The sequence below is a fragment of the Nitratidesulfovibrio sp. D1 genome (genome assembly GCF_051133415.1).
Classification (GTDB): Bacteria; Desulfobacterota; Desulfovibrionia; order Desulfovibrionales; family Desulfovibrionaceae; genus Cupidesulfovibrio.
In genome coordinates this window covers 683745-740289 of record NZ_JBPGNZ010000001.1, presented here as the reverse complement: position 1 = coordinate 740289, position 56545 = coordinate 683745, and the positions used below count along the sequence as shown (strand labels likewise).

The 56545-nt window shown below is 67.9% G+C and carries 50 protein-coding genes (2 of these 50 only partly in view); 19 read left to right on the top strand and 31 right to left on the bottom strand.

Annotation, left to right across the window (positions count from 1 at the left end; genetic code table 11):
* A protein-coding gene (locus tag ACR4XJ_RS03085; protein WP_434753822.1) for an exodeoxyribonuclease III crosses the window boundary here: on the top strand, window positions 1–397 show its 3' portion. 383 nt of this gene lie to the left of the window's left edge; only the last 397 of its 780 coding nucleotides appear in the window; the start codon falls outside the window, past its left edge; it ends in the stop codon at window positions 395–397.
* A 107-nt stretch (window positions 398–504) separates the two neighbouring features.
* Here ACR4XJ_RS03085 and ACR4XJ_RS03080 read toward each other — a convergent pair whose 3' ends face one another.
* Window positions 505–696 carry a hypothetical protein gene (locus tag ACR4XJ_RS03080; RefSeq protein WP_434753821.1) on the bottom strand — a complete coding sequence of 64 codons (192 nt, stop codon included), beginning with the start codon at window positions 694–696 and terminating at the stop codon, window positions 505–507.
* A 408-nt stretch (window positions 697–1104) separates the two neighbouring features.
* On the opposite strand from ACR4XJ_RS03080, the gene ACR4XJ_RS03075 reads away from it, so the two are divergent.
* The 8 genes from ACR4XJ_RS03075 (at window position 1105) to ACR4XJ_RS03040 (ending at window position 10688) form a co-directional block, all read left to right on the top strand.
* Window positions 1105–1758: a succinate dehydrogenase/fumarate reductase cytochrome b subunit gene (locus tag ACR4XJ_RS03075; RefSeq protein ID WP_434753820.1), complete on the top strand. Its 654-nt coding sequence runs from the start codon at window positions 1105–1107 to the stop codon at window positions 1756–1758.
* A 13-nt stretch (window positions 1759–1771) separates the two neighbouring features.
* Window positions 1772–3589: a fumarate reductase flavoprotein subunit gene (locus ACR4XJ_RS03070; RefSeq protein ID WP_434753819.1), complete on the top strand. Its 1818-nt coding sequence runs from the start codon at window positions 1772–1774 to the stop codon at window positions 3587–3589.
* A 201-nt stretch (window positions 3590–3790) separates the two neighbouring features.
* Complete coding sequence (locus tag ACR4XJ_RS03065; protein WP_434753818.1) at window positions 3791–4534, top strand: fumarate reductase iron-sulfur subunit; 744 nt, start codon at window positions 3791–3793, stop codon at window positions 4532–4534.
* Window positions 4535–4814: 280 nt separating this feature from the next.
* Window positions 4815–5654 carry a fumarate hydratase gene (locus ACR4XJ_RS03060; RefSeq protein WP_434753817.1) on the top strand — a complete coding sequence of 280 codons (840 nt, stop codon included), beginning with the start codon at window positions 4815–4817 and terminating at the stop codon, window positions 5652–5654.
* A 111-nt stretch (window positions 5655–5765) separates the two neighbouring features.
* Entirely contained in the window at window positions 5766–6293 is a 528-nt protein-coding gene (locus tag ACR4XJ_RS03055; RefSeq protein WP_434753816.1) for a Fe-S-containing hydro-lyase, read from the top strand.
* A gap of 27 nt (window positions 6294–6320) precedes the next feature.
* On the top strand, window positions 6321–8819 hold the full coding sequence (locus ACR4XJ_RS03050; RefSeq protein ID WP_434753815.1) for a DEAD/DEAH box helicase family protein: 2499 nt from the start codon (window positions 6321–6323) through the stop codon (window positions 8817–8819).
* Window positions 8820–8825: 6 nt separating this feature from the next.
* Complete coding sequence (locus tag ACR4XJ_RS03045; protein WP_434753814.1) at window positions 8826–10001, top strand: hypothetical protein; 1176 nt, start codon at window positions 8826–8828, stop codon at window positions 9999–10001.
* Between the two features lie 210 nt (window positions 10002–10211).
* Window positions 10212–10688 (top strand): hypothetical protein, encoded by a 477-nt coding sequence (locus ACR4XJ_RS03040; protein ID WP_434753813.1) that lies wholly within the window; start codon window positions 10212–10214, stop codon window positions 10686–10688.
* 166 nt (window positions 10689–10854) lie between these two features.
* Here ACR4XJ_RS03040 and cydB read toward each other — a convergent pair whose 3' ends face one another.
* Entirely contained in the window at window positions 10855–11880 is a 1026-nt protein-coding gene (gene cydB, locus ACR4XJ_RS03035; RefSeq protein WP_333505987.1) for a cytochrome d ubiquinol oxidase subunit II, read from the bottom strand.
* A gap of 54 nt (window positions 11881–11934) precedes the next feature.
* Window positions 11935–13236, bottom strand: a complete 1302-nt coding sequence (locus ACR4XJ_RS03030) for a cytochrome ubiquinol oxidase subunit I (RefSeq protein WP_434753812.1) — start codon at window positions 13234–13236, stop codon at window positions 11935–11937.
* A gap of 467 nt (window positions 13237–13703) precedes the next feature.
* Between ACR4XJ_RS03030 and ACR4XJ_RS03025 the strand changes: the two genes are divergently transcribed.
* The 7 genes from ACR4XJ_RS03025 to ACR4XJ_RS02995 all read left to right on the top strand — a co-directional run bounded on the left by ACR4XJ_RS03025 (window position 13704) and on the right by ACR4XJ_RS02995 (window position 19547).
* Window positions 13704–14264, top strand: coding sequence for a cupin domain-containing protein (locus ACR4XJ_RS03025; protein ID WP_434753811.1), 561 nt, complete (start codon window positions 13704–13706; stop codon window positions 14262–14264).
* Window positions 14265–14665: 401 nt separating this feature from the next.
* Complete coding sequence (locus ACR4XJ_RS03020) at window positions 14666–15532, top strand: transporter substrate-binding domain-containing protein (RefSeq protein WP_434753810.1); 867 nt, start codon at window positions 14666–14668, stop codon at window positions 15530–15532.
* Between the two features lie 17 nt (window positions 15533–15549).
* Window positions 15550–16224: an amino acid ABC transporter permease gene (locus ACR4XJ_RS03015; RefSeq protein ID WP_434753809.1), complete on the top strand. Its 675-nt coding sequence runs from the start codon at window positions 15550–15552 to the stop codon at window positions 16222–16224.
* Entirely contained in the window at window positions 16221–16919 is a 699-nt protein-coding gene (locus ACR4XJ_RS03010; protein ID WP_434753808.1) for an amino acid ABC transporter permease, read from the top strand. The genes ACR4XJ_RS03015 and ACR4XJ_RS03010 overlap by 4 nt, the downstream gene beginning before the upstream one ends.
* Window positions 16916–17713 carry an amino acid ABC transporter ATP-binding protein gene (locus ACR4XJ_RS03005; protein WP_434753807.1) on the top strand — a complete coding sequence of 266 codons (798 nt, stop codon included), beginning with the start codon at window positions 16916–16918 and terminating at the stop codon, window positions 17711–17713. Before ACR4XJ_RS03010 ends, ACR4XJ_RS03005 begins: the two co-directional genes overlap by 4 nt.
* 33 nt (window positions 17714–17746) lie before the next feature.
* Window positions 17747–18355 (top strand): DUF1989 domain-containing protein, encoded by a 609-nt coding sequence (locus ACR4XJ_RS03000; RefSeq protein ID WP_434753806.1) that lies wholly within the window; start codon window positions 17747–17749, stop codon window positions 18353–18355.
* Between the two features lies 1 nt (window position 18356).
* A complete protein-coding gene (locus tag ACR4XJ_RS02995) occupies window positions 18357–19547 on the top strand; it encodes a M20 family metallopeptidase (RefSeq protein ID WP_434753805.1) in 1191 nt (396 codons plus the stop codon).
* A gap of 240 nt (window positions 19548–19787) precedes the next feature.
* On the opposite strand, the gene modA is transcribed toward ACR4XJ_RS02995, so the two are convergent.
* Together modA and tsaA are read right to left on the bottom strand one after the other, a co-directional pair.
* Entirely contained in the window at window positions 19788–20570 is a 783-nt protein-coding gene (gene modA / locus ACR4XJ_RS02990) for a molybdate ABC transporter substrate-binding protein (protein ID WP_434753804.1), read from the bottom strand.
* Entirely contained in the window at window positions 20567–21430 is an 864-nt protein-coding gene (gene tsaA, locus ACR4XJ_RS02985; RefSeq protein ID WP_434753803.1) for a tRNA (N6-threonylcarbamoyladenosine(37)-N6)-methyltransferase TrmO, read from the bottom strand. Before tsaA ends, modA begins: the two co-directional genes overlap by 4 nt.
* Before the next feature lie 335 nt (window positions 21431–21765).
* On the opposite strand from tsaA, the gene ACR4XJ_RS02980 reads away from it, so the two are divergent.
* Window positions 21766–23094, top strand: coding sequence for a TOBE domain-containing protein (locus ACR4XJ_RS02980; RefSeq protein ID WP_434753802.1), 1329 nt, complete (start codon window positions 21766–21768; stop codon window positions 23092–23094).
* Between the two features lie 237 nt (window positions 23095–23331).
* Here ACR4XJ_RS02980 and ACR4XJ_RS02975 read toward each other — a convergent pair whose 3' ends face one another.
* The 18 genes from ACR4XJ_RS02975 to ACR4XJ_RS02890 all read right to left on the bottom strand — a co-directional run bounded on the left by ACR4XJ_RS02975 (window position 23332) and on the right by ACR4XJ_RS02890 (window position 46790).
* Complete coding sequence (locus ACR4XJ_RS02975; protein ID WP_434753801.1) at window positions 23332–24105, bottom strand: ATP-binding cassette domain-containing protein; 774 nt, start codon at window positions 24103–24105, stop codon at window positions 23332–23334.
* Window positions 24105–24830, bottom strand: a complete 726-nt coding sequence (gene modB, locus ACR4XJ_RS02970) for a molybdate ABC transporter permease subunit (protein WP_333505981.1) — start codon at window positions 24828–24830, stop codon at window positions 24105–24107. Before modB ends, ACR4XJ_RS02975 begins: the two co-directional genes overlap by 1 nt.
* Before the next feature lie 398 nt (window positions 24831–25228).
* Window positions 25229–26437 carry an FprA family A-type flavoprotein gene (locus tag ACR4XJ_RS02965; RefSeq protein ID WP_434753800.1) on the bottom strand — a complete coding sequence of 403 codons (1209 nt, stop codon included), beginning with the start codon at window positions 26435–26437 and terminating at the stop codon, window positions 25229–25231.
* A gap of 562 nt (window positions 26438–26999) precedes the next feature.
* On the bottom strand, window positions 27000–27158 hold the full coding sequence (gene rd / locus ACR4XJ_RS02960) for a rubredoxin (protein ID WP_007526280.1): 159 nt from the start codon (window positions 27156–27158) through the stop codon (window positions 27000–27002).
* 106 nt (window positions 27159–27264) lie between these two features.
* A complete protein-coding gene (locus ACR4XJ_RS02955; RefSeq protein WP_434753799.1) occupies window positions 27265–27639 on the bottom strand; it encodes a desulfoferrodoxin in 375 nt (124 codons plus the stop codon).
* Between the two features lie 274 nt (window positions 27640–27913).
* The gene (locus tag ACR4XJ_RS02950) at window positions 27914–29935 is read right to left on the bottom strand and encodes a methyl-accepting chemotaxis protein (RefSeq protein WP_434753798.1); all 2022 of its coding nucleotides are present in this window, start codon (window positions 29933–29935) and stop codon (window positions 27914–27916) included.
* 359 nt (window positions 29936–30294) lie between these two features.
* Window positions 30295–33471 carry a response regulator gene (locus ACR4XJ_RS02945; RefSeq protein ID WP_434753797.1) on the bottom strand — a complete coding sequence of 1059 codons (3177 nt, stop codon included), beginning with the start codon at window positions 33469–33471 and terminating at the stop codon, window positions 30295–30297.
* 212 nt (window positions 33472–33683) lie between these two features.
* Window positions 33684–36725 (bottom strand): AIR synthase-related protein, encoded by a 3042-nt coding sequence (locus ACR4XJ_RS02940; RefSeq protein WP_434753796.1) that lies wholly within the window; start codon window positions 36723–36725, stop codon window positions 33684–33686.
* 137 nt (window positions 36726–36862) lie between these two features.
* Window positions 36863–37636, bottom strand: a complete 774-nt coding sequence (locus tag ACR4XJ_RS02935) for a phosphate ABC transporter ATP-binding protein (RefSeq protein ID WP_434753795.1) — start codon at window positions 37634–37636, stop codon at window positions 36863–36865.
* Window positions 37627–38526, bottom strand: coding sequence for a PstA family ABC transporter permease (locus tag ACR4XJ_RS02930; protein WP_434753794.1), 900 nt, complete (start codon window positions 38524–38526; stop codon window positions 37627–37629). The genes ACR4XJ_RS02935 and ACR4XJ_RS02930 overlap by 10 nt, the downstream gene beginning before the upstream one ends.
* Complete coding sequence (locus tag ACR4XJ_RS02925) at window positions 38523–39392, bottom strand: PstC family ABC transporter permease (RefSeq protein WP_434753793.1); 870 nt, start codon at window positions 39390–39392, stop codon at window positions 38523–38525. Before ACR4XJ_RS02925 ends, ACR4XJ_RS02930 begins: the two co-directional genes overlap by 4 nt.
* 27 nt (window positions 39393–39419) lie before the next feature.
* Window positions 39420–40268, bottom strand: a complete 849-nt coding sequence (locus tag ACR4XJ_RS02920) for a phosphate ABC transporter substrate-binding protein (protein WP_434753792.1) — start codon at window positions 40266–40268, stop codon at window positions 39420–39422.
* A gap of 314 nt (window positions 40269–40582) precedes the next feature.
* Window positions 40583–43093: an HDOD domain-containing protein gene (locus ACR4XJ_RS02915; protein WP_434753791.1), complete on the bottom strand. Its 2511-nt coding sequence runs from the start codon at window positions 43091–43093 to the stop codon at window positions 40583–40585.
* 47 nt (window positions 43094–43140) lie between these two features.
* A complete protein-coding gene (locus tag ACR4XJ_RS02910) occupies window positions 43141–44145 on the bottom strand; it encodes a polyprenyl synthetase family protein (RefSeq protein WP_434753790.1) in 1005 nt (334 codons plus the stop codon).
* Window positions 44146–44250: 105 nt separating this feature from the next.
* On the bottom strand, window positions 44251–44970 hold the full coding sequence (gene mqnB / locus ACR4XJ_RS02905) for a futalosine hydrolase (protein WP_434753789.1): 720 nt from the start codon (window positions 44968–44970) through the stop codon (window positions 44251–44253).
* A 55-nt stretch (window positions 44971–45025) separates the two neighbouring features.
* A complete protein-coding gene (locus ACR4XJ_RS02900) occupies window positions 45026–45175 on the bottom strand; it encodes a hypothetical protein (RefSeq protein ID WP_333506732.1) in 150 nt (49 codons plus the stop codon).
* 36 nt (window positions 45176–45211) lie between these two features.
* A complete protein-coding gene (locus ACR4XJ_RS02895; protein WP_434753788.1) occupies window positions 45212–45439 on the bottom strand; it encodes a hypothetical protein in 228 nt (75 codons plus the stop codon).
* 34 nt (window positions 45440–45473) lie between these two features.
* A complete protein-coding gene (locus ACR4XJ_RS02890) occupies window positions 45474–46790 on the bottom strand; it encodes a nucleotide sugar dehydrogenase (RefSeq protein ID WP_434753787.1) in 1317 nt (438 codons plus the stop codon).
* Window positions 46791–46873: 83 nt separating this feature from the next.
* On the opposite strand from ACR4XJ_RS02890, the gene ACR4XJ_RS02885 reads away from it, so the two are divergent.
* Complete coding sequence (locus tag ACR4XJ_RS02885) at window positions 46874–47080, top strand: DUF2065 domain-containing protein (RefSeq protein ID WP_434753786.1); 207 nt, start codon at window positions 46874–46876, stop codon at window positions 47078–47080.
* A 45-nt stretch (window positions 47081–47125) separates the two neighbouring features.
* Here ACR4XJ_RS02885 and ACR4XJ_RS02880 read toward each other — a convergent pair whose 3' ends face one another.
* The 8 genes from ACR4XJ_RS02880 to ahbB all read right to left on the bottom strand — a co-directional run bounded on the left by ACR4XJ_RS02880 (window position 47126) and on the right by ahbB (window position 55609).
* Window positions 47126–48163 (bottom strand): ubiquinone/menaquinone biosynthesis methyltransferase, encoded by a 1038-nt coding sequence (locus tag ACR4XJ_RS02880; RefSeq protein ID WP_434753785.1) that lies wholly within the window; start codon window positions 48161–48163, stop codon window positions 47126–47128.
* Between the two features lie 6 nt (window positions 48164–48169).
* Window positions 48170–48376 carry a hypothetical protein gene (locus ACR4XJ_RS02875; RefSeq protein ID WP_333506727.1) on the bottom strand — a complete coding sequence of 69 codons (207 nt, stop codon included), beginning with the start codon at window positions 48374–48376 and terminating at the stop codon, window positions 48170–48172.
* Between the two features lie 480 nt (window positions 48377–48856).
* Complete coding sequence (locus tag ACR4XJ_RS02870) at window positions 48857–50464, bottom strand: hypothetical protein (protein ID WP_434753784.1); 1608 nt, start codon at window positions 50462–50464, stop codon at window positions 48857–48859.
* Between the two features lie 270 nt (window positions 50465–50734).
* Window positions 50735–51127 (bottom strand): cytochrome c3 family protein, encoded by a 393-nt coding sequence (locus tag ACR4XJ_RS02865; RefSeq protein ID WP_434753783.1) that lies wholly within the window; start codon window positions 51125–51127, stop codon window positions 50735–50737.
* A 268-nt stretch (window positions 51128–51395) separates the two neighbouring features.
* Window positions 51396–52187, bottom strand: coding sequence for a precorrin-3B C(17)-methyltransferase (gene cobJ / locus ACR4XJ_RS02860; protein ID WP_434753782.1), 792 nt, complete (start codon window positions 52185–52187; stop codon window positions 51396–51398).
* On the bottom strand, window positions 52184–53407 hold the full coding sequence (locus ACR4XJ_RS02855; protein WP_434753781.1) for a cobalt-precorrin 5A hydrolase: 1224 nt from the start codon (window positions 53405–53407) through the stop codon (window positions 52184–52186). The genes cobJ and ACR4XJ_RS02855 overlap by 4 nt, the downstream gene beginning before the upstream one ends.
* Window positions 53408–53446: 39 nt before the next feature.
* On the bottom strand, window positions 53447–54724 hold the full coding sequence (hemL, locus tag ACR4XJ_RS02850) for a glutamate-1-semialdehyde 2,1-aminomutase (RefSeq protein ID WP_434753780.1): 1278 nt from the start codon (window positions 54722–54724) through the stop codon (window positions 53447–53449).
* Between the two features lie 372 nt (window positions 54725–55096).
* Window positions 55097–55609 (bottom strand): siroheme decarboxylase subunit beta, encoded by a 513-nt coding sequence (gene ahbB, locus ACR4XJ_RS02845; protein ID WP_434753779.1) that lies wholly within the window; start codon window positions 55607–55609, stop codon window positions 55097–55099.
* Between the two features lie 177 nt (window positions 55610–55786).
* Here ahbB and ACR4XJ_RS02840 point away from each other — a divergent pair, with 177 nt between their 5' ends.
* On the top strand, window positions 55787–56545 hold the 5' portion of the coding sequence (locus tag ACR4XJ_RS02840; RefSeq protein ID WP_434753849.1) for an NAD(P)H-dependent glycerol-3-phosphate dehydrogenase. 234 nt of this gene lie beyond the right edge of the window; only the first 759 of its 993 coding nucleotides appear in the window; the start codon lies at window positions 55787–55789; its stop codon lies beyond the right edge, outside the window.

Sequence of the window (56545 nt, the reverse complement as noted above, 5' to 3'; positions counted from 1 at the left end):
CTACGACGCCTTCCTGAACCACGCCGAAAGCCTGCGCCGCCACAAGCCCATCGTGGTCTGCGGCGACTTCAACACCGCGCACAAGCCCATCGACCTCGCCCGGCCCAGGGACAACGAGGACGTTTCCGGCTTTCTGCCCATCGAGCGGGAATGGATGGACCGCTTCGTGGCGGCGGGCTACGTGGACACCTTCCGGCTGGTGCAGGGCGACACGCCCCACGCCTACTCGTGGTGGTCGTACAAGACCCGCGCCCGCGAACGGAACGTGGGCTGGCGCATCGACTACTTCTTCGTGTCGGAAGAACTGCGCGGCGCGGTGCGCGACGCGTGGATAGACATGCACGTCATGGGGTCCGACCATTGCCCGGTGGGGCTGGCGCTGGACGTGGACATGTAGCGGACCGGTGCGGACCGGTGCGGACCGGTACGGATCGGTACGGACTGGGCGGAAAATCAAAGGGCATGCCCGCCATGACGAAGGCGGGCATGCCCTTTTCGCGCGCGCTATTTGCAGGCGGCCGGAACGGCAGCCCCGCCGAGCCCGGCGAGGATGTGGTTCAGCGCTTCGCACAGGTCGGGCGACAGGTGCGTGTCGCTGCCCAGCAGCTGCACCACCTCGGTCACCGAGGCGTCGGGCGGAACCGGAATGCCCGATTCGCGGGCCAGCCGGATGAGTTCTTCGCGTATCTCACGCATGAGGACCCCCCTCAAGGACGATATGGCCGCCGGGGCACGGCGGGTGCGCCATGGCCGCGGCGGTGCCGGGAAATTTCCCCCCTATCCGCAGCGGCCGCGAAATGCAAGCGCATGGGCCGCCGGACGGGGCGCGCGGGCCGCATGCATTCCGTGCCCGCGCGCCGTGCTGCCATGCCTTCCGCATGATTTGACATGCACGGGCGTGTCGGCCATAGTCCGGCGGACAGGAAAAGGTATGGAATCTGGATGGTTGGGTATTCAACCCGTAGTGTTGCACGGGATTCCCGGCCTGCCGGTGCGCGCCCGCTTCGCCGCTTGTCCGCCTGTCTCGCGCGTCCGGCGTCATCCGTGTTTCCATGCTCCGCCGCCGTCATCCTTCTGACCGTCTCGTGTTCCCAAGGAGGCTCAATGGAAACGGACTGCATCGCCCCGGCCCGGCCGCGCTCCCGTGCCGACGGCTGGCTCGACTGGGTGCAGATGGCCACGGGGGCGGCGCTGGCGCTGTTCGCCTGCATGCACATGCTCTTCCTGTCCAGCGTGCTGTTCGGCGCGGGGGCCCTGAACGGGCTTTCGGCCGTCATGGACACGCTGCACCTGGAAACCGTGGGCGGCGTGCTCATCGCCATCGTGTTCTGCGTCCACGCCACCGTGGCCGCCCGCAAGATTCCCTTCAAGGCCGCGCAGGCCGTCACCGCCTGGCGCCACGCCCGCCTGCTGCGCCACCCGGAAACCTGGGCCTGGATCGCGCAGGTGGTCACCGCGTTCATCGTGGCCGCCCTGGTCACCATCCACATCTGGACGGGCCTTACCGACCTGCCGGTGCAGGCGCAGAAAAGCGCGGTGCGCGTGCAGTTCGGCGGGTGGTTCTGGGCCTACCTGCTGCTGCTGCCCGCGCTGGCGCTGCACCTGGTCATCGGGGCGTGGCGCGCCGGGGCCAAGTGGGGCCTCGTGACCCGCGAAAACCGCGCCGTCCTCACCCGCAACGGCCTGTACCTGCTGGCCGGGTTCCTGTGCCTGTCGCTGCTCACCCTGCTGCGCTTCCGGCTGCTGCCGCTGGATTAGGAGACCCACGCCAATGCAGATCATCCATACCGATCTTCTGACCATCGGCGCGGGCCTTGCCGGCGAGCGCTGCGCCATCGAAGTGGCGGGCGCGGGCTTTTCCGTGGTCTGTCTTTCGCTGGTGCCCGCGCGGCGCTCGCATTCCGTGGCCGCGCAGGGCGGCATGCAGGCGGCGCTCGGCAACGCCGTCATGGGCGACGGCGACAGCCCCGACGTGCATTTTCTGGACACCGTGAAAGGCTCCGACTGGGGCGCGGACCAGGAAGTGGCCCGCATGTTCGTGGAGGCGGCTCCCATCGAAATGCGTCGCCTGGCCCACTGGGGGGTGCCGTGGAACCGCGTCGTCGCGGGCACGCACACCTACTGGAAGGGCGGCAAGCCCTTCGACGCCACGGAAAAGGCCGAGAACCACGGCCTCATCCACTCGCGCGCCTTCGGCGGCACGGCCAAGTGGCGCACCTGCTACGCCTCGGACGGGGCGGGCCACGCGGTGCTGTACACCATGGACAACCGCGCCGCGCAGCTTGGCGTCACCGTGCACGACCGGTCGGAAGCCGTCTTGCTGATCCATGACGGCGAAACCTGCCACGGGGCCATCGTGCGCTGCCTGCGCACGGGCGAACTGCGCGCCTACCTCGCGCGGGCCACGCTGATCGCCTCCGGCGGGTACGGGCGCATCTACCGCGCCTCCACCAACGCCATCATCTGCGAGGGAACCGGCCTGTCGCTGGCGCTGGACACCGGCGTGGCGAAACTCGGCAACATGGAGGCCGTGCAGTTCCACCCCACGGGCACCGTGCCCACCGACATCCTGGTCACCGAAGGCTGCCGGGGCGACGGCGGCACCTTGCTGGACCGCGACGAATACCGCTTCATGCCCGACTACGAGCCGGACAAGGCGGAACTGGCCTCGCGCGACGTGGTCTCGCGCCGCATGATCGAGCACATGCGCACCGGCAAGGGCGTGCAGAGCCCCTACGGCGAACACCTGTGGCTGGACATCCGGCACCTGGGCGAAAAGCACATCCGCACCAAGCTGCGCGAGGTGGACGAGATCTGCCAGAACTTCCTGGGCATCGACCCGCTGCACCAGCTGATTCCCGTGCGGCCCACCCAGCACTATTCCATGGGCGGGGTGCGCACCGACAAGACCGGCGCGGCCTACGGCCTGAAGGGGCTGTTCAGCGCGGGCGAATCGGCCTGCTGGGACCTGCACGGCTTCAACCGGCTGGGCGGCAACTCGCTGGCGGAAACCGTGGTGGCGGGCGGCATCGTGGGCCGCAACATCGCGGAATTCCTGCAAGGGTACGACACCGCGTTCTCCACCGCGCAGGTGCGCGAGGCGGCGGCGCGGGACGAGGCGCGCATCGGGCGCATCGTCTCCGGGGCCGACGGCAAGGAAAGCGTCTACGCCGTGCGCGAGGCCATGTACGACATCCTGGAGCGGGCGGCCTACGTGTTCCGCAACGGCACGGACCTGGCCTGGGGCGTGCAGGCCCTGCAAGAGGTGCACGAGCGGGCGCAACACATCGGCCTTGCCTCCGACGGGATGGGCGCCAACGCGGAACTGGCGCTGGCCATCCGTCTGCCGGGCATGGTGCGGCTGGCGCTGTGCGTGTGCCACGGCGCGCTGATGCGCACCGAAAGCCGGGGCTCGCACACCCGCGAGGATTTCCCGGAGCGCAACGACCGCGACTGGCTGAACCGCACGCTGGCCTCGTGGCGGCCGGGGGCCGACTTGCCGCACCTGGACTACGAACCGGCCACCACCCATGTCGAACTGCCCCCCGGCGACCGCGGGTATGGCGGCGGCAAGATCATCAGCGCGTGACGCACATGGGGCCTGTCGCCCGATTGCGTCGTCAAACGCGCATTGTTTCTCGGTCACGTACGAGGGGAGCACTCGTTGCGGTCGCCATCCGTAAGGCTCGAAGCCTCGCCTAACGGCTGCCGCACTCCCTTCGCAACAATACGGTTTTCCTCGCACTCGGGACGACATTCCCGCATGTGCAAGGTCGATAGGGAGCCCGACATGCAACGCTCGCTGACCTTCAACATCTTCCGCCACAACCCGCAGGACCCGGCGTCCGTGCCGCGCATGGACACCTTCCGCCTGGACGAGACGGACAGCATGACGCTGTTCATTGCCCTGCACCGCCTGCGCGAGGAGCAGGACCCCTCGCTGAAGTTCGACTTCTGCTGCCGCGCCGGGGTGTGCGGCTCGTGCGCCATGGTCATCAACGGGCGGCCCGGCCTTGCCTGCCACACCAAGACGCGCGACCTGCCCGCCGCCATCACCCTGCTGCCCCTGCCGGTGTTCAGGCTGGTGGGCGACCTTGCGGTGGATACGGGCACGTGGTTCCGGGCCATGTACCAGCGCACCGAATCATGGATTCACACCCGCGCTGAGTTCGACCCCGCCGCGCAGGAAGCGCGCATGGAAAACGAGGTGGCCAACGCCATCTACGAACTGGACCGGTGCATCGAATGCGGCTGCTGCGTGGCCGCCTGCGGCACGGCCAACCTGCGGCCCGACTTCCTGGCCCCGGCGGGGTTCATCCGCGTGGCGCGCTTTGCCGCCGACCCGCGCGACCAGCGCACCGACGCGGACTTCTACGAGATCATCGGCTCGGACGAGGGCATCTTCGGCTGCATGGGCCTGCTGGCCTGCGAGGATGTCTGTCCCAAGCACCTGCCGTTGCAGAACCAGCTGGGCTACCTGCGTCGCAAGATGGGGCTGACCGTGCTGAAGCGGTTGCTGCCCTTCGGGGGGTAGCGGGGCAGGGGCGGGGGCAGTTCCGCACCCGTTTCGCCGGGCCGTTCCGCATGCGGGGCGGCCCGGTTTGCCTTCGTGCGCCGGCTGTCCTTGCGAGACGACCGTCTTGGCGAGTTGATCGGCTTGCGCTGTTGTGCGGTTGCGGTGCTGCGTTGCGGATGGCCGGTCCGGACGGGCTCCCGGCTGTTGCCGTAGGCCCGCGCCGCTTGCTAGGGTGGCGTCGCGGTTGCGGAACCGGCCGCCCCGATTTCGTTTGCGTACCCGGACAAAGGAGCCAGACATGCGCCGCATACCGGCGACACGAGTGGTGGAGGAAGTGGCGCGCCTGTGCGTGGAGTGCAACCGCTACCTGCCCAAGGACGTGCGGTGGGCCTTCAGCCGCGCGCAGGCGGAAGAGGACAGCGACGTCGCCAGGGAGATTTTCCGGCAACTGCTGGAAAACGCGGACCTTGCGGCCACCACCGGCCTGCCGCTGTGCCAGGACACGGGGCTGGCCGTCTTTTTCGTGGAACTGGGCGAGGACTGTCGCGTGGACGGCATGACCCTGCGCGAGGCCATCACCGAGGGCGTGCGCGTGGGCTACGCCGAAGGTTACCTGCGCAAGTCCGCCTGCGACCCCATGACCCGCAAGAACACCGGCGACAACACCCCGGCGGTCATCCACATGGACCTGGTGCCCGGCGACAGGCTGCGCATCGCCTTCATGGCCAAGGGCGGCGGCAGCGAGAACATGTCGCGCGTGACCATGCTGGCCCCCGCGCAGGGGTGGCAGGGCATCAAGGACTTCGTGGTGCAGCGCGTGCGCGAGGCGGGGCCCAACCCCTGCCCGCCGACCATCATCGGCGTGGGCGTGGGCGGCACCTTCGACTACGCGCCCATCCTTGCCAAGAAGGCGCTGCTGCGCCCGCTGACGGACATCCATCCCGACCCGGACATGGCCGCCAAGGAAGCGGAACTGCTGGCCGCCATCAACGAACTGGGCATCGGTCCCATGGGACTTGGCGGCAAGACCACCTGTCTTGGCGTGAAGATGGCCTTTGCCCCGTGCCATCTGGCCAGCCTGCCGCTGGCCGTGAACGTGCAGTGCCATTCGGCCCGGCATGGGGAGATCGAACTGTAGGCTGGACGGGGTATCCGCAACCCGGCGGGCGCTTTCCGGCAAGCGGCCGGTAAGCTGCGCAACCGTTGCGGTCCCGTGCAGGGACATGTACGAAGATACAAGGACTCGGATATGGCCACCCACCACCTGACCACCCCCCTGACCGACGAGGCCGTGGCGCAACTGCGCAGCGGCGACGTGGTCTTTCTGTCCGGCACCATCTACACCGCGCGCGACGCGGCCCACCGCCGCCTGGCCGAGGCGCTGGACCGGGGCGAAGCCCTGCCCTTCGACCTGCGCGGGGCGGTGATCTACTACGTGGGCCCCAGCCCGGCCCCGCCCGGACGGCCCATCGGCTCCGCCGGTCCCACCACCAGCTACCGCATGGACAGCTACGCCCCGCGCCTGCACGCGCTGGGGCTGAAGGCCACCATCGGCAAAGGACGCCGCAACACCGAAGTGCGCGACGCCCTGAAACAGCACACCGCCGTCTACCTTGGCGGCACCGGCGGCGCGGGCGCGCTGCTTTCGCAGTGCATCACCGCCGCTGCCGTCATCGCCTACGACGACCTTGGCCCTGAAGCGATACGTGAATTGACCGTGAAGGATTTTCCGTTGTTGGTCATCAATGACTGTTTGGGTGGCGAGTTGTATGTGTAGCTAAGACTATAGCAGGGAAGGTAAAATGTGTCATTTAATTTTGGAAATTTACGTGACAAGGCTCGTCCGGCCCAGCTTATAGATCCTAAAGATATTTTTGCAGTGTTACCCGGCAAAGGGGCAAAATACTCATATCCAAGAGACGTTCAGGCGGATGTTTGGCGGAGTTGGTTTCAGCGAAGATCTGAGCGAGATTTGTTGATTAGGATGAATACTGGGAGCGGGAAAACTCTGGTTGGTCTTATAATTTTAGAAAGTAGCTTAAGAGAAGGAGTAGGCCCTGCGCTCTATGTTGTCCCTGATGAATATCTAGTTCGTCAGGTGATTGAGCAGGCGGAGTCATTGGGGTTGTCTGTTGTTGCCGATCCTGATGACCATAGGTACGCAACGAGTGAAAGTATTTGTGTTGTGAATATATCAAAACTTTTTAATGGGAGATCTGTTTTTAGTCGTCAGGTTCGAAGCGTTCCGCTTCGGATCGGTACCATAATTATTGATGATGCCCATGCATGCGTAGAGAAAGCTAAAAGTAAGGTAACACTGTCGTTTGGTAGAGATGGTGTAGATGGTATTTTTTCGTACGTGATGAAGAAGTTTCGTGGTGATTTGTTGGCGCAATCTGCGTCAAAATATGCAGAAGCAATTGATGGTGTTTCTATATCTCCGATGCTTGTGCCTTATTGGGCTTGGAGGAGGGAATCAAATGCTTTGATGAGGCTTATTTCGTCGAAGATATCAGAAGAAAATAGAGATGATTTGTATTATAATTGGAATCTTGTTAAGGGTGAGTTTTCAGAGTGTCTTTGTTTTGTTACAGGGAAATGTGTTGAAATAACTCTTCCGTATGTGAATATTTCAAGAATAGATTCTTTCTCTAGTGCGAAGAGAAGGATATACATGACTGCAACAATGGCAGATGCGACTACTTTGATTTCTGATTTTGACGCAAATTTAGATAGTATATCTAGACCGATAGAGCCAGGGGAGAGTGGGGATATTGGTGATAGAATTATCATAATGCCAACAGTGGTTGATGAGAATGCTACGCTTAATGATGTGAAGTCGCTTGTTCGTGTGTTTTCACGAGAAGTTAATGTCGCAATAATTGTACCTTCGAGAGCGCGCGCGCAAGCGTGGGCGGATGTCACTGATAAGGTTGTTGATGCAAGAAATATAGAGCGCGTTGTGCAAGAGTTAAAATCCGGGGAACGTGGGACTTTTGTATTTTTAAATAGATACGATGGGATAGATCTTCCTGGAGACGCCTGTCGACTTGTTGTTATTGATGGGTTGCCGGACTCTCGGACTTTGTATGAGAAGTGGGAGGGGTCAGTACTTCAGGATGATGGTTTCTATACAAGGTTAGGGGCAAACAGAATCGAGCAGGGAATGGGGAGGGGCGTTCGGGATGTTTCGGACTATTGTGCAGTGATACTTGTTGGGAAAGATTTAGTGCGTTTTTTATATTCATATGGGGGGATTGACCATATGAGTGAAGCCACAAAAAGGCAGTTCGATTTGTCTCGGGTTGTTATGCGTGATATGGCGAGAGGTGGATTGGAAGATGTTCAAAGTGCGATAGTTGGTTTTTTGTCGAGGGATGAATCTTGGGTTGCAGCTAGTAAGGAATGCTTGATTGGTGTGAAGTACGATGATGTTAAGGTTGATGGTGCTACAGTTTTGTCGCGCAATGCGCATGCTGCTGTGTTGATAAATGATTATGATTCTGCTTCCAAGTTTCTACAGCAAGCAGAGACCTCTGTTGGCGGTTCCTATAAGAGGGGGCTTATTCAGCAGCGCTTGGCATCTGTGTATGATTTGTATGATGGAGCAAGGGCGCAACATATGCAGGGTTCGGCTGTTTCACTGAACTATGCGTTGCTGAAGCCTATTTCAGGTGCTGCTAGGGTGCGGCCAAACCATGGTGTTCTCAATCAGGCTAGAAACGCGACAAGAGTTTTTGCTAAATTTCATAATGATAGGACAAAGTATATTGTGCACTACGACGCATTTGTTGACGACTTGGTATATCCAAATGAGGCAGATAGGTTTGAAAGGGCATTGGAGGAGCTGTTTAGAGCTGTTGGGTATCATGTTGAACGGCCAGATAGGGATGAAAATGCTGGTCCCGATGTTCTTGTGTTCATTGATAGTGGAAAGTGTATGGTTATTGAGTGTAAAAGTGATGCAGATGTGGATACGGATTGTGTTGCGAAAAGGTATTGTGGTCAATTAAATACACACATGCATTGGTTAGCTGCTGAGCATCGTGGGGTTTTAGGTATTCCAATTTTTGCTCATCCTTCACGAAATATATGTGCTCAGGGTAATGTTTCTGAAGATACAAAGATTATCGATAAAGATAAGATATGTCTATTGAGGGATAATTTTGTAAAAGCGATAAGATATATTGCAAATGTGGATCATCAGAATGTAGATGCTGTAGTCGATGCGTTGAAAATGTGTAAATTTTATGGCTCTGCTGTTATTGAGGCATACACTGTGCATGCACGGCAGGAAGGCTGAGATGCTTTGTCTATAGTAGTCAAGCTTATATCAACGATTGCCGACGGCGTTGCCCCCGACAACTACCACGCCACGTCCATCTATCCGGAGTTCGTGCAGGTGGAGCCGGGGCGCTGGGTGCTGCTTGCGGAATCGCGCATGGATTGCGTCATCCGCAAGAACCCGGACGGGACGCTGGAAGTGGTGGAGTTCCGGCGGCTGAAAGAGGGCGATCTGGTGGCGGTGGGCCGTGGCGAAAACGGCGAGGACGGCATCTACGTGCACGCCGGGCCACTGGACCAACTGCCGGACTTTCTGGCCGGATGGACTCCGGCCAACGTGCCCGCAGAGATGACTTCCGTGTCCGGCGCATCCGCATCCGGCGCAACGCCGCGAGCCTCCGTCGGTCCTGCTCCCGAAGCCGCCGCCGCCCCTCATTCCGACAAGTTCGCCTTCCGCACCGGGGTCAGCCGCGAGACGTCCTTTTCGCTCGATTACGACACCCTGTACGACGTGCTGCGCCACGACAAGGAGCACGGCCACATCGTGTGGGTGGCCGGTCCCGCCGTGGTGTTCGACGCGGACGCCCGCCGCGCCTTCGCAGGGCTGATCGACGCGGGCTACGTGCACGCCCTGCTGGCGGGCAACGCCCTTGCCACGCACGACCTGGAGGCGGCCCTGTTCGGCACCGCGCTGGGGCAGGGGCTGTACGACAAGCGGCAGGCCCCGCGCGGGCACTACCACCACCTCGACGCCCTGAACGCCATCCGGGGCTGCGGGTCCATCCGCGCCGCCGTGGACGCGGGGCTGGTGCGCGACGGGGTGATGCACGCGCTGGAAACCCGCGCCGTGCCCTACGTGCTGGCCGGGTCCATCCGCGACGACGGCCCCCTGCCGGAAGTCATCGCCGACGTGTATGCCGCGCAGGACGCCATGCGCGCCCACGTGCGCCGCGCCACCACCGTTGTGGCGCTGGCCACGGCGCTGCACACCATCGCCACCGGCAACATGACCCCCTCGTATCAGGCCGGGCCGGGGGGCGTCCTGCGCCCGGTGCATTTCTTCATCGCGGACATTTCGGAATTCGCGGCGGGCAAGCTGGCCGACCGGGGCTCGCTGACCTCGCGCTCCATCCTCACCAACGTGCAGGACTTCGTGGTCAACGTGCACCGGGCGCTTACCGGTGCGTGCCGCACGGAGTAGCCCGGCGTACCGGCGGGCCTCGGGGGCTCCTCGCGCGCGGCTCCGCAGGCGTATTCCCCGGCGCCCGCGAGAATCCGCCCTGTCCATATGTAATGAAATCCCATGGATATGCACTTTGGTGCAATGAAATGTGAGTGCGTGCCGTAAACTCTTCATGTGCTGCGCCGATAGGTGGACTGAAGGTCGCGCATCCGCGCGGAAGGAGGCCCCATGGTCGAAGCACCGGACGGAACCCAGGTCGGCATCGCCTACACCACCCTGCAAGTGCAGGCGGGCACGGAACGCACGGGCACGCTGCGCACCGCGTCCACCGTGGACGGGGAGAGCGGCGGCGACACCGTGACCATCTCGGACGAAGGGCGGCGGAAGGCGGAGGGGATGAAGTCCAGCGGCGCGGGCGGCACGCAGTCCACCGAGAAATCGGACTCGGACGACAAGCTGGCCTCGCTCAAGGAGCAGATCCAGAAGTTGCAGGAACAGATCAGGGCAAAGCAGCAGGAGCTTTCCGAGATCCAGCAGGATGGCGGCATGGACGCCGAACAGAAGCAGCAGCAGGTGGCGCTGAAGATGTCGGAAATCACCATGCTCCAGAGCCAGTTGATGGAACTGACCAAGCAGAAGGCGGAACTCGAGAACGGCGGTTCCGGCTCGTCCGGCGGCGCCGCCGGGGTGAGCATCAGCGTCTAGCGCGCGGCGGGCACGCGGGGGCGGGGCGCAGGCCGTCCGTCTTCACTCCGCCAGCCGTTAGGCTCCGCGCGCACGCGCAACGCACAAGGGAGGCCCCATGGGGCCTCCCTTGTCGTTTGTCGTTCCGCCGTCGTTTCCGGCGGCACGGAATCCGTCCGCACACCGCCTAGTAGGCGTGCTCGTCTTCCAGGTCTTCGTCGGTGATCTTGTGGGTGAACACGGAGTACACCCAGCCCTGGTACGCCAGCACGAGGGGCACGAAGATCACCACCACGGTGAGCATGATCTTCAGCGTCAGCGGGCTGGACGCGCCATTGGCGATGGTGACGCTGAAGGCCGGGTCCATGCTCGACGGCAACAGCGCCGGGTACATGCCGAACACCCCGAAGAAGGTCACGCAGACGATGAACACCGCGTTGCACACCCAGGCCATGCCCACCGAGTTGGAGGCGATGAAGAACCGGGAGGTCAGCAGCGAGGCCACGGCCAGGATGGGGAACACCAGCAGCGGCGGCACCCGCAGGTAGTTGCCGTACAGGTTGGTGTACACGGCGGTGGCCGCCAGGAAGGCCAGCGCGGCGCACAGCAGCAGCGGCCAGATGCCGCGCGCCAGGGCCACGGCCCGATCGTGCAGTTCGCCGGTGGACTTGATGCCCATCCACAGCGCGCCGTGCAGGGCGAACATCAGCACGAAGAATACGCCGCCCAGCAGGCCGTAGAGGTTCAGCAGCTTCAGCAGGTTGCCGTGGTACACGCCGTCGCCGTCGACGGGAATGCCCATGAACAGGTTGGCGAAGGCCACGCCGAACAGCAGCGCGGGCAGGAAGTTGCCCAGGAACTGGAACGCGTCCCACACCTTGCGCCAGCCGGGGCTGTCGATCTTGTTGCGGAACTCGAAGGACACCGCGCGGAAGATCAGCGCGAAGAGCAGGATCAGCAGCGGCGCGTACAGCGCGCTGAACATCACCGCGTACGCCTTGGGGAACGCGGCGAAGGTCACGCCGCCCGCGGTGATCAGCCACACCTCGTTGCCGTCCCAGAACGGACCGGCGGCGTTGTAGATGGTGCGGCGCTCGGCCTCGGTGCGCGCGGCGAAGGGCAGCAGGGTGCCCATGCCGAAGTCGAAGCCGTCAAGGACGAAGTATATGGCCCACAACAGGCCCCACAGGACGAACCAGATTGTCTCCAACATGTTTCCGATCCTCTCGGTTAGCGGTTCATGCGGCCATGCGGCACGTCGTGCGGGCTAGGCGGCGGGGCCTTTGCGTGCGTACTTGCGAAGCAGGTAGATGTCGAGCACGCCCAGCAGCGTGTACACCGCCCCGAACGCCAGCAGCGAGACGGCGACCGACGAGGCGGGCACCGGCGACACCGCGTCGGTGGTGCGCATCATGCCGTACACGATCCACGGCTGGCGGCCGATTTCGGCCACGGCCCACCCGGCCATGATGGCGATGTACGGCAGGGGGATGGCCCACGGCAGCGCTTTCAGCAGCCACGGCTTGTCCTGCAACCGGTTGCGGAACAGGAAGGCGGCCCCCGCCAGCAGCGGGAACAGCGTGCCAAGGCCCACCATCAGGCGGAAGTTCAGGAAGGTCAGCAGCACGGGCGGGCGGTCTTCCTTGGGGAAGTCCTTCAGGCCCTTCACTTCGGCGGAGGGATCGTTGAAGGCCAGCAGGCTGAGCACGCCGGGAATGCCGAAGATCTGGATGGCGTTGCCTTCCGCGCTTTCGTCGGGCACGGCCAAGAGGTACATGGGCGCGGACTTCTGGGTTTCCCAGTGCGATTCCATGGCCGCCAGCTTGGCCGGTTGCAGCTTCGCCACGGTGTTGCCGTGGTTGTGGCCCTGCACCGCCACCAGGATGGCCAGCACCAGGGTGAACCCGGCCGCCAGCTTGAACGAGCGGTTGAAGAAGTCCTCTTCGTTGCGGCGCAGCAGGTGCCAGGCCGAGATGCCCAGCACGAAGAAGCCCGCCAGCATCCACGCGGCGAACAGGTTGTGGAAGAACTGGCCCCATGCGTAGGGATTGCTGAGCACGGTGAGGAAATTGTCCAGTTCCGCGCGGTTGTTGCGGATCACGTAGCCCACGGGGTTCTGCATCCAGCCGTTGGCCAGGATGATCCACAGGCCGGAAAGGTTGGAGGCGAAGGCCACGGCCCAGATGGCGAACAGGTGCATCTTTTTCGACACCCGCTCCCAGCCGAACACCCACACGGCCAGGAAGGTGGATTCCAGGAAGAAGGCCAGGGTGGCCTCGATGGCCAGCAGCGAACCGAAGATGTCGCCCACGTATTCCGAGTAGCGCGACCAGTTGGTGCCGAACTGGAATTCCAGGGTGATGCCCGTGACCACGCCCAGGGTGAAGTTGATCAGGAACAGCTTGCCCCAGAACTTGGCCATGCGTTTATAGGTTTCGTTGCCAGTGCGGTAGTAGATGGTCTGCATGACCGCGATGAGCACCGAAAGGCCCAGTGTCAGCGGCACGAAGATGAAATGGAAGAAGACGGCCACCGCGAACTGCAGCCGTGACAGCATGACGACATCCATGCTTTCCCCCTTCGCGGGTCCTGCGGTGTGGCCGCCCGGAAGCCCGGCAAGGTTAAACGGTGAAACTGGCGCGCCGCCCGGTCTGCGTCCGCCGAACGCAGGGCAGCGTGAGTGCATCAAGCGATAATGGTTGCTACTACCACTTCTCCGCCAATATGCAAACATGGTGGAAGAATTCTTACATGTGCTGGCGGAGGGAGTGTGCGTAATCTAGCATGGTTGCGAAGAAACTGTCAGCAAAAAATGCATGGCGGCGGCAAGTTGGCGGTGCGGGCCGGTTTGCGGGCGGCGGGGGCATTGGTCGGCGGCCCTGCCCCCTCCGCCGGGCATGATATGGATGGCAACTTGACTGCTCTCCGGTCCCGGTTGGTGTTCCGGAACGGGAATGACAATTTCAGGAAAGTTTGACTCAAAACTTGAATGACAAGAAACTTACGCGTACTGTCCCTCGTGGAGAAGGAGTGCGCATGAACGAAAAGAACATCCTCGGCGTGCAGATTCGCATGCTGCGCAAGGCGCGCGGCATGACCCTGCGCGAACTGGCCGACAAGGCGGGCTGCTCGGAAAGCATGCTTTCCAAGGTGGAGAACGGCAAGGGCAACCCCTCGATCAACGTGCTGCACAACATCTCGCGCGCGCTGGACACCAACATGGGGTCGTTGTTCCTGCCGGAACCCCGGGGCGGCGTGGTGCAGCGCAAGGGCGAGCGGCACCTAGCCCAACTGGTGGGCGGCGAGGGCCGGGGGATAATTCTTGAATATCTTTCCCCGCACCAGCCGGGGCATGTGTTGCAGGCGCACATCCATATCGTGGAGCCCGGCGGCTCCACCAACGGCACCATCAGCCACGAGGGCGAAGAGGTGGGCTACGTGCTGGAAGGCGAACTGGAACTGACCGTGGAGGGCCAGGCGCACCTGCTGAAGGAAGGGGATTCCTTCTTTTTCGATTCCGCCCTGCCGCACGCCTTCCGCAACCCCGGCGCGGCCACGGCCCGCGTCATCTGGGCCAACACGCCCCCTACCTTCTAGCGGCATCCCCCCACGCCATACCTTGCGACAAGCTCCGTCAATTCCGGTGTCTTGCGCCGCGTCAGCCGCGCGTCCCGAACCTGCGGGGTGCGCGGCTGACGCGTTGTGGCATGTCCATTGCCGCACGGCGGGGGGCTGGTTTGCTCCCTTGGACAAGCCATGTAAGACCGTTTTTGTAAAATATGCCATTCAAAAAATATCAAATTCGTAAAAATAAGCACATATCTCGTCGCGTCGTTTTCCCTTCGCGTTTACCCGGCCATGGGTGAACCTCGCGCCAGTCCAAGTTTTATCTCATAATTTTCCTTTCAGGAAATTTTTGGCACGACAAATGCTCCTTCGGTTCAAGTTTCCGCGGGCTGCTTGCCTCGGGACAATCCTCAACCGCAAGGAGCATCGACATGGCACGGCTGTTCACTGGAACCCACTCCGGCCTGAAGCGCGTGGCCCTGCTGGTGGCCCCGCTCGTCCTTCTGCTGCTGTCCGCCACCGGCGCCCGCGCCGATCTGCTGGCCGACATCAAGGCCAGGGGCGAGATCGTCATCGGCACCGAAGCCGCCTTCCCGCCCTTCGAATTCGTGGAGAACGGCAAGATCGTGGGCTATTCGGCCGACCTGCTGGCCCTGGTCATGGCCGACCTGCCCGGCGTGCGCGTGAAGCGACTGGACGTACCGTGGCAGGGCATCCTGCCCGGCCTTGCCGCAGGCAAGTTCGACTACGTGGTCACCTCGGTCACCGCCACCAGGGAGCGCTTCGACCGTTACGCGCTCAGCCTGCCCGTCGCCGACGCCACCGTGGCCATGCTGGTGCGGGCCGATTCCGGCATCACCACGCCGGAGGGCGTGGCGGGCAAGACGGTGGCCTCGCAGGCCGGGTCCGCCCAGTTGCAGGCCCTGAAGGGGCTGACCGACGCCTTGGCCGCCAAGGGCACGCCGGTGAAGCAGGTGCGCGAGTACGTGGCCTTCGACGAAGCCTACGCCGACCTGGCCGCCGGTCGCGTGGACGGCGTGGCCCAGTCCTTCCCCAACCTGGCCGACGCGGTGAAGAAGCGCCCCGACGCCTTCCGCATCATCACCCCGCCCTTCGGCCCCAAGGTGTTCTTCTCGTGGGCGGCCCGCAAGGACGCCGCCTCGGCCTCGCTGGCCGCCTTCTTCGACGCCGGCCTGCGCAAGGCCAACGAGTCCGGCAAGATGCGCGAACTGCAGAACAAGTGGTTCGGCATGGAAATGCCCGTCCCGGCCGACGCCCTGCCCGTGCCCGTACAGTAGCCGCCCGGAGAGCGCACATGAGCCATGTTCCCGATTTCTCCATCGCCGTCGCCCACCTGCCCGCCCTGCTCCAGGGCGCGGCCGTAACCCTGGGGGTCTCGCTGGCCTCCATCGTCGCGGGGCTGGGCGTGGGCATGGCCGTGTGCCTTTGCCGCATCTCGCGCCGCCGCCCCCTGGCGTGGGCCGCCCGGGCGTTCATCAGCGCGCTGCGCGGCATCCCCATCCTGGTGTTGCTGCTCATCGTCTTCTACATGCTGCCGCTGGCGGGCATCGAACTGCCTCCCGTGGCCGCGGCCATCATCGCCCTCAGCCTGAACAGCGGCGCCTTCCAGGCCGAAATCTACCGGGGGGGATTCGCCAGCATCCCCCCCGGGCAGGCCGAGGCGGCGCGGGCGCTGGGCATGGGCGAGGGGCGCATCCTGCGGCGGATACTGATCCCCCAGGTGCTGGTGCGGGTACTGCCCTCGCTGGTCAACGAGCTGATCATGCTGCTGAAGAATTCGTCGCTCACGTCGGCCATCACCGTGGTGGAACTGCTGCGGGCCAGCCAGCAGGTGGTGGCCGCCACCTACCGGCCCACGGAAATCTACCTGACCGCCGCGCTGCTGTACGTGGTCATGAGCACGGGGCTCTCGGCCCTCGGCGGCATGGTCCGCGCCCGGCTGGCGGGCCGGGGGAGGGTGACGGCATGACCGCCGCCGGCCTTGGCCTGCCGGGCCTGGATTTCGCGGTGCTGGACGCCTACTGGCCGGTGATCCTGGCCGGGCTGTGGACCACGGTGCGCCTGTGCGGGGCCAGCATTCTGCTGGGCCTGGCCGTCGGGCTGGGGGTGGAACTGCTGCGCGCCCGCGTGCGCCGGGCCGCGCCGCTGTGCCGCGTCTACGTGGAGTTCTTCCGGGGTTCGCCCATCCTCATCCAGTTGTTCCTGCTGTACTACGCGGGTCCCGGCATCGGCATCACCTTGGACCCCGAGGCGGCGGGTGTGGTGGGCCTTGGCCTGTACGGCGGGGCCTATTTCGCGGAGATCTTCCGCAGCGGGTTCGAGGCCATCCCACGCGGCCAGTTGGAGGCCGCCGCGTGCCTGGGCATGCCGCCGCTGCGGGCGCTGCTGCGCATCGAACTGCCGCAGATGGCCGCGCTGGTGCTGCCCCCGGCGGTGAACCAGTCCATCATCCTGATCAAGGATTCGGCCGTGCTGTCCATCATCACCGTGCCGGAACTGACCAAACAGACCTCCAGGATCATCAACGAAACCTTCACCATCGCCGAACCGCTGCTGGTGCTGGCCGCGCTGTACTGGCTGCTGGTCACCGGGCTCTCCGCCGCCGGGGCGGCGCTGGAGGCGCGGCTGACGCGGCACCTCAACCCGTCGAGGAAAACGTCATGAGCAAGAAGGCCGCGAGCCTGCCCCCCATCATCGAGATACGCAAGTTGCGCAAGCGTTTCGGCGGCACCGAGGTGCTCAGGGGCATCGACCTGCGCGTGTACCCGTCCGAGGTGGTCTGCCTCATCGGGCCGTCCGGATCGGGCAAGAGCACGCTGTTGCGGTGCATCAACGTGCTGGAGACCTACGACGAGGGCGAGGTGCGCGTGAACGGCGAACTCATGGGCTACGAGGAGGTCTTCGGCCGGGACCGCCGCAGGGCGTCGCCCGCGCGGCTGCGCGAATCGCGGCGCGACCTCGGCATGGTTTTCCAGCAGTTCAACCTGTGGCCGCACATGAGTGCGCTGGACAACGTGACCGAGGCGCTCGTCTCCGTGCGCGGCAAGAGCCGCGCCCAGGCAGAGGCCCTGGGCACGGCCATGCTGGAAAAGGTGGGCCTGGCCGACAAGCTGGACAGCTACCCGGCCAATCTTTCCGGCGGCCAGCAGCAGCGTGTGGCCATTGCCCGCGCCCTGGCCATGGAGCCTTCCATCATGCTGTTCGACGAACCCACCTCGGCCCTGGACCCGGAACTGGTGGGCGACGTGCTGGAGGTCATGCGCTCGCTGGCGGCCGAGGGCATGACCATGGTGGTGGTCACCCACGAGATGGGCTTCGCCGCCGAGGTGGCCGATCGCGTCTATTTTCTCGAAGGGGGCCAGGTGGTGGAGGAAGGGCCCCCCGCTGAATTGTTCAACGCCCCGAAAAGCCCCCGGCTGGGAGCCTTCCTGAGCGGCTGGAACAGGCGCAACGCCTAGATGTTCCAAAACCTTCAAACCAAGGAGCCAGTCATGGCCACGTCTTCGGAACTCGTCGCCATTCCCGCGCGCAGCGGCATGGCCGCGCCGCTCAAGGCCGGGCAGCGCATCAGGATCGTGAACACCCACGGCCAGCAGATCGTGGATACCTGGGCGTTCAACGTCCGCGACATGAGCGAATATCTGTCCATGCAGCACACCCGCGCGTATCTGGACAAGGTCATCCCCGCCGCCGGCGACGACCTGGTGTCCAACCGCCGCCGCACCATGCTGCGCTTTCTGGAGGACACTTCGCCGGGCGTGCACGACACCCTCATCGCCGCGTGCGACATCTACCGCTACATCGGCCTCGGAGTCGCGGAATACCACGACAACTGCCAGGACAATATGTACGCCGCCCTGGCCCGGCTGGGCCTTGCCGCGCCCACCTGCCCCAGCCCGCTGAACCTGTGGATGAACACCCCGGCCACGGACAACCACATTGAATGGCTGCCCCCGGTGTCCAAGGCGGGCGATTACGTGGTGCTCGAAGCGGCCTTCGACTGCGTGGTGGTCATGTCCGCCTGTCCGCAGGACATCGTGCCCATCAACGGCGAGGCCCGCGCCCCCACCGAAGCCCACTTCATGGTGTACGGGGGCTAGCATGCACGCGGCGGATCCGGTGCGCCTGGCGGCGGAACTCATCCGGTACGACACCACCAACCCGCCCGGCGGCGAGGAGATGGCCCTGCGTCACCTTGCGGGCATCCTTGCCCCCGCCGGGTTCGTCGTGACCATGGACGCCTTCGCGCCCGCACAGGGCGGGACGGTCACGACGGGGCGCGCCAGCTTGGTGGCGCGCCTGCCCGGCACGCGGCCCGGCCCGGCCCTGTGCTTCGCCGGACACATCGACACCGTGCCCCTGGGCACGGCCCCCTGGAGCGTGCCGCCCCTGGGCGGGGAGGAGCGCGAGGGCAGGCTGTACGGGCGCGGGGCCAGCGACATGAAGTCGGGCATCGCGGCCATGTGCGCGGCGGCCCTGCGCATGGCCGGGGAGGATGCGCGGTCGGACATGGTCCTGTGCGTGTTCGGCGGCGAGGAAACCGGCTGCGAGGGCTCGTTCCACGTGGCGCGCGACCCGGCCCTGCTGGACCTGCTGAGGCGGGTGGGCGCGGTGGTGGTGTGCGAGCCCACCCGCAACCGGCCGCTGCTGGGGCACAAGGGCGCACTGTGGCTGGAGTGCGGGTTCACGGGCCGGACCGCGCACGGCTCCATGCCCGAGCTTGGCGACAACGCCCTGTACAAGGCCGTGGACGCCGTGGCCCGCATCCGCGCGCTGGATTTCGGCGCCCCGCCGCATCCCCACCTGGGCGGCTGGACGTGCAGCGTGAACACCCTGCACGCCGGGCAGAACACCAACTCCGTGCCGGACAGGGCCACCCTGCGCATCGACATCCGGACCATTCCCGGCCAGCGCGGGGCCGTCATGGCCCGGAAGGTGGCGGAGGCGGCGGGGGAGCCGGGGGAGCCGGGGGAGCCGGGGGAGGAGGTCGAGATGGGCGTGCTGCTGGACATCCCCGCCGTGTGGACCGAACCGGACCACCCCTGGGTGCGCCGGGCCTTCGGTCTGCTGGCGGAATACCTGGATGCCCCGCCCGGCATCGAGAGCGTGCAGTTCTTCACCGACGCGGCGGCGCTGCGCACGGCCCTGCCGGACGCCCCCGTGCTAATCCTGGGCCCCGGAGACCCGGCCCTGGCCCACCGCACCGACGAATTCGCGGAGACCGCGCAGATCCGCGCCGCAACGGACATGTACGCGGCCCTTGCCCGCCAGTGGTGCGCGCAGGCCGGGTGACGGCAACACCCGCGCCGGTTGAGGTGCGGCCCCGCCGGGCCGTGTACCGCGAACCGTAGCCTGCGGACCGCCGCATCCCGCCCCGCCCCGTTCCGTCCGAGGGGCCGCAGCGCCATGCCCCGCCGGTTCGAGGCGCTGGGTCTGTCGCAGGAGGCGCACGGGGCGCAACGCACAACGGGCGTCGGCCAGATGGCCGACGCCCGTTCGCGTCGTTGTAGGGGGCAGTCGGGGGGGGGGCGTCTACGGCTTGCCGAAGCCGTACTTGTCGAGCACGGCCATGCCTTCGGGGCCGGTCACGAACTTGATGAACGCGGCCGCGGTGGCCTTGTCCTTGGAGCCGGACAGGACGGCGATGGGGTAGGTGATGGGGGCGTGGCCCTTGACGGTGGCGACCACCTTCACCTTGTCGCCCGCGATCTTGGCGTCGGTCATGTACACGAAGCCCGCTTCGGCCTCGCCGCGCGACACGTAGTCCAGGGCCTGGCGCACGCTTTCGGCCAGCACGGCCTTGCCGGAAATGGCGTCCCACGACCCGGCGGCGGTCAGCGCGGCCTTGGTGTAGCGGCCCACGGGCACGGAGTCGGGGTTGCCCACGGCGATGCGGTGCACGTCGGCCTTCTTCAGGTCGTCCACGGACGCGATGGCCAGCTTGGAGTCGGAGGGCACGATGAGCACCAGGCTGTTGGACACGAAGTCGATGCGGGTGGCCACGTCGATGAGCTTGCTTTCCACGGCCTTGTCCATGGTGACCTGGTCGGCGGAGGCGAACACGTCAACCGGCGCGCCTTCCTGCATCTGTTTCAGCAGCGGGCCGGAGGCGGCGAAGTTGGTCTGCACCTTGCTGCCGGGGTTGGCCTTTTCGAACATGCCCTTGATGTCGGTGAAGGCGTTGGTCAGGCTGGCGGCGGCGGACACGGTGATCTCGCCCGCCTGGGCGGCAAGGGGGGCGCACACCAGCGCCATGAGGGCCAGTGCGGCAAGAACGCTGCGGCCGGTGCGGAACGGACGGAAACCGGAAATCATGAGGCGCCTCCTGTCTGAGGTTGAATGGTGTCTGCGGGGGCGAAACGGTCGTCGGCCCTGCACTGCACGGCGTTGTCCGCCACGGTGGCGAACCAGCCCGTCCTGTCGGCGTCCCAGACGTCGAAGGCGGGGACGTACGGCTTGATGTCCAGCACCGGGGTGCCGTCCAGCATGTCCACGTTTTCCACGTGCAGCCGGTTGCCGGTGACGCCGGTAAGCCGCAGGACGGAAATGCCGATGGGATTGGGCCTGCGCGGCGAGCGGGTGGCGAAGATGCCGTGCTCGTCGTTGTCCAGGAAGGGCTTCACGCGCAGAGTGAAGCCCTTGCATTGGTGCAGGTGGTAGATGACCAGCAGGTGCGAGAAGCCTTCGATGTCGGCGAGGCCGTCGGCGTATTCGGGCAGCACGTCGATGCTGCCCGCCACGCCCTGAGCGCCCACGGGCTGGATGGGCATGCCGCGCACGTTGGTGAACGGGGTGCGCATGTGGGCCACCGGAGCGTAGGAAATGCACGGGGCTTCCGGATTGTCTGCCAGATGCGGGGCGGCGTGGGCGGCGGCGGGGCCGCGCAGCAGGCGCAGCGCTACGGCCGTGGCCAGCAGGGCCACCCCGGCCTCCGGTTCCGGCCACAGCAGGGGCACGCCCAGCCCGGCCAGCATCAGGGCCAGCGGGCCGCCGCACAGTTCGCGCAGGCGCAGGCGCGCGGCCGTGCCCCGTCCCGTTGCCAGGCCCAGTTCGCCGTCGTGGACGTTGCCGCGCGGCGTAAGCCCCGTTTCGAAAGCCAGCAGCAGGGCCAGGGCCGCCAGAGCGGCCAGCGCCACGACGGTGAGCACGGCGGGAAGGGCGGAAGAGAGGAGCATGGGCAGCATGTCCACGGCGCAGGGGAACGGAAGGGGCGGAATCGCCCGGAATGACCACGGGGCCGGAGGGCTGCCGGTTGGGCGTTCCGGGGGGAGAAAGGCGGCACGGGGGTGCCGGCCCGGTGCGCATTCCGGGCCGGACCTCGTCGGGGCACCGGCGCGGCAGGCACGTGCGACCGGAGCTCCTTCCATATTCCGGGTAGCCGCTGCCCGGACGGCGCGCAACACGGTCACCTGGGTTGGTATTTTCGTGACTGTATTTCCTTTCCGGCGAAAACCGACCACAACTTCCGGCAGGGTGGCGGCGGCAACGACACTGCGGAGGCAGATCGACCATGCATGCTCCTTTGGCCGGAATCGTCGGCGCACTGGACGAGACACAACTGGAACTGATGCGGGCCTGCATCGAGCGGGAACTGGAGGCGCGCCTGCAAGGCGGCCCGTCCGGCCCGTCTGGAATGTCTGGCGGCTCTCATGCTGGCGCGGACGGCCTTGGCGCGGAAACGCTCCATTCCATCGTCACCGCATTGTCCGGCGCGCCGGGCATGGGTGGCGGCGCCTGTCCGCGCGGGGCTGCCCGGCGCGGGGGCGAAGCGCCGTATCCCCCGCCCGCCCCGCAGGGGGCAAAGGATGTTCCCTGCCCGGCCCAGAGCTTCGAGGTGCCGGAAGGGGTCAAGCACCTTACCTCCGAACAGCTCGACGAACTGACGGCCACCTTCCACGCCTGGTTCGGCGCGGCCGCCACGCCGGTGCAGCGCCGTTCGCGCGGGCGGCTGTGGGTGGCCTTCCTGATGATGCGCCACGGCGCACTGCGCCTTGGCGAGGCGCTGGCCCTGGACGACACCGCCGACCTCGACCCGGTGCGCCAACTGGCCATCGTGCGCGGCCACGGCGGGCGCGAAATCCAGCTGCCGGGGCCGGTCATGCGCGAGGTGCAGCGGGTGCTGGACGATCCCATGATGTTCGGCCTGCGCGGGCGGGTCTTCCGCATGGACCAGGGCTACGTGCGCCGCAAGTTCTACGAGCGCGCGGCGGAATGCTCCATCCCCAAGGAATACCTGAACCCGCGCGTCATCCGGCATTCGCGGGCCGTGGAACTGCTGCGCGGCGGCGTGCCGCTGAAGATCGTGCAGGGCATCCTGGGCCACCAGAGCATGAACCAGACGGCCAACTACCTGCGCTTTTCAGATGATGACGTACGGCGTATCGTGCATCATTACCTGAACAAGGAGACCAGGATGAAGACCAGCGCGCGCAACGCGTTCACCGGCAGGGTGACGTCCGTCGTCAAGGACGGGCTGCTCGTGGAGGTGGAACTGACCACCAACAGCGGCCTGAAGGTGGTTTCGGTGATCACCGAGGAAAGCGCCCAGAACCTTGGCGTGGGCACCGGCAAGGTGATGACCGCCACGGTGAAGGCCCCGTGGGTGATTCTGGCCCGCGAGGAAAACCGGCTGAAGACCAGCGCCCGCAACCGCTACGCGGGCAAGGTGGCGCGGGTGAACCTTTCCGAAATCGCCGCCGAGGTGGTGGTGGACCTGCCCGAGGGCACCACCGTGTGCGCCCTGCTGACCGTGGAAAGCGTGAAGGCGCTGGACCTGGAGCCGGGCACCGACATCCTGGTGATGTTCAAGGCATTTTCGGTGATCCTGAACGTGGAGTAGCGCGACGCATGCCGTATCCGGGGGCGCAACGCCGCCCGCCTGCGGAAAGCGCCGCCGTCCTTGCGGGGATGGCGGCGCTTTCACATGGAGGGGCGGACGGGCGGACGACGGGTGGTGCCCGAAGGCCCGTGCGAAACCGGACGCGCGAGGCGGCGCGCCGGGGGGGCCCGCCCGGCCATGTTGACGCGCATGGCCGGACGGGAACAGTGGACGGAAACGTGGAGGCCGGACGGGGTGCTACCCCATCAACGTCATCAGCAGCCCTAGCGCCGGCTTTCCTTCCGCGCGCAGTTCGCGGAAGTTCAGGCGGTGGCGGATGCGGCCGTCCTCGTACAGCACCAGGGTATCGGCAAAGGCGTCCACGTCGTCCGGGTCGTGGGTGATGATGATGGCCGGAATGTCGAAGTGCGCGAACAGCCGGGTGAATTCCTTGCGCATGCGCACCCGCAGCAGCGGGTCCAGGGCGGAGAACGGCTCGTCCAGCAGCAACGCGCGCGGGTTCGTCGCCAGGGCGCGGGCCAGCGCGGTGCGCTGGCGCTGCCCGCCGGAAATGTTGCCCGGCAGGTTTTGCGCCACGTGGTCTATCTCGAACAGTTCCAGCAGTTCGTCCACGCGCTGCTTGCCGTTTGCGCCGCCGGTCATGGCCCTGTCTTCATTCCCGGCCACGGAAGCCCGCCGCCCGGCCCCCAGGCCGAACTCCACGTTCTTGCGCACCGAAAGATGCGGGAACAGGGCGTAGTCCTGGAACACGTAGCCGATGCCCCGGTCGCGCGCGGGAATGTCGATGCCCGCCGCCGTGTCCAGCAGGGTGGCCCCGTTGATGACGATGCGCCCCTCGCGGGGGCGCATCAGCCCGGCGATGGCTTGCAGGGTCAGGGTCTTGCCCGAGCCGGAATGGCCGAACAGCACCAGGGTGCGGTCTTCGGTGGCGAAGGACACGTCGATCTTGAAGCCCTTGCCCTTGGCCCCTCGGGCCGGGGGCAGGCGATGGGTGATGGCGACGTCGATCATCACGCTCCCCTGCCGAAGGAAAGACCGCCGGTGGCCAGCTTGTCCGCCAGTATCAGCACGCCCATGCACAACAGCGATGTGACGATGACCAGCGCCAGCGCCTGCGCGTCGTCCCCGGCCTGGAAGGCGGAATAGATGGCCAGCGACAGGGTCTGGGTGCGGCCGGGCAGGTTGCCCGCGATCATCAGCGTGGCCCCGAACTCGCCCATGCCGCGCGCGAAGGCCAGCATGACCCCGGCCAGGATGCCGCGCCACGCGAGAGGCAGCGAGACGCGCAGGAACACCTTCCATTCCGACGCGCCCAGGGTGCGGGCCGCGTTTTCGAGGTTGTGGTCCACGGCTTCCAGCGCGGCGCGGGCGGACTTGTAGATGAGCGGAAAGACCACCACCGTGGCCGCCACCACCGCACCCTCCCACGAGAACATCAGGTTGATGCCGAATTCGGCCAGCCACGGCCCCAGCAGGCCGCGCCGCCCCACCAGCAGGATGAGGTAGTAGCCGATGACCGTGGGCGGCAGCACCAGCGGCAGGGCGCACAGGGCGTCCACCCAGGTGCGGCCGGGAAAGGGGCGGCGGGCGATGCACCACGCCGTCAGGATTCCGAGCACCGAGGACACCACCGTGGCGATGCCCGCCACCTTCAGCGTGAGCAGGATGACGGAAACCCTCAGCGTGTCCGCCGCGAACAGGGGGGACTGTGGGAACAGGGCGGAAAGGAAATCCATGGCCCGACTGTGGCGAAAAGGCCGGGGTGGGGCAACAGAGGCACGAAAAGTTCCGTCTTGGTGACCGTGGCACGGGGTACTGACACGGCACCTTCCCGGTCGGCTTTACGGGGCGTGACCCGCCGGGATGGGTGAACGGAAAAGGGGAAGGGCCTCGCGACCCTTCCCCGTGTGTCATCATGGCGTCAACCCGGCTTCTTCCGGGCAGCGTGACCGGGTCGATACGAACCACGCCGCCGTTCTTTCTCCCCCTAGGGGCTGTTTCCAAATTAGGATTTTCGTTCGTTGGCGAGGAAAACAAGCCTGCCATGAGGGAGTATACTCTTATCGTATTCGACCGACATGGCAGGCGAAGTTTGACGACGCCAACGGGCGAAAAGACAAGTTGGAAACAGTCCCTACCCCCCGCACTTGGCGGTAAGCGCCGCGGCCACGGTCTTGCCCAGCTCGAAGCACTTCTCGTAGGTGTCGTGGGTGGGCACGTGCTTCACCTTCACCGGTGCGGCGGGCAGTTCCATGCCCATGGATTCCAGCCATTCGCCGATGACCTTCACCGATTCGCCGGACCAGCCGAACGAGCCGAACGCCGCACCGATGCGGTTCAGCGGGCGCAGGCCCTTCATGTAGGTGAGCATCTTGGCCACTTCGGGCAGGATGCCGTTGTTGTGGGTGGGCGAACCCACGATCACCGCGCCGCAGTCGGCCACTTCGGTCATCACGGCGCTGTGGTGGTTGGCCTTCAGCCACATGATGCGGGTGGGCACGCCGCCCGCCTCCAGCCCGTCGGCGATGGCGCTGGCCATCTTTTCGGTGGAGTGCCACATGGTGTCGAACACGATGACGGCGCGCTTCTGCGGCTTCTGCTCGGCGTAGCGGCGGTAGGTGTCGAAGGCGAACTGCACTTCGTCGTACCCCCGGAAGATCAGCCCGTGGTCCGGGGCCAGCATGTCGATGTCCAGCTTCAGTTCCGCGATGGCGTCCAGCGTCTTCAGCACGATGGGCGAGAAGGGCAGCACGATGTTGTGGTAGTACTCCTTCATGGCGTGCAGCAGCGCGGAGCGGTCTATTTCGTCGGCGTAGCGTTCTGTGCTGGCGATGTTCTGGCCGAAGGCGTCGTTGCAGATCAGCAGCTTGTCCTGGGGAATGTACGACACCATGCTGTCGGGCCAGTGCAGCATGCGCGTTTCCACGAAGGTCACGGTGCGCTTGCCGAGGCTGATGGAGTCGCCCGTCTTCACCACCTGCACGGGCCAGCCGGTGATGTCGAAGTGGGCCTCCATGGCCTTCAGGCCCATGGGCGAGCAGAAGATCTTCTCGGGCTTGCAGCGGGCCACCATGTCGGCCAGGGCTCCGGCATGGTCGGGCTCCAGGTGGTTGCAGACGATGTAGTCGATCTTCTCCGGCTCCACCACCTGGGACAGGCGGCAGAGCATGGTGGGCAGGAATTCGTGCTTCACCGTGTCGAACAGGGTGACCTTTTCGTCCATCACCACGTAGGCGTTGTACGTGGTGCCCTGCGGCGACAGCGAATAGCCGTGGAAGTCGCGGCTGTTGTGGTCGACGACGCCGACCCAGTGGATGTCCTTCTTTATTTCCAGGGCGTGCATGTTCTACCTCGCGATGCGGGTGCGGTGGGTGTGCGCGGGGGCGCGGCATGCCGGCGAGCATGCGCAAGAGGGTTGTCCAAAGGAGTAAGGAAATTCCGTGGGTGGGGCAAGGGGGCGGCGCATGGCGCGCGGCCCGAACCGCCCAGACCGCCCAGACCGCGCGGGCCGCGCGGACGGAAAGGGGAGGCGCGCCGCCAGCGGCGGCGCGGCCTCCCCCGGTGGCCGTGAGTCGAAATGCCCTAGGGGCTGTTTCTAAATGGTCCTTTCGCCCGTTGGCTGACCGACCCGAAGGGCGCGGAGCGTGCCCGTTACGCGAGCTTGCGAGCTTTACGGGCATCGAGCGCAACGCGGTCAAACTTCGTCTGCCATGGCTTTGCTGTCCTTATCCGTAAGACTCGCGCTGCGCGCTCGCCTAACGGCTAAGGCTCGGTCGAATACGGTAAGAGTATGCGTTGCGGTCCTCATCCGTAAGGCTCGAAGACTCGCCAACGGCTGAGGCACTCCCTCATGGCAGGCTCGTTTTCCTTGCCAACGAACGAAAGTCCTAATTTGGAAACAGCCCCTAGGCGGGTTCGAATTCGGACTTGGGCGCGCCGCAGATGGGGCACACCCAGTCGGCGGGCACGTCTTCGAAGGCGGTGCCGGGCTTCACGCCGTTGTCGGGGTCGCCTTCGGCGGGATCGTACTCGTAGCCGCAGACGGTGCAGACGTACTTCTTCATGATTCGGTCCTCGTTGTCGGGTGGTTGCATGGCGGCCTGACGCCGCCGGTTGGGGCAGGGGCGGTCGCCCGCCTGGGGGGCTCCTGGGGGGACATCCGGGGCGGGGTTACGCCTTCCAGTGCCCGTGCAGGTTGCAGTATTCGCGGGCGGTCACTTCGGTGGCCTGGATGCAGAATTCGGCCTCGGGGGCGTCTCCGGGCTTCAGGAACCTGGTGTAGCTGCGGCCGTCGGCGATGAGTTCGATCCACTCGATCCAGTGGGTTTCCTCCATGGGGTGGGCCACGGAGCCGACCTTCACCTTGTAGCCGGTGGCGGTCTTTTCGATGACCGGCACGTGCTTTTCCTTGGCCCCGTCGCTGGTGCCTTCCTTCATGAACTTCATGGGCTCGCCGCAGCAGACCAGTTCGCTGCCGCCGCCGTGCAGCACTTCGACGATGTTGCCACAGTGAATACATTTGTAGACTTCGAGCATGTTCGGCACGGAATGCCTCCTTGAAGGACCTTTTGGGCCTGTATCGGCCGTGTGATGTTCGTGCGGCGCCGGTCGCCCGCGCCGGTGGCGGGCCAGTGTGTCTCGTTGCTCCCGCGCGTCCTCCGTTCCGGGGAGCCCGCCGGACGGGCCGTTCGACGGGGCGGAGGGAACATGCGGTACTGCCACCTATACATCAGGTCGGTGGACTGTTCAATCATTCTCCGCGAACCGACGGAAAGATTGCGCGAAATTCCGGGGGCACCCTCCCCCCGGTGGCAGGGTCCTACTGGCGGAAGCGCTCCACCAGCTGCCCGAGCCGCTGGGCCATGCCGGACACCTCGTGGATGGACGCCTCGGCCGTGCGGATGCGGTCGGCGATGTCGCGCGAGAGGTCGTTGATGCGCGTGACGTTGCGGTTGATCTCGTCGCTGGTGGCCGACTGCTGTTCCGACGCGGTGGCGATGTTGCGCACCATGTCGGCGATGCTCACGGCGCGCCGCACGATGCGCCCCAGCGCCTCGCCGGTGCCCTCGGCCTTGTCCGCAGTGGTCTCCACCTGGCCGCGCGTGCGGGTCATCTCGTCCACGGCCTGGGCCGTGCCCGCCTGGATGTCCTCGATGGCGCGCTCCACTTCCTTGGTGGCGGTCATGGTCTTTTCGGCCAGCTTGCGCACCTCGTCGGCCACCACGGCAAAGCCGCGCCCGGCGTCACCGGCCCTGGCCGCCTCGATGGCCGCGTTCAGCGCCAGCAGGTTGGTCTGGTCCGCGATTTCGTTGATCACGTCGATGACCCGGCCGATGTTGTCGGCCCGCGCCGCCAGGTCGTTGAGCGACGCGGCAAGCCCGGCGGCCCGTTCGGCCACCTGGCGGGTTTCGGACACGGTGGCCTGCATCTCCGCCCCGCCCTGCTGCGCCTCGTGGTTGGCCAGGTCCGCCGCCTCGGCCGTGGCCGAAGCGTTGCGGGTCACCTCCATGACCGTGGCGTTCATCTCGTCCATGGCCGTGGCCACCTGGGCCGTCTCGTCGGTGGATTCCACCACGTTGCGGGCCAGTTCGCCCATGCGCACGGAAAGCTCTCCGGCCGCGTCGGACAGGGCGCGGGCCACCCCGGTCACCTCTTCGGCCACCTCCAGCAGGTTGCGGCGCTGGGTTTCGATGCGGACCTTGTCCTCCTCCTCCTGGGTCAGGTCGATCATCACGGCGATGGCCCCCACGGCCTTGCCGTCGGTGTCGCGCAGGGGCGACGCCTCGTAATGCAGGGGAAAGGCCACCCCGTCCCGGCGCACGAAGCGCAGCATGCCGCTGGTGCTGGCGCCGGTGGACAGCACCTGGGCCACCGGGTCGCATTGCAGGGAACAGTCTGTCCCGCCCTTTTCCAGCACCTCGCGCAGCGAAAGCCCCATCAGGTCCTTGCACGGTGAACCCAGGATGGCGCACATGGGCTGGTTGGCGAACTCGATGCGCCCCGCCTTGTCCATCACCGCCAGCGGCACGATGATGCCGCCCAATACGGATTTGTTGTATTCCAGCTGGTTGCGGATGGTGGACACCATGGCCGCCAGGTTGGCGGACAGCACGCCCAACTCGTCGCCGGATTCGTCGGTGAAGGACACCGCGTAGTTGCCGCGCTCTATCTCGCTGCTCACCCGCGCGATGGTGCGCACCCGGCCCACCACGGCCCGGCGCATGAACAGCGAGAGCACGGCGGTAAGCGCCAGCATGCCCGCCAGCGAAAGCCCGCCGCCCTGCCACTGGCGCGTGCGCAGCAGGGCCGCGTCGGCCGAGATGTCCTGAAGCATGACCATGGCCCCCAGGATGGGCTGGCTGGCGCCGTGGCAGTGGTGGCATTCCGGCGCGTTGGGGATGGTCTTGAACTCGGTGTAGTAGGGGGTGCCGCCCAGTTCCAGCAACTGGCCGTCGTCCACCTGCGTTTGCAGCGCGGCGTCGAACAGCGCGGCGAAGCGCGGGTCGCGCACCACGTCCTTCATGGGCTTGCGCACGGCCTCGTGCCTGGTGGAGTAGGTGACGGAGCCCCGGAAGTCGGTGAGGTGCACGCTGACCGTGGGATAGCGCGCGGCGATGGCGTTGAACTTTTCCCCGGTGCCTTCGTCGTTGCCCTTGGACATGGGGTCGTTGATGGCCTCGAGCAGGATCTGGGCGGTGCGGGCGGAGGAGTCGTGGATGAGGTGGAGGGTGGTTTCCCGTTGCCAGTAGGAGTTTGCGAGGAACAACGCCGCGAAGACCATGACCGCGGTGCCCACGACGAGCATTTGCACCTTGGCGCCCAGCGAACGGGTGAACAGCATGCGACCCCCCGGTTTGTCCTGTGGGCGGGCGCGCAGGGAGCCCGCGCCACTTCCCGCTTCTGTGGAACTTCACCACCTCCTGCGCGCGGACGCACAGGAAGCCCGCCCCGTGCTTCGGGGCGGTATGCCAATGGGTGGCCGGCGCGCGGCGCCGCCGCGCGCGGATGGCGCCGCGCCGCGGCATGGGGGCAGGCCGTGCCCGACTTCAGGCCATGCCCCGCAGCGTGCCGACAAGACCCGGTATGACGCCGTTCTTGTTTGTTTTCGCTGTACCCAAGGGCAGGGGTTGCGTCAAGCGGGGACGGGGAAAAATGCAGGTTGTGCGCACAGTTGGATTATGCTTGGCGTGACATGACACGTCAGGCGGGGCGTAATCGGACCTGTGACTGGTCTCGCAATTGGGCGCGCAGCCGGGCGTCCAACTGGTCGATTTCGATGGGCTTGGCCAGGTAGTCGTTCATGCCCGCCGCCAGAAACCGTTCGCGGTCGCCCCGCATGGCGTGGGCGGTCAGGGCCACCACCGGCACCCACGGCGGGGTGGCGTCGGGGGTCCCGGCCTCGCGCATGCGGATGTGCCGGGTGGCCTCCATGCCGTCCATGTCGGGCATCTGGATGTCCATGAGCACGGCGTCGTAGCGGGCGCGGTCCAGCATTTCCAGGGCCTGCCTGCCCGACATGGCCCGGTCGGCCGTGTAGCCCAGCCGCGCCAGCAGCCGTTGCGCGGTCATCAGGTTCACTTCGTCGTCGTCCACCACCAGTACGCGCGGGGCGGCTCCGCCGGTCCGGGGTGCGCTGGACGCGCCGTCGCCCGATGGCGTGGGAATTCCGCCGGTCCGGGATGCGTGAGGGGCGGCCTGTGCGGCCGGGGGCCGGGGGGCGGCCCGCCGTGCGTCGGCCCGGCGCGCGGCCTGCGCCTCTTCGGTGCGCAGGGGCAGGGTGATGTGGAATTCGGTGCCCTCGCCGGGGGCGGTGGATACGCAGATGGTGCCGCCCATGAGCAGGGTGAGCCGCCGCACGATGGCCAGGCCCAGGCCCGTCCCGGCGGGGCGCGCCGCAGCCGCGCCGCCCGTGGCGTAGCTGTCGAACAGGGTGCGCAGCAGTTCCGGTTGCAGGCCCGTGCCCGTGTCGATGACCGCCATGTGGATGCTCGTCCGGTCCGCCCGGCCGCAGCGCGGCAGCGGGTATATCTCCACCCGCACCCCGCCCGCCTCGGTGCACTTGACGGCATTGGACACCAGGTTCACCAGCACCTGGCGGATGCGCCCGGCATCGCCCGTGAGCACCTGCGGCAGGTCCGGGTCCGTCTCCGCCTCGAAGGCCAGCCCCTTGGCCCTGGCCTGGTGGGCCAGCATGGCGCGCATGGGTTCGGTGACCTCGGCCATGGAGAACGATTCCTCCACCAGTGGCAGCGCGCCCGCCTCCATGCGCGAGATGTCCAGGATGTCGTCGAGGATGCGCAGCAGGTTGCGGCTGGCGCCCAGGGCCGTGTCCACGCAGTCTTCCTGCTCGCCGGAAAGGTGGGTGCCGCGCAGGAGTTGCAGCATGCCCATGACCCCGTTGATGGGGGTGCGCACCTCGTGGCTCATGACCGCGATGAATTCCGACTTGGAGCGGTTGGCCTTTTCCGCCGCCTCCTTGGCCTGGCGCAGTTCGTCCTCGGCGCGGGTGCGCCGGGTGACGTCGGCGAACATCACCGCGATCTGGCGGCTGCCGGTGCGGAACACCCACAGGTCGGCAAAGGACCATCCGGCGGGCAGCCACCCGGCGCTGGCATGGGCGGACACGCTGAACGCCCCGCCCTTGATGGCGATACCGCCGAAGATGGTGGGCAGGTTGGTGGCGGCGATGCCGGGCAGGGCTTCGGTCAGCCGCCGCCCCAGCATGCCCCGGACGGTGATGCGCAACGCCTCGTCGGCCGTGGGGTTCACCGCCTCGATGCGCAGGTGTTCGGCCTGGTCCAGGGCGAGCAGCAGCACGCCCAGGGGCGCGCCCTCAACGATGGAACGGAAGCGGGCCTCCACCTCGCGCAGTTGCTGTTCCGACTGCCTGCGCTCGGTGATGTCGTGGAACATGCCCACGGCCACGTCGCGGTCGCCCACGCGCAGCACCCGGGCCTTGACCAGCATGTCGCGCTCCTGGCCGTCGCGGGTGCGCATGGGCATTTCCACGGGCAGTTCCAGGGGGTGGCTTTTCAGGGTTTCGAAGCGTCCGCCAAAGCCGCTCCGGTGCATCCGCTCCGGATGCAGTTGGCGCTGGTGCATGCCCACCAGTTCATCGCGGGCATAGCCGAACACCTGCAAGGCCGCCCGGTTGGCGTCCATGATGATGCCGGTGTCCGCGTCGGCCAGCAGGATGGCGTCCATGGCGTTGTCGAACACCGCGCGGTAGCGGGCCTCGTTGTCGCGCAGTTCGGCGGTGAATGCCTCGCGCTCGCGCAGGCGGCTGGTGAGGATGGAGGCCATGGTGTCCACGCTGAAGGCCAGTTGGCCGATCTCGCCCATGTCGTGGCCGACGCCGGTGCGCGCGCCCAACTGGCCTTCGCCTATGCGGGTGGCGGTGGCCGCGATGTGCGAAAGGGGCCGGGCCACCAGCCGTCCGCCCGCCAGCCAGGCCACGGCCAGGGTCACGGCCATGGCCCCGCCCAGCAGCGCCAGCGCGCGGTTGCGCGCGGCGCGCACCGGGGCCAGCATGGCGTCTTCGGGAATGCCCACGATGACGCTTACGTACGGATCGGATTCCGGGTACAGGCGCAGGCGCGAGAACCCGTACAGGCGCATGGTGCCGTCGGCCCCCTCGCGCGTGAACAGCCCCTGGTCGGACATGGCGCGCAGGGCGTCCCACACCCCGGCAAGGATGGGGCGGCCCACGGGGTTGGCGTCGTTTTTGGGGTGGAACGACAGGCGGATGCCGCGATGGTCGGACAGGCTGAGTATGGAGCCCGGCGGCAGGTTCAGCTTGTCGAACAGTTCGTCGTAGTGGTCGAGGCGCACCGGCGCGGCCAGCACGCCGTAGATGCGCCCGGTGGGGTCGGCCAGGGGCAGCGCGAAGTGGAAGGTGGCCTCTTGCAGGGTGCGCGCCACCACGTATTCGCCGCTGGTGAAGCGCTTGTCGCGCACCGCCGTGCGGAAATACATGCGATCCGAAAGGTTGAACGGGGCCTGTCCGGGGCCGGGGACGGGGACGGTCTGGCGGCCGGAGGCCACGAGGTCGCCGTTGGCGTCCAGGGCCAGCAGGTTCAGCAGGGCGGTGTCTTCGGCCAGCACCTTCCGGAACACGGCCTCGCAGGCGGCCGGATCCAGCCGCCGCACGTCGGGCAGGGCGGACAGGATGGTCAGGGTCTGGCGCGCGCCGTCGGCCACGCGGGCCTGCAATGCGGCGATGCTGCTGGCCGCGCGGGTGACCGACGCCTCCGCCTCGGCCTGTAGTTGTGTGGCGAGGCGGTGGGAATCGTACAGGATGACGCCGAACGAGGGCAGGGCCGCCAGCAGGGCGATCCAGACCAGGGTGACGCGGATGGAGAACATGTGCGGCCGCATGGCGACTCCGGGCGCGAACGGCTTTCCGGCCGGGCTGCGGCCGCTGGAACCTGCGGCGATCATGGCATGCTTTTTTGCCATGCGCCACACCAAATCATGCCGGAACCGCCCGGTGATGCCGCGGGAAAAAGGAAACGGGGCGGGCCGTGCGGCCCGCCCCGTGGCGTTATGCATGTGTTTCCGGCTTGTTGTGTCTCAGAGGCGGTCCCCGGCTACCAGTCGAAGGTGGCCTTGAACGAGCGGGCCAAGCCTTCCACGCCCTCGGCCAGCACGGGCGCGCCCTGGGCGGTGACCGTCAGGACGGCGTCCGCCGTCACCTCGCCGATGCAGGCGCAGGCGGACCCGGCGAAGTGCGCCTCGAAGGCGGCGGCGTGCTCCGGCTTCACGGTGACCAGCAGGCGGCTGGCCGATTCGGAGTACAGCACTTCGGCGGCGGTCATGTCGCCCGCGTCTGCCGCGTCTGCCACACCTGGCACGACAGGCACGGCGGCGATGTCGCACCGCGCGCCCAGCCGTCCGCCCACGGCCATTTCGGCCAGGGCCACGGCAAGGCCGCCGTCGGACAGGTCGTGGCAGGCGGTGACCAGCCCCGCGTTGATGGCCCCGTGCAGGGCGCGGTAGCGGGCCATGGCCGACAGGGCGTCCACCTGGGGCACCTGCGCGCCCACGGTGTTCAACTGGTCGGCTATCTCGCTGCCGCCCAGTTCGCGGAAGGTGTCGCCCAGCAGGTACACCTTGTCGCCCGGCTGCTTGAAGTCGGAGGTGACGGCCCGGTTCACGTCGTCCATGACGCCCAGCACCGAGTACAGCACCGTGGGCGGGATGGATATCTTGACCCCGCCGCCGAAGTAGTCGTTCTTCATGGAGTCCTTGCCGGAGACGCAGGGCACCCCGTAGGCAAGGCAGAAGTGGGCCAGGGCCTGGTTGGCGCGCACCAGCTGGGCCAGCTTGTAGTGGCCGTCGGGGGTCTTTTCCGACTGCACCGGGTCGCACCAGCAGAAGTTGTCGGTGCCCGCCATGCGGTCGGGGTCGCCGCCCACGGCCACGGCGTTGCGCACCGCCTCGTCGATGGCGTTGGCCATCATCCAGTAGGTGTCGTAGTCGCTGAACTTGGGGCAGATGCCGTGCGAGAGCACGATGCCCGCCTCGCTGCCCAGCAGGGGGCGCACCACGGCGGCGTCGGCCGGGCCGTCGCGTTTCACGCCGACGAGGGGCTTCACCACGCTGCCGCCCTTCACCTCGTGGTCGTACTGGCGGATCAGGTATTCCTTGCTGCAAATGTTCAGGCGGCCCAGCATGGCGTGCAGCAGCGGCCCCTGCTCGGCGGGGGCCGGGTCCAGACGGCATTCGCAGGCGGGGGCGAAGTCCGGGCGTTCCCACACGGCGGAAAGCCGCATCTGGGGCACGCCGTCATGCAGGAAGTCCATGTCCAGGCAGGCCACCTGCCGGTCGCCGTAGACCACGTGGAAGCGGCCCGACTTGGTGAACTTGCCCAGCGGGGTGATCTCCACGTCCATTTCCTTCGCCAGGGCCAGGAAGGCGTCCAGCCTGTCCGGCGGCACGGCCAGGGTCATGCGCTCCTGCGCCTCGGACAGCAGGATTTCCCACGGGCGCAGACCGTCGTACTTGAGCGGGGCGCGCGAAAGGTCCAGGCGGCAGCCGCCGGTGTCCTGCGCCATCTCGCCCACGGACGAGGACAGGCCGCCCGCGCCGTTGTCGGTGATGGCGTTGTACAGGCCCATGTCGCGGGCGCGCATGATGCAGTCGTACATCTTGCGCTGGGTGATGGGGTCGCCGATCTGCACCGCCGTGGCCGGGGAGCCTTCGTGCAGTTCTTCGGACGAGAAGGTGGCCCCGTGGATGCCGTCCTTGCCGATGCGCCCGCCCGCCATGACGATGACGTCGCCGGGCATGGCCTTCTTGTACCAGCCGGGGCGGCCGTGGATTTCCTTCGGCAGCATGCCCACGGTGCCGCAGTACACCAGCGGCTTGCCGAGGTAGCGTTCGTCGAACACGATGGAGCCGTTGACGGTGGGGATGCCCGACTTGTTGCCGCCGTGCTCCACGCCTTCGCGCACGCCTTCCATGACCCGGCGCGGGTGCAGCAGGCGGGGGGGCAGTTCGCCTTCGCGGAACGGCGAGGCGAAGCAGAACACGTCGGTGTTGCACAGCAGTTCCGCGCCAAGGCCGGTGCCCATGGGGTCGCGGTTCACGCCCACGATGCCGGTCAGCGCGCCGCCGTAGGGGTCCAGCGCCGAAGGGCTGTTGTGGGTCTCCACCTTGATGCACACGTCGTGGGTGTCGTTGAAGGCGATGACCCCGGCGTTGTCCTTGAACACCGAGCGGCAGAAGTCGCGTTCGCCAAGGCGCTGCCGGATGGCCTTGGTGGAACCCTGGATGTACGTCCTGTACAGGCTGTCCACCACTTCGCGGCGGCCGGTTTCGCGGTTCTCGTAGGCGATGCGGGCGGAAAATATCTTGTGCTTGCAGTGCTCGGACCAGGTCTGGGCCAGCACTTCGATTTCCGCGTCGGTGGGGTCGGCGGGCAGGCCCATGGCGGCGCGGTCGGCGCGCACGGCGGGGTCCGCGTAGTAGGCGCGGATGGCGTGGAGTTCTTCCAGGCTCAGGGCCAGGGTGTTCTCGCGGCTGAAGGCCAGCATGGCCGCGTCGTCCATGGTGGACAGCGGGATGACGGCCACCTCGTCGCTGGACGCCCCGGTCACCTGCGCGGCCTGCGGGGCGAAGCCGGGTTCGGCGGCCCATTCGTCACGGCTTTTCAGCATGAAACGCTGGATGAGTTCGTTGGCCAGCAGGTCGCGGGCGATGTGTTCCATGTCCGCGCGGGAAAGGGGCGCGTCCGGCGCGCAGGTCACGTGGTACTGGGCCGAGGTGTACACGGCGATGGACCGGCGGTCGGCGTCCAGCACCAGGGCCAGGGTGTCGCGCGCGGTGCGGCCCTCGTTGTCGGTGACGCCGGGGCGAAAGCCCACTTCCAGCACCCAGTCCGCCGGGGCCGCACCGTGCGGGGCGGGCAGCAGGTCCAGCGCGGCGTCCTGCAACACGGGGTCGTGCAGCACGCCCTGCGCCACCATGCGGGCCAGCGCGTCCCCGGAAAGACCATCCACGGTGAACACCCTGACCAGGCGCACGGATTCCACGTTCAGGCCCAGCGAGGCCCGGATCTTGGCGGCGACGTTGCGGCCCACGGTATCGGTGACCTGCGGCCGAAGCCCGACTTCTATGCGCCGAAGCATGACTGACTCCTGAGGGTGTTGGGGGTGGCGAGCGGTTGGCTCTCCATAAGGGCAAACGGCGCGCTTTGCAAATATGCATAGTGCCGCGCGCAAGGCGGGGGGATGCGCAGGAAGGGGCGGGCGGCCGCGTTCGCGCCTTACAGCAGCGCCTGCATGAGGGCCTCGCGGCCCGCGTCGCCGCCGAGGTCGGCGGGGGTGAATTCCCGCTGCGGCCTGCCGTCCGCGAAGATGACCACCCGGTCGGCCAGGCGCGCCGCCTGCCCCAGGCTGTGCGACACCATGAGCACCGGGCGGGCGTCGGCCAGGCGGCGCACCAGTTGTTCGATATCCTGCGTGGTGGCCGCGTCCAGCGAGGCGGTGGGCTCGTCCAGCAGCAGCACGTCCGGCTCCAGGATCAGCATGCGGGCCAGGCACAGCCGCTGCTGCTGCCCGCCGGAAAGCTGCGCGGCGGGGCGGTCCAGCCGCTGGCGCACGTCATCCCACAGGCCCACGTCCTCCAGCACCGCCTGCATGCGCGCCCCGGCGTCGTCCGGCCGTCCGCGCACCAGTTCCAGCGGCAGCAGCAGGTTGCGGCGGATGCTCATGGGCAGCACGTTGGGCGTCTGGAACACCATGCCCACCCGGCGGCGCAGTTCGGTCAGGGGCGGGGCGTGGGGACCCAGCAGGTCGCACCCGGCGCCGGGCTCGCCGTTCGGGCCGCGCGGGTACAGCACGATGGAGCCCGATGTCTCGCAGCCGGGAAAGCATTCGTTCAGGCGGTTCAGGGCGCGCAGGAAGGTGGTCTTGCCCGAGCCGGAACGGCCCAGCAGCACGGTGACCCCGGTGCGGGGCAGATCCAGCGAGGCGTCTTCCACCGCCGTCCGGCCGTGGAAGGACACGCGCAACCCGGTCACGCGCAGGCTCAGTTCCATGCATCCTCTCCCTTGCGGCGCTTTTCCAGCGCCCGCCGCAACGCCCCGGCCCCCAGCATCATGGAGCCGGAAAGGACCAGCAGCACCAGCGCCGCGCCGAAGCCGCGCGCCAGTTCGTCCTCGGTCTGGTACTGGGCGGCGGTGTAATAGATGGTGAAGGGCAGGGCCTCGAACTTGGCCAGCAGCCCGGCGGGCAGCCCGGCGTTGGCCACCACCCCGGTGAGCAGGATCACCGCCGTGTCCTCGGCCGCGCGGCCCATGGTCAGCATGACCCCGCCCAGGATGCCGCGTCCGGCTTCCGGCAACAACACCCGGAACACGGTCTGCTCGCGGGTCAGCCCCAGGGCCGCCCCGGTCAGGCGCAGCCCGTGGGGCAGCGATTCCAGCGCGGCGCGGGTGGACACCACCAGCGGGGGCAGCACCAGCAGGGCCAGGCACCCCGCCGCCAGCAGCAGGCAGGTGTTGGCCTGCGGCAGGAACATGCGCCGCAGCACGAGAATGAGCGTGAACCCGAACAGCCCCATGACGATGGACGGCACCCCGGCCAGCAGTTCCACGGCCAGCCCCAGGTGGCGGCGGGTGCGCGGCCCGGCGTATTCGGCAAGGTAGATGCCGCAGCCCACGCCCGGCCCCAGCACCAGCAGGGTGGCCAGCCCCACCAGGCACAGGCTGCCCACGCAGGCGGGCCAGATGCCGTCCCACACCGGGCGCAGCCCGGCCATGGCGAGGAGGGGCGGCGTATCGCCGAAGAAGAGCGCGCGGCCCAGGGTGGGCACGCCGCGCCACAGCAGGTAGCCGCTGCCCACGGCGGCCACAGCCGCCACCAGCAGGGCGGCCAGCCAGGCCAGCGCGGTCAGGGCGCGTTCGCGCGGCATGCCGCGTCCGGTCATGACCGCCACTCCGCGCCGGGGTCGGAACCGTCGTCCGCATGGCGCAGGCGGCGCACGGCCAGGCTGACGCCCGCGCTCACCCCCAGCAGCAGGATGCCCGCCGCGAACAGCGAATGGTAGGCGGTGCTGCCCGCGTCGGTGGCCATGACCAGGGCCATGTGCGCGGTGAGGGTGCGCAGCGCGTCGAAGGGCGATGCGGGCACGCCGGGCGCGTTGCCCGCCAGCATCAGCGGGATCAGGGTGTCGCCCACGGCCCGGCCGAAGCCGAACACCCCCGCCGTGACCAGCCAGCGCCGCGCCCCCGGCAGCATGACGTGGGCGAAGACCTGCGCGGGCGAAAGGCCCAGCGCCGCGCCGGTGAGCCGCAGCGCCCGGCCCCGTTCCCGCAGGGCGGCGTCCATGATCACCACCATGGTGGGCAGCACCAGCAGGGCCAGCACCAGCGCGGCGGACAGCCAGCACAGGCCGGACCCCTGCCCCGCCCGCCGCACCAGCGGCACCAGCAGGAACACCGAGACGAAGCCGTAGACCACCGTGGGCACAGCCGCCATGCCGCGCACCAGCTGGCGCAGGGCGCGGGCCGGACGGGCGGGGCCGAGCCCGTGCAGCCAGCCGCACAGGCCGAGGGCCAGCGGCCAGCCCAGCAGCAGGGCCGAGCACGAGAGCAGCACCGAGCCGCAGACCATGGGCAGGATGCCGAACTGCCCGGCCGCGGGCAGCCAGCGCCAGGACAGCACCGCAAGGCCCTGCCCGCTCAGCAGCACGGGCAGGGCGTACACGGTGACGAAGCCGAACACGGAGGCGATGCCCAGCACCGTGACGGCGGCGGCGCAACGCAGCGCCAGGGGCGCGTTTCCGTCACGCACGGGCGTCTCCTGCGGGCACTGCGGGGCCTACCGGGCGAGCGGGATGTAGCCGCTGGCCTTGGTGATCTCCTGCCCTTCCGGGCTGAAGACGTAGTCGATGAACGCCTTGGTCAGGCCCTGCGGCTGGCCCTTGGTGTTCATGTACAGCTTGCGGGTGACGGTGTACGCGCCGCTGGCCGCGTTTTCCTGGGTGGGCACCATGCCGTCGAAGTGCAGCCCCTTGATGGTTTCGCCCAGGTGCCCGATGCCCACGTAGCCGATGGCGTTGGGGTCCTGGGCGATGGCGGTCTTCATGGCCCCGTTGGAGTTGACCACGTTGGCCGTGGGGGCCTGCGGCCCCTTCTTCAGGGCCTTTTCCACGAACACCTCGCGGGTGCCGCTGCCGTCCTCGCGGGTGTACAGGGTGATGGGGGCGTCCTTGCCGCCCACGTCCTTCCAGTTGGTGATGGCGCCCGCGAAGATGTCGGCCACCTGCTTGCCGGTGAGCCCGGCGACCGGGTTGGCGGGGTTGGCCACCAGGGCCACGCCGTCGATGGCGAAGGCGAAGGACACCAGGCCGTACTTCTGGATTTCCGCCTCGGTGAGGGGGCGGCCGGTGTTGCCGATGGCCACCAGCCCTTCGCCCACCTGCTGCACGCCCACGCCGGAACCGCCCCCCGCCACCGAGATGCGCAGGGCCGGGTTCATGGTCATGATGCGTTTGGCGGCTTCCTTCATGACCGGGATGTGGGCGGTGCCCCCGGCGATGTCGAGGGAACCGGCGAGGCCGGACTGAGGCGCGAAGGCGTCCAGCGGCGCGGCTGCGGCGACGGTGGCGAGGCTCAGGGCCAGAAGCAGGACCGGAAGCACGGACAGGATTGCGTGAAGACGGCGCATGTACCCTCCTTGTGGTGACGGGATGAAGTGATGTGTGAACGGATGCTAACAGCCCCGGCAGGTTACGCGAAATGGACTGTTCAAATAAAAAATGGCCTCATGCATAGATGAAAACTATGCATGAGGCCTGAAAACGGTCGCTGGAGGCGTTACTGTCGTCGGTAGCTTAGGGGGTGGATTCTGAATTCGGATTTTCGCCCGTTGGCAAGGAAAACAAGCCTGCCATGAGGGAGTATACTCTTATCGTATTCGACCGATATGGCAGGCGAAGTTTGACGAAGCCAACGGGCGAAAAGACAATTCAGAAACAGCCCCTATTCGGCCCAGCGCACCTTGACCCCATCCAGCTTCTTGGCGGCGTAGCTGGCCCGGTCCGCCCGCTGGACCAGGCTTTCGCCCGTGTCCGAGGGCTCCAGCAGGGCAAGGCCCATGCTCAGATCCACGGCCCCCTTGCAACTGGTCACCACCCCTTCGCGGATGCGCCGGGCAAGGTTCTCCATGACCTCGGTGGACACCTCGGTGACCACCACGGCGAACTCGTCGCCGCCGTAGCGGCAGGGAAAGTCCATGCCCTTGCGCACCACCGCGCTGATGCCCGCGGCCACGCGGCGCAGCACGGTGTCGCCCGCCTGGTGGCCGTAGGTGTCGTTGATGGCCTTGAACCGGTCGAGGTCGAAGAAGATCAGTCCCAGCTGGCGGCCGGTGCGGCGGCTGCGCTCCATCTCGCGCTCCAGGATCATGTGGAACTGCGAATGGTTGAACAGCCCGGTCAGGCCATCGTACATGGCCTGCTGCTTCACCTTTTCCTCCAGGCGGCGGATGCTGGTCAGGTCGCGCCCCACCACCAGGAAGGTCGGGCCTTCGTGCTCGCGCGTGTCCAGCGCGGAAAAGACCAGTTCGAACAGCCCCATGCTGCCGTCGCCCAGTTCCAGCACCGCCTCCACCGGGGCCGCCGGGGACGAGCCGGTCAGGTAGGCCGGGTCCCAGGTGTCGGTGAAGGTGGCCGTGGGCCGCGACGAGGCGAACAGGTTCTTGCCCCGCAGCCCCGCGCAGCGGCGCGAGGCCCACGAGATGTGCCCCGCGCGGTCCACGGTGAGCACGATTTCCTGCATGGAGTCCAGCAGCCGTTCCAGAAAGTCGCGCTGGCGCAGGTTCTGCACGTCCACGTCGGAGATTTCCGTCACGTCCTCGATGAGCAGCAGCACGTCGTCATGCGAGGCGTCGCGCCGCCGGTGCAGCGAAACGTAGGCGCACGGCGCGCCCATGCGCTTGCCTGCCGCGTCGGTGGGGCAGAACAGGCGGCTGATGAGCGGCGGACCGCCCTCGTCGGTGAAGGCCTGCCATTCCGGGCCGAAGTCCAGCCCCAGCGATTCGGACAGCAGGGGGCGCACCGGCGTGCGGGGGGCCAGGCCGTCGCGGCCCACGTAGTCCAGGAAGCGCCGGTTGGCCTCCACCAGCAGCCCTTCGCGGTCCAGCCGGGCCACGCCCAGGGGCAGGGCGTCCAGGGTGTCGGCCTTGGCCTCCAGCACGGCCTGCTGGCGGTAGTAGTTCTCCAGCGCCATGGCCATGAAGTGGCAGTACACCAGCAGGGCCGACTTGCGGGGCGGGGACAGGGCGTCCTTGGCCATGCGCAGCTGGCCCCAGTCGGTGCCCGAGGCGGACAGGGGCACCCGTTCCTGTCCGGTCTGCCATGGCAGCCGCGCGAAGGGGCCGGGCCCGGACTGGCGGGGCACGGGGGTGGTCTCGTCGGCGCTGAACAGCACGTATTCCTCGCTGCCGGGCACGCGCAGGGCCACTTCCCAGCGCTGCACGTTCCAGTACCAGCGCAGCTGCCGCCCCAGGGTGGCCGCCAGCGAGGGCAGGCCCCCCGCCACGTGCGACAGTTCCGCCCCCAGGAAATAGAAGGATTGCAGGGTTTCCAGCGACTGTTCGTACAGCCGGGTGCCCGCCGGGCGGTCCTGGATGGCCAGTTGGGCCAGCATGGACTTGAAGCGCTGGGCGCAGGCCTCGCGCAGGTTTTCCAGTTCCGGCTCGTCCAGCGAAAGGCGGGTGCGCAGCAGCATTTCGAACTGGATGATCAGCGCGGGGTGGGTGGCCTGGCCGTGCAGCAGGTCGGCCCACTGGGTGCCCAGGATCACCGCCTGGGTCAGCGGCGGGTGGTGGGCCACGCCGTCCAGGTCGTGGTGGCTGGCGATGGCCTCGGCGATGCCCTCGGGCAGACCCCAGCGGTGGATGATGTTGCGGGCCAGGGCCGCGTGGTCCACGCCCCAGCAGGTGTTTTCCAGCGACAGCTGGTTGCGCTCCAGGCTGGTGATGCAGGCCTTGCCGCGCAGCACCGGATCGTCGTCGGCCGAGCACAGATGCATGAACAGGGCCAGGTCCTTGAGCAGCGAGGCCAGGTAGGCCAGGTGGGCCGTGTCGGGCTGAACCCGCAGGGCGATCTGTTCCGCCGCGATGGACGACCAGACCACCAGCCGCCAGTCCTGGTACATGGCCTGCTGGGGGCGCTTCAGCTCGTTGCTCACCCGCTTCTGGAACGACAGCGACAGGGCCAGCTTGAGGATTTCCCGCGTGCCCAGCACCGTGGCGGCGCGTTGCAGGTCGGACACCCTGGTGCCCAGCCCGTAGTAGGGCGAGTTGACCAGGTTCAGCACGGCGGCGGCCAGCATGGGGTCCATGGCCAGGATGCGGGCGATGGTGGAGAACTCGGGGAACGGCGCCACCAGCGCCTGCACCAGTTGCACCATGACCGGGGGAAAGGTGAGTTGCAGGCAGCGATTGATGGCTTCTTCGTCGGCCATGTGCCGACCCTGCGGAGCAGTCATGCGCCCCTCCGGTATGGGGTTGCGTGGAGCGTCGCGTTGCGCCGGAGCTACGTGCCCCGATTGAGGACGTAGTCTATGCTTTGCCGCAGGATACGCCGTTCCGGCGTATCGGGCAATGCATCGAGACACGCCGACGCCTTGTCCAGGTACCGCGCGGCCAGGTCGCGGGTTTTCGCGTCGCAGCCGCGCGCCCGCAGGTCCGCCGACACGGCGGCCACCGCCGCGTCGTCGAAGGTTCCCTGCCGGAAGCGCGTCACGAACGCGTCGCGTTCGTGCGGCGTCAGCGTTTCAAGATAGTAGATCAGTGGCGGGGTCAGCTTGCCCTCGCGCAGGTCGCCGCCCACGGGCTTGCCCGTGTCCCTGGACGAGGCGGCGAAGTCCAGCGCGTCGTCCACGATCTGGAAGGCGATGCCGAGGTTCAGGCCGAAGCCTGCGGCGGCGGTCACCAGCTCGGGTGCGGCCTGCGCGGCCAGCGCGCCCAGTTCGCACGAGGCGCGCAGCATCCACGCGGTCTTGCCGGTGATGATCTCGATGTAGGTGTCGTGCCCGTGGTCGGTGGAGCGTTGGTGGGCGATTTCCACGATTTCGCCGGTGGCCGTCTGCACGATGGCCTCGGCGATGGTGTCGGTGAGCCGGGCGTCGCCGTAGCGGGCCACGATGCGGTTGGCCAGGGCCAGCAGCGCATCCCCGGCCAGCACGGTCTCCGTCTGGCCGAACAGGGTGTGCGCGGCGGGCAGGCCGCGCCGCAGGTCTGCGCCGTCCAGAATGTCGTCGTGCAGCAGGGTGGCCGAGTGCAGCAGTTCCACCGAGCAGGCCAGCGGGTACAGGTCGGGGCCGGAGCCCTTGCGGAACAGGCCGCCGCCCTCCGCTCCCCCGGTGCGCAAGGCCCGCGCGGTGAGCAGGGTCAGCAGGGGGCGCAGCCGCTTGCCGCCCGCGCGCAGCACGTGTTCGGCCACGGGGCGCACCAGCGGGTGCAGCACGGCCACCTCGGCGTCGAGCGTCTTGTTGATGCGCGGCAGTTCCGTGGCCAGATAGGCTTTGAGCTTCAGCATGGGAATGTCCGTATGGCGTGCGGCCGGGCGTGTCCAGACATGGCATGTCTGCCGACGTGTTCGGGCCGGCCGGGTTTGGGGCGTCCGCGCGCCGGAAAGGGTTCGTCAGTCGGTCAGGAAAAGTTCGCGGGCCAGGACCCCCAGGGCGTCCAGCGCCCCTTCCAGGGCCCAGTCCTCCGCCGCGCGCGACCCCACGATGTTGGATATGGTGCGCGCCTCGGCAAAGGGCAGGCCGTGGCGCAGGCAGGCCAGCGCCAGGGCAAAGCCCTCCATGTTCTCCATGAGCGGGGCGTGACGGCGGCGCATGGCGTCGGCCCGGCCGGGGGTGCCGGAAACCCCGGCCACGGTCAGCGAAACGCCGCTGCGCGCGCCTGCGGGCAGGGAAAGGTGCCACTGGCCGGAAAGCACCTCGGGCGCGATGTCGATGCGGTCCCACACCGGCCCCGCCGGGCCTTCGGCCTGGGGAAAGGCGATGCCCCTCGGGTCCACGCCGTGGTCGCCCGCCAGGCCGTATTCGGGCCAGACCTCCGCCGAGGCAAGCACGGCGCTGCCCAGCGGGGCGCGCAGCACGTCGAAGGTGCCCGCCACGCCCAGGTTCAGCACGCCGCGCACGCCACGGTGCGCGCCCAGCACCCGGCCCATGGACAGGGCCGCGTTGACCGGCCCCACGCCGGTGACCACCAGCAGACAGTTGCGCCCGTTGACGGGCGACGGGCAGGCCTCGCCCGGCGCGGGCAGGGCGCAGCCCACGCGGCCGCGCCCGTTGAAGCCGGTGAGCACGGCCTTCATTTCACGGGTGGTGGCGGTGGCGATGACAAGGCTCATGCGTGAAGGCTGTCCCTGAACGGCGCGGGGCGCCGGATGTGTCGTTGTTCATTCCCTACCGTTTGCGCAGAAGCAGCCGCAAATGCCCCTCGGCGGTGGCGCAGGGCATGCCCAGCACGTCGGCCTGCCGGATGCGGGCGATGTGCCGGGCGCTGCCCATCTGGTTGGGCGCGATGTCCAGCAGCAGCTGCCCGCCGGAGGGCATGGACCGCAGAAGCGAACTCGCTTCCTGGAGGCCCCGTCAGCAGTCGTCCCAGCACAGCACCACGGGCACGTCGCGCGGGGGCAGTTCGCACAGCAGGGTGCCGCGCGGGATGCCCGGCATGAGCGCGCAGGCTGGCCCGGTGGACCCGGCGGGGCCGGTATCGCCGTCCGGCTCCTCCCTTGCGGCGGTGCGGCGCAGGGCCGCGCGCAGCATGGCCTCGTCGGGGGCGGGGGGCAGGCGCTTGCGTCGTTGGCTGGCGAGCATGGGCGTTCAGTCCTTTGGGGCGGGCGCGGCCCCGTTACAACCGCCAGTAGGCGAAGAATCCGGCCCGGGCGGCGGCCCCGGCGTCGTGCAGGCCCTTCAGGTCCAGCAGCAGGGCGCGGTCGGGCGTGGCGAACCACTCGCGCATGGCGGACAGGGGCAGTTCGCGGTAGGCCCTGTGGCCCACAGCCAGGATCAGCGCGTCGAGCTGCCGGAAATCATCCAGCGAGGCAAGGTCCAGGCCGTACTCGTGGCGCGCCTCGGCGGCTTCGGCCAGCGGGTCGTGCACCAGCGCCGTCACCCCGTATTCGCGCAGTTCGGCCACCACGTCCACCACGCGGGTGTTGCGCAGGTCGGGCACGTCCTCCTTGAAGGTCAGCCCCAGGATGCCCACCCGCGCGCCGTCCACGCGGCAGCCCGCCTTGATCATCTGCTTCACGGCGGTTTCGGCCACGTGCTTGCCCATGCCGTCGTTGATGCGGCGGCCCGCCAGGATCACCTGCGGATGGTAGCCCAACTCCTCTGCCTTGAAGGTGAGGTAGTACGGGTCCACGCCGATGCAGTGGCCGCCCACCAGGCCGGGGCGGAAGGGCAGGAAGTTCCACTTGGTGCCCGCCGCCTCCAGCACCTCCAGGGTGTCGATGCCCAGGCGGTCGAAGATCAGCGAAAGTTCGTTCATCAGCGCGATGTTCAGGTCGCGCTGGGTGTTCTCGATGACCTTGGCAGCCTCGGCCACCTTGATGCTGGCGGCGCGGTGCACCCCGGCGGAGACCACGCTGCCGTACAGGCCGCACAGCAGGTCCAGGGTGGGGGCGTCGCTGCCCGAGACCACCTTCATGATGGTCTCCAGGGTGTGCACCTTGTCGCCGGGGTTGATGCGCTCCGGCGAGTAGCCCACGGTGAAGTCGCGCCCGAAGGTCAGGCCCGATTCGCGCTCCAGGATGGGCACGCAGACATCCTCGGTGACGCCGGGGTATACGGTGGACTCGTACACCACCACGCAGCCGCGCGACATGTGGCGGCCCACGGTGGCGGAGGCCCTTTCCACGGGGGTCAGGTCGGGGTTGCGGTGGCTGTCGATGGGCGTGGGCACGGCCACGATGATCACCCCGGCGGCGGCCAAGGCGGCGCCGTCGCAGGTGAAGCGGGCGGTGGAGGCGGCCAGGTCGGCGTCGGCCACCTCGCCGGTGCGGTCGTGCCCGGCGGTCAGTTCGTCCACGCGGCCCTGCGAGATGTCGAAGCCGATGACGTCGAAGCGGCGCGCCAAGGCCACGGCCAGGGGCAGGCCCACGTAACCCAGGCCCACGACGGCCACGGGCGTTTCGCGGCGGGAGATTGCGTCGAATGTAGTCATGATGGTAATTTTGTTGGATATTCTATGAGACGCCTTGGCGGCGGGGGGTTGCCACGGGCGGCACCCCCATGTGAGAAGGCCCCATGCACATCGACTGGAATACCCTGCTCTGCGCCGTTGGCCTTGCCTTCGTCATCGAAAGCGTTCCCTACGTCCTGTTCGCCGAACGGATGCGCCCCGTGCTGCGGTCGCTGTCCGACCAGCCCCCGGCCATGCTGCGGGCCATGGGGCTCGCGGCCATGTGCATGGGGGTGCTGGTGGTCTGGCTGGCCCGGCGCGTCCTTTACTGACGCATTCCGTCCGTTTCGCCGTCTGATCGAGTCCCGTCCGCGCGTTTAGCGCGGCTTTTTTTCCGCCTTGGCCCCGCCGCTGGCGCGTTTCTTCTTCGGCGTTTCGCGGGTGGCCGCGCCGGGAAGGACGCCCTGCGCCGGGCCTTGCGCGGCGGACGCTGTGCCACCCTTTGCCGTCTTTTTATTCCCGGTGGCGCGTGCGGGTGCGGGTTCGTCCCCTGCCGGGGCCGCCACTGCCGATCCGGTCACCGGTCCAGTCATCGGTCCGGTCACCGGGCCGGCCGCCGCCGCAAGGGGTTTTTCGGCCACGTGCAGCCGCACGATGCCCGAGGTCAGGGGCAGGTGGAACACCCGGCCGAAGCCCGCCTCCGCCATTTCCCCGGCTAGTTCGTCGGCGGTGGGAAAGGCCATGATGGTGTCGGCCAGGTAGCGGTAGGCCCCGGAGTCGCCGGAAACGGCCCTGCCCACCATGGGCAGCACCCGGTTCAGGTAGAAATTGTACAGCCCGCGCCACACCGGGGTCTTGCCGGCGCCGAATTCCAGCACGCACAGCCGCCCGCCGGGCGCCAGCACCCGCAGGATTTCCGCGAAGGCATCGGACCGGGGCAGGATGTTGCGGATGCCGAAGGCGATGGTCACGCAGTCCACGCTGGCGTCGGCCAGGGGCAGGCGGCGGCCGTCGGCCGTGGCGGGCCAGATGGCGCGCGCCGTTTCGCCGGACAGCTTGCCCCGCCCCCGTTGCAGCATGGGGCGGCAGAAATCCAGCGCGGGCACGCGGGTGCCGGGGTGCTGGCGCACGATCTCCAGCGAGACGTCCAGCGTTCCCGCCGCCAGGTCCAGCACGCGGCCGGTGGGGCCGGGCACCACGTGGCGCACCAGGCGGTAGCGCCAGTACCTGTCCAGCCCGCCGCTGAGCACACGGTTCAGCAGGTCGTACCAGTCGGCGATGCGCCCGAACATGCCGGAAACGCTGCGGGCGTGCCCGCACGGGTCGGGTGCGCGGGCAGCGTCGTCAGCATCGCCGGGGCCGCCGGTGGCGGCGTTGGGGCTGGTGGCGTTCGGGCGGGCGGCGGTGCGGTCCATGCGCGGCTACTCCCGCTCCGCGCCCGTGGAGGCCGCCGGGACCACGGGGGGCTGGCCGTCGCGCGCGCCGTCGGTGGCGATGGATTCCAGCACCACGCGGTAGATGGAGGGGAACACCTCGCCCAGGCTCGCCGGGGAAACCCGCTGGGTTTCGATGAACTTGACCACGATTTCCTTGGTCACCTGCAGGGCTTCCTTGCGAATCTTGTCCATGTGCGGTCCTTTTGGTGCGTTCCTCTGGCTGCGGTATTCCGGGCGCCCGGTGTGTCCGGTGCGTCGGGGGCGCGCCGACCCGATTGTCCCGATTGCACAGGTCTGTGCCGGTCTGCACCGATCTGTGCCGGATGACACGGGGATGACACCGGTGGTGTCCGGCCCACGGCCGGGTGCGGCCACGCCGCCGGGAAAAGGGAAAAACCCGCCCGTGGGGGAATGGTCTCGACCACAGCGGACGAAGACCGGACGGGTGAAAGAGGAATAACCGGCGAGCCATCCCTCTTTTTTCAGGCGTCTATAGCATTGCGGCCCGCGCCCGTCGAGGCCCGGCAGGGGGCCTTCTCCGGCGGACGCGGCATCGGGGCGGGGTGGGCATGCGAAAGGGCGGGACCGGATGGCCCGGACCCGCCCTGCTACATGGCGCCATGTCTTGCATCCCGCTCCGGCCGTCCTGCCCGTGCGGGGGCGGGGCGGCGGCTACAACGCCTCGGCCAGCGCGGCGATTTCCTCTCGGATGATCCGCGCGGCGGCGGCAGCGGCGGCCTTGTCCGTCTCGGCCTGCAACGTGGCGCGCAGGTCGGCGGCCAGCATGTCCAGGTCGGCCTGGGTGATCGCTTCCGCCTGCGGGGCGGAATCGGCGCCCGCGTCCATGGCCTCGATGCGCTCGCGCAGGGGGGACAGGCGTTCCTCGATGCGCGTTTCCATATCTTCGGCCAGGGCGGCGCGTACGCGTTCCACCAGCGGGGCGAACGGGCCGTCTTCACTCAGGGGGCGGGCCAGCAGGGGTTCCAGCAGTTCGAGCAGCGCGTCTTCGGAAAGGGCGGGCGAAAGGGCGGGTGCGGCGTCGGCCAGCGATTCCATGGCCGAAAGGCGCGTTTCCAATGCCTCGCGTGCGGCGCGTTCCTCGTCGTTGCGCTCGGCCAGGCTGGCCAGCGATGCTTCCAGGGCCTCGATGCGCACGGCGTACCCGGCAGGGCTGTCCCCTTCCTCGGGTTCGGCGGGCGTTTCCGGAGCTTCGGGCATGCCGGCAGGGGCTTCGGCGGCCACGGGCTTGGGCGCGGGCTTGGCCACGGGCTTGGCCACGGACTTGGGCGGTTCGGACGCGGCAACGGCGGCGGCCGTGGCGGCGGCTGCTAGTGCGGCCTCGAAGGGGTCGCCGTCGGCCGGGGGCTCGTCGGGCGGGGCCACGGAAGGCTGCGCCGCGCTGGCGGCCAGGGCGGCCTCGAAGGGGTCCAGTTCGTCCGGTTTTGCCGGGGCGTCAGGGACAGATTCGGGGACAGGTTCGGGGGCAGTTTCGGGGGCCGGTTCCGGCGCGGGCGCGCCAGCCTTGGACCCCGGACCCAGCATGTCTTCCAGCAGGGCGTCCAGGTCGGCCACGTCCACCAGATCGGGTTTCTGCGGTGCGGCTGGGGCGGCAGGCGCGGTTGGCGCGGTTGGCGCCGCCGCCTGCATGGGCGGAGCCTTGGCGTCCAGCCCGGCGATGAGGTCGTCGATGTCGTCGTCGCCCATGGATGAACCGGAACCGCCCGACGTCAGGTCGGCGGCGGAGGGCGCGCCGAGGTCGCCGAGCAGGGCGTCCACGTCGGTCATGTCGGGCATGCGCAGTTCCTCGTCCGGATCGACGGGGCGTCCGGTGATGGCCGAGGGCGTGGACGAGACGGGCTTGGCGGACATGGAGGGGGCCTCCTCTGCGTCGGTGTGGGCGGCGGGAGCCTTGGGGACGGCAGGCGCCGCCGGAGCGGGCGCGGGGCGTGGGGCGGGCTCCGGGGTGTCCGGCAGGTCGCCGATGCTGTTCAGCAGGGCGTCGATGTCGGCGTCCATGCCGGCGTCGTCCTCGTCGGCGCCCGGTCCGGGGCGTTCGGGAGACGCGGCAGAAGGCGGGGGCGCGATGTCGGCGTCCAGGGCATCGAACCCCTTCAGCGATTCAAGGCCGCCGCCGTCGGAGAACAGGTCTTCGAGTTCCTTCTCGAAGCTCGCGGCATCGGAGTCGGACGAGCCCTTGGGGGCGTTACCCTTCTCGATGATGTCGGTAAGCTCGATGATGTCCTCGTCGGCCGTCAGGTGGGCATCGTCGGTGGGAGACATGACAGACCCTTGGGCAAACCTTCGGTAACGGTTGCGGCGCGGCGCGCGCACCTATCCTGCAAGGGGCCGCGCGTGCGCGGCGAGCGCCCTGCGTGTTTCAACTCATCAATACTACACACAGGTGCGGGCATGGCGCAAGCGCGTGCGGCATGCCACATGGCGGCGGCATCCGGTGGGCGTCCGGGGGGCATTCCGGCCCGCCCGGCGCGGAAACGCAAAGGGCCGTCCCCGAAGGGACGGCCCACGAAGCCGGGAGAATGACGGCAATGCCTAGCTATGGCACTTCGAGCCCTTGCAGCCCGTCAGTTCCTTCTTCTTGGCGGCGTCGGCGCCGGCCGTTTCAAGGTGGCAGCCCACGCAGGTCTTGAACTTGGTGCCCTTGTCATGGATGGCGTGGTAGTAGCCCTTGGCGGACTTGTCCTTCTTGTCCATGCTGTCGTGGCAACCGGCGGTGGCGCACTTCTGGTAGTCTTCCTTGCCGTTGACCGGGTGGTGACATTCACCACACTTCACGGTCTGGTGGGTCGAATGGTTGAAGACCACGGGCTGCTTGGTCTTGTCCATCTTCAGACCGTCGGCGGGGGCCTTCGGAGCGGCGGCAAGGGCGGGCATGGCGATGGCGACGGCCAGCGCGAGCACGCCAGTGAGGAACATCTTCTTCATCGCAGAAATACCTCCTTCACAAGGCATGTTAAGGATTTCCCAAGCGCCATGGTAGTAGGTCGCGCCCGCGGTGTCAAGACAGGCCGGGAAAATGCGGCGAACTCTGGTGGGTTAGGGGAAATCGCCACCTCATTGGAAGGGTGTCGCGCGTGCCGTGCGGCACAAGGTGGAGCGGTTGTCCATTAGAAATTCACGGTGACCGTCCGCGATGCCGGGCGGGCCGGGCCGCCCGCCGCGTTGCCGGTCGCCGTGGCGCCCCGCCGCGCGATTATTCGCCGCCGCCCTGCCTGCGCGTACCGTCGGGGGCGTACTTGTCCATGTACCCGCGCGGGGTGACCATGCGCCCGCCCACCATGGTGGTGGCCCCGTTGCCGATGATCACGATGGACAGCATGTCCACGGCGGCCGGGTCGAAGGCGGCAAGCGGCGTCACCGACACCTGCTGGCCGGGCCGGTAGGCCTGACGCACCAGGCCGATGGGGGTGTCCGGCCCACGGTGGCGGGCGGCCATGGCCAGGGCCTTTTCCAGGTGGTCGGCCCGGCGGCGTGAGCGCGGGTTGTAGATGACCACCACGAAGTCCGCGCCCAAGGCCGCTTCCAGGCGGCGCTCGATGACCGGCCACGGGGTGAGCAGGTCGCTCAGGCTCACCGAGGCGAAGTCGTGCATCAGCGGCGCGCCCAGCAGGGCGGCGGCCCCGCACAGGGCGGGCACGCCGGGCACCACCTCCACCGCGTGGGCGAGGCGGGCCAGGCCGCGCCGGTCCAGCAGTTCGAAGACCAGACCGGCCATGGCGTACACGCCGGGGTCGCCGGAGCAGACCACGCAGGTGGCCCGGCCCGCCAGCGCGGCGTCGATGGCGGCGTTGCAGCGGTCCATCTCGGCCATCATGCCGGTGGCCAGCACCTCGCGGCCGTGGCGCAGCTCTGCGGGCACCAGTTCCACGTACAGGGTGTAGCCGACGATGCAGTCGGAACCGGCAATGGCGGCGCGGGCCTGCGGGGTGAGCAGGGTGGCGTCGCCGGGGCCCAGCCCGACGACGCGCAAGGGGGCGATGGTCATGGTGTGGTCTCGCTTGCCGTGGAGTGCGGGGAAGGAGGCGGGCCGGACGTGTCCGCCGGGGCGGCCATGGCCATGGCCACGGCCACGGTGACGCCCTGCCCTGCCGACTTGGGGACCAGCAGGGCAGCGTCCGCGCGGGCGTGCCGGGCGGACAGCAGGGCGGCGGCCTCGGCCACGCCCACGCGGGCCACGCCCAGCACTTCGGCGGCCTTGGGGGAAGGATGCGGCACGGGAACGGCGGCCAGGCTGGCCGCGTCGAAAAAGTGCAGGTCCGCGCCCAGCGCGGTGGCGGCCCGGCGCAGGCCCGGCTCGTCGGCTTTCAGGTCCGCCGAGGCCAGCGCGGCGATGGAGGCCGGGACAAGGTGGGCGCCGGACAACGCCTCGCGGATGCGGGCTTCGATGACGGTGCCGTCGATTCCCCGTTTGCAGCCCACCCCCACGTGCAGCACGCGCGGGTGCAGGACGAGACGGCGCGGTGCGGCCAGGTGGCCGTGCGGGGTGACCAGCACCGAGGGGGCCTCGGACGGCAGGTCGTCGGGGGCGTCCACGAAGCGGAAGAGGGTCGCGGGACGGGCGGGCGCGCCAGCCCCGCCGGGCGCGGCGATGCCGGGAACCGGGCCGGTGGCGCGCAGCCTCAGCCGGTCTTCGGGGTCGCAGACCCACACCGGTTCCCCGGCCAGCAGCGCGCCGCCCACGTGGCGGACCATGGCGATGTCGGCCATGGCCAGCCCGGCCCGCGCGGCCAGCAGGTCCAGCGACGGCAAGCCCTCGGTGTCCGTGGCGGTGGTGATCACCGGCACTCCGCCGGTGACGGCGGCCACCTGCCGGGCGAGATCGTTGCCGCCGCCCAGATGGCCGGACAGCAGGCTGATGGCGTGCGCCCCGCGCTGGTCGCAGACCACCACGCAGGGGTCGTCCGTCTTGGTGGTGATGTGCGGGGCGATGCAGCGCACCACGATACCCGTGGCCGCTACGAAGACGTGGCCGGGATGCAGGCGGAAGGTGCGCGCCACCAGTTCCGCCAGCGAGGCGAACGGCTGCGCGCCCGCCGCGCACAGCCGGTCCGGCAGGTACACCACGCCGCCCAATGCCTGTGCGATGCACCGCGCCAGCGCCGCCCCGCTGGGGGTCAGCGCGTACACGGCCAGGGGCCGCGCGGGAGCGTGTGGGGGCGTGTGGGGCATGGCGGTCATGACGGGGGCGGGGCCGTGCTGCGGCATCCGCCCCCGTGACTGGTCGATGTGGCGGCGCGTGCGGCGTTAGGCCTTCAGGGTGATGGCCCTGGCGGCGTCCAGCAGCGCGGCGAGGTCCGCGTCGGTATGGGCGAACGAGACCATGGCCGCCTCGAAGGGCGACGGCGCGAGGTAGATGCCCTTGTCGCGCATCTGCTTGTAGTAGCTGGTGTACAGGGCCGCGCTGGCGGTCTTGGCGCTGGCGAAGTCGGTCACCGGCTGGTCGGTGAAGAACACCGTGAACATGGAGGCCAGGGTGTTCACGCGCACGGGCACGCCCTTGGCCGCGAGAATAGTTTGCAATTCCTCCGCCATGGCGGCCACGCGGGCCTCCAGCGCGTCGTAGTCGGACTTCTTCAGTTCGGCCAGGGTGGCGATGCCCGCCGCCATGGCCAGCGGGTTACCGGACAGGGTGCCCGCCTGGTACACCTCGCCGCAGGGGGCGATGCGGCGCATCAGGTCGGCCCGGCCGCCGTAGGCGCCCACGGGCAGGCCGCCGCCGATGATCTTGCCGAGGGTGGTCAGGTCGGGCGTGATGCCGAAACGCTTCTGCGCCCCGCCGTAGTTCACGCGAAAGCCGGTGATCACCTCGTCGAAGATCAGCAGCGCGCCGTGTTCCGTACACAGGTCGCGCAGCCCCTGCAGGAAGCCTTCTGCGGGCGGCACAAGGCCCATGTTGCCCGCCACCGGCTCCACGATGACGGCGGCGACGTCCTTGCCGTGCAGGGTGATCAGGTCGGTGACGGCGGCCAGGTCGTTGTAGGGGGCCAGCAGGGTGTCGCGCACCGTGGCCTCGGGCACGCCGGGGGTGCCGGGAATGGACAGGGTGGCCACGCCGGAGCCAGCGCTGGCCAGAAAGGCGTCGGCATGGCCGTGGTAGCAGCCCACGAACTTGACCACCTTGTTGCGGCCGGTGACGCCGCGCGCAAGGCGCAGGGCGCTCATGGTGGCCTCTGTCCCCGAATTGACCATGCGCACCATTTCCACGCCGGGCAGGGCGTCGATGACGGCCTCGGCGAGGCGCACTTCGTCCTCGCAGGGTGCGCCGTAGCTGGTGCCCCGGTCCACGGCGGCGTGGATGGCGGCGGCCACCGAGGGGTGGGCGTGGCCGAGCAGCATGGGGCCCCAGGACTGCACGTAATCGACGAAGGTGACGCCATCCACGGTGGTCAGGCTGCTGCCCTTGGCATGGGCCACGAACAGGGGGTCGCTGTCCACGCCCAGGCAGGCGCGCACGGGGCTGTTGACCCCGCCGGGGATGAGTTGCTGGGCGCGTTCGAAAAGTTCCTTGGAGCTGTGGGCCATGCTGCGTTCTCCGTGGCGTGCGTGAGGTTCCGGAGGAAACCCGCGCGGGGCGGGCATGTTTCGGTGTTGGCGGGGCAGGGCCGCGCGGCGGTGTCCTGCGGTTATCGCGGGCGCGCTGCCGATGGAATCCGTATTTTGCCGCCGGGCGGCGTTGGCTCGGCATTTTTGATGCTCACGTACAAGGGTACGCTGCGCTCAAAAATGCCTATCCGCCTTGCCCGGCGGGCAAAACCCGTAATTCCTGACATCGCGTCCGCACCAGCCACCCGCGACGGAAGACCGTCGCGGGCATAAGGAAGAAAGGCCGTTTCCGGAGGGAAAAATGGGTGTCAGGGCCGCGCGGCGCAGAGTGCGCGTCTTCCGGCTTCGCGCCTAGTCCGGGAAATAGACCATGGAGGTCTTCTTCAGTTCGCGCAGCGATTCGAGCACGGCGTAGTCGTCGAGCACGGTTTCGCGGCGCAGCTGTTCGATGACGTCCATGTGCTCCGTTTCGTGGCGGCCGTGGATCATGGTGTACAGTTCGTAGGGCCAGTCGGGGGCGGACGAGGGCCGGTAGTACACGTGCGAGATCAGCGGGTGCTCGGCGGCCTGCTTGCCCGCCTCTTCGGCCTGCTGTTCCGTGACGCGCCAGGCCACCATGGCGTTGTGGGTCCATCCGGCGCGCTGGTGCTTGATGCTGGCGCCGAAGCGGCGGATGGCCCCGTCTTCCTTCATGCGGCGCAACAGGGCGAGCACGGCGGCCTCGTCGGCGCCCACGGCGGCGGCGATGTCGGCGTACGGGGTGGCGCTGTCGGGCAGGTTCTTCTGCACGATGGCCAGGATGCGGCGCTCGGTTTCGGTGAACCGGGGAGATGTTGGGGACGCGGTGTCGTCGGGACGGCTCATGGGGAGTCCTCGTTCGGTTGCGGTTCGACACACGCTGATACCCCGTCCCTCCGGACGACGCAACCCGCGGGCGGAGTACCGCCTTGAAGCGGACCGCGCTTTGCCATATCCTTTCGCATCATTGACACACCACGCGCCGCATCCGGCCACGGAGTACACGACATGACCAGTGACGCCATGCGCATCGCCGTCATCGGGGGGGGCAGTTGGGGCACGGCCCTGGCCCACCTGCTGGCGGGCAAGGGCTACGACGCGCGCCTGCTGCTGCGCGACGCCGAGGTGGCGCGGGCCGTCAACACCCGGCACGAGAATCCGCGCTATCTGGCCGGGCTGGCCCTGCACCCCGGCGTGCGTGCGTATGTGACTGCCGGTGACGCGCTGGATGGTGCGGACGTGGTGCTGTCCGTGGTGCCCTGCCAGCAGGTGCGCGGGGTGCTGCGCGGGCTGCGGCCGCTGCTGCCGCGCGAGGTGGTGCTGGTCAGCGCCAGCAAGGGCGTGGAGACGGGGAGCATGCGCACCATCGCCGAAATGGTGGCGGAGGAACTGGAAGGGCTGGACCCGCGCTATGCGGTGCTGTCCGGGCCGTCCTTCGCGGCGGAGGTGGTGCGCAGCCTGCCCACGGCCGTGGTGCTGGGCTGCACGGACGCGGAACTTGGCGCGCGGCTGCGCGAGGTGTTCTCCACCCCCGGCTTCCGTACCTATTCCAGCACCGACGTGCGCGGGGTGGAACTGGGCGGCGCGGTGAAGAACGTCATCGCCATTGCCGCCGGGCTGTCCGACGGGCTCGGCTTCGGCAGCAACGCGCGGGCCGGGCTGATCACGCGCGGGTTGGCGGAAATGTCGCGGCTGGGCGTGGCGCTGGGCGCGCGGGCGTCCACCTTCATGGGGCTTTCCGGCCTTGGCGACCTGGTGCTGACCTGCACCGGCGACCTTTCG

Bases quoted from the DNA above. Each gene is read 5' to 3' on its own strand.
- ACR4XJ_RS03080 (WP_434753821.1), bottom strand. From the start codon at position 696: ATGCGTGAGATACGCGAAGAACTCATCCGGCTGGCCCGCGAATCGGGC.
- ACR4XJ_RS03075 (WP_434753820.1), top strand. From the start codon at position 1,105: ATGGAAACGGACTGCATCGCCCCGGCCCGGCCGCGCTCCCGTGCCGAC.
- ACR4XJ_RS03070 (WP_434753819.1), top strand. From the start codon at position 1,772: ATGCAGATCATCCATACCGATCTTCTGACCATCGGCGCGGGCCTTGCC.
- ACR4XJ_RS03065 (WP_434753818.1), top strand. From the start codon at position 3,791: ATGCAACGCTCGCTGACCTTCAACATCTTCCGCCACAACCCGCAGGAC.
- ACR4XJ_RS03060 (WP_434753817.1), top strand. From the start codon at position 4,815: ATGCGCCGCATACCGGCGACACGAGTGGTGGAGGAAGTGGCGCGCCTG.
- ACR4XJ_RS03055 (WP_434753816.1), top strand. From the start codon at position 5,766: ATGGCCACCCACCACCTGACCACCCCCCTGACCGACGAGGCCGTGGCG.
- ACR4XJ_RS03040 (WP_434753813.1), top strand. From the start codon at position 10,212: ATGGTCGAAGCACCGGACGGAACCCAGGTCGGCATCGCCTACACCACC.
- cydB (WP_333505987.1), bottom strand. From the start codon at position 11,880: ATGTTGGAGACAATCTGGTTCGTCCTGTGGGGCCTGTTGTGGGCCATA.
- ACR4XJ_RS03030 (WP_434753812.1), bottom strand. From the start codon at position 13,236: ATGGATGTCGTCATGCTGTCACGGCTGCAGTTCGCGGTGGCCGTCTTC.
- ACR4XJ_RS03025 (WP_434753811.1), top strand. From the start codon at position 13,704: ATGAACGAAAAGAACATCCTCGGCGTGCAGATTCGCATGCTGCGCAAG.
- ACR4XJ_RS03020 (WP_434753810.1), top strand. From the start codon at position 14,666: ATGGCACGGCTGTTCACTGGAACCCACTCCGGCCTGAAGCGCGTGGCC.
- ACR4XJ_RS03015 (WP_434753809.1), top strand. From the start codon at position 15,550: ATGAGCCATGTTCCCGATTTCTCCATCGCCGTCGCCCACCTGCCCGCC.
- ACR4XJ_RS03010 (WP_434753808.1), top strand. From the start codon at position 16,221: ATGACCGCCGCCGGCCTTGGCCTGCCGGGCCTGGATTTCGCGGTGCTG.
- ACR4XJ_RS03005 (WP_434753807.1), top strand. From the start codon at position 16,916: ATGAGCAAGAAGGCCGCGAGCCTGCCCCCCATCATCGAGATACGCAAG.
- ACR4XJ_RS03000 (WP_434753806.1), top strand. From the start codon at position 17,747: ATGGCCACGTCTTCGGAACTCGTCGCCATTCCCGCGCGCAGCGGCATG.
- ACR4XJ_RS02995 (WP_434753805.1), top strand. From the start codon at position 18,357: ATGCACGCGGCGGATCCGGTGCGCCTGGCGGCGGAACTCATCCGGTAC.
- modA (WP_434753804.1), bottom strand. From the start codon at position 20,570: ATGATTTCCGGTTTCCGTCCGTTCCGCACCGGCCGCAGCGTTCTTGCC.
- tsaA (WP_434753803.1), bottom strand. From the start codon at position 21,430: ATGCTCCTCTCTTCCGCCCTTCCCGCCGTGCTCACCGTCGTGGCGCTG.
- ACR4XJ_RS02980 (WP_434753802.1), top strand. From the start codon at position 21,766: ATGCATGCTCCTTTGGCCGGAATCGTCGGCGCACTGGACGAGACACAA.
- ACR4XJ_RS02975 (WP_434753801.1), bottom strand. From the start codon at position 24,105: ATGATCGACGTCGCCATCACCCATCGCCTGCCCCCGGCCCGAGGGGCC.
- modB (WP_333505981.1), bottom strand. From the start codon at position 24,830: ATGGATTTCCTTTCCGCCCTGTTCCCACAGTCCCCCCTGTTCGCGGCG.
- ACR4XJ_RS02965 (WP_434753800.1), bottom strand. From the start codon at position 26,437: ATGCACGCCCTGGAAATAAAGAAGGACATCCACTGGGTCGGCGTCGTC.
- rd (WP_007526280.1), bottom strand. From the start codon at position 27,158: ATGAAGAAGTACGTCTGCACCGTCTGCGGCTACGAGTACGATCCCGCC.
- ACR4XJ_RS02950 (WP_434753798.1), bottom strand. From the start codon at position 29,935: ATGCTGTTCACCCGTTCGCTGGGCGCCAAGGTGCAAATGCTCGTCGTG.
- ACR4XJ_RS02945 (WP_434753797.1), bottom strand. From the start codon at position 33,471: ATGCGGCCGCACATGTTCTCCATCCGCGTCACCCTGGTCTGGATCGCC.
- ACR4XJ_RS02940 (WP_434753796.1), bottom strand. From the start codon at position 36,725: ATGCTTCGGCGCATAGAAGTCGGGCTTCGGCCGCAGGTCACCGATACC.
- ACR4XJ_RS02935 (WP_434753795.1), bottom strand. From the start codon at position 37,636: ATGGAACTGAGCCTGCGCGTGACCGGGTTGCGCGTGTCCTTCCACGGC.
- ACR4XJ_RS02930 (WP_434753794.1), bottom strand. From the start codon at position 38,526: ATGACCGGACGCGGCATGCCGCGCGAACGCGCCCTGACCGCGCTGGCC.
- ACR4XJ_RS02920 (WP_434753792.1), bottom strand. From the start codon at position 40,268: ATGCGCCGTCTTCACGCAATCCTGTCCGTGCTTCCGGTCCTGCTTCTG.
- ACR4XJ_RS02915 (WP_434753791.1), bottom strand. From the start codon at position 43,093: ATGACTGCTCCGCAGGGTCGGCACATGGCCGACGAAGAAGCCATCAAT.
- ACR4XJ_RS02910 (WP_434753790.1), bottom strand. From the start codon at position 44,145: ATGCTGAAGCTCAAAGCCTATCTGGCCACGGAACTGCCGCGCATCAAC.
- mqnB (WP_434753789.1), bottom strand. From the start codon at position 44,970: ATGAGCCTTGTCATCGCCACCGCCACCACCCGTGAAATGAAGGCCGTG.
- ACR4XJ_RS02900 (WP_333506732.1), bottom strand. From the start codon at position 45,175: ATGCCCTCCGGCGGGCAGCTGCTGCTGGACATCGCGCCCAACCAGATG.
- ACR4XJ_RS02895 (WP_434753788.1), bottom strand. From the start codon at position 45,439: ATGCTCGCCAGCCAACGACGCAAGCGCCTGCCCCCCGCCCCCGACGAG.
- ACR4XJ_RS02890 (WP_434753787.1), bottom strand. From the start codon at position 46,790: ATGACTACATTCGACGCAATCTCCCGCCGCGAAACGCCCGTGGCCGTC.
- ACR4XJ_RS02885 (WP_434753786.1), top strand. From the start codon at position 46,874: ATGCACATCGACTGGAATACCCTGCTCTGCGCCGTTGGCCTTGCCTTC.
- ACR4XJ_RS02880 (WP_434753785.1), bottom strand. From the start codon at position 48,163: ATGGACCGCACCGCCGCCCGCCCGAACGCCACCAGCCCCAACGCCGCC.
- ACR4XJ_RS02875 (WP_333506727.1), bottom strand. From the start codon at position 48,376: ATGGACAAGATTCGCAAGGAAGCCCTGCAGGTGACCAAGGAAATCGTG.
- ACR4XJ_RS02870 (WP_434753784.1), bottom strand. From the start codon at position 50,464: ATGTCTCCCACCGACGATGCCCACCTGACGGCCGACGAGGACATCATC.
- ACR4XJ_RS02865 (WP_434753783.1), bottom strand. From the start codon at position 51,127: ATGAAGAAGATGTTCCTCACTGGCGTGCTCGCGCTGGCCGTCGCCATC.
- cobJ (WP_434753782.1), bottom strand. From the start codon at position 52,187: ATGACCATCGCCCCCTTGCGCGTCGTCGGGCTGGGCCCCGGCGACGCC.
- ACR4XJ_RS02855 (WP_434753781.1), bottom strand. From the start codon at position 53,407: ATGCCGCAGCACGGCCCCGCCCCCGTCATGACCGCCATGCCCCACACG.
- hemL (WP_434753780.1), bottom strand. From the start codon at position 54,724: ATGGCCCACAGCTCCAAGGAACTTTTCGAACGCGCCCAGCAACTCATC.
- ahbB (WP_434753779.1), bottom strand. From the start codon at position 55,609: ATGAGCCGTCCCGACGACACCGCGTCCCCAACATCTCCCCGGTTCACC.